This window comes from Terrilactibacillus laevilacticus (assembly GCF_006517395.1).
GTDB classification, from domain to species: Bacteria; Bacillota; Bacilli; order Bacillales; family Sporolactobacillaceae; genus Terrilactibacillus; species Terrilactibacillus laevilacticus.
Genome location: NZ_VDCY01000019.1, coordinates 1 through 48,536 on the forward strand (window position 1 = coordinate 1; position 48,536 = coordinate 48,536).

At 37.2% G+C, this 48,536-nt stretch carries 44 protein-coding genes and 1 pseudogene; 15 read left to right on the top strand and 30 right to left on the bottom strand.

The window, feature by feature from the left end; all coding sequences use genetic code 11:
- Positions 1-89: 89 nt before the first annotated feature.
- From FG390_RS14240 to FG390_RS16270, 3 genes and pseudogenes are all read right to left on the bottom strand, one after another.
- Positions 90-332: pseudogene (locus FG390_RS14240) on the bottom strand (CoA-disulfide reductase); the annotation flags it as partial.
- 150 nt (positions 333-482) lie between these two features.
- Positions 483-746: a metal-sensitive transcriptional regulator gene (locus FG390_RS14245; RefSeq protein WP_141191706.1), complete on the bottom strand. Its 264-nt coding sequence runs from the start codon at positions 744-746 to the stop codon at positions 483-485.
- Positions 747-1,013: 267 nt separating this feature from the next.
- Positions 1,014-1,133, bottom strand: coding sequence for a VanZ family protein (locus FG390_RS16270; protein ID WP_181406509.1), 120 nt, complete (start codon positions 1,131-1,133; stop codon positions 1,014-1,016).
- A 526-nt stretch (positions 1,134-1,659) separates the two neighbouring features.
- Here FG390_RS16270 and putP point away from each other — a divergent pair.
- Entirely contained in the window at positions 1,660-3,135 is a 1,476-nt protein-coding gene (gene putP, locus FG390_RS14255; protein WP_141191707.1) for a sodium/proline symporter PutP, read from the top strand.
- Between the two features lie 209 nt (positions 3,136-3,344).
- On the opposite strand, the gene FG390_RS14260 is transcribed toward putP, so the two are convergent.
- Positions 3,345-4,829 carry a multicopper oxidase family protein gene (locus tag FG390_RS14260; RefSeq protein WP_309147219.1) on the bottom strand — a complete coding sequence of 495 codons (1,485 nt, stop codon included), beginning with the start codon at positions 4,827-4,829 and terminating at the stop codon, positions 3,345-3,347.
- 411 nt (positions 4,830-5,240) lie between these two features.
- Between FG390_RS14260 and FG390_RS14265 the strand changes: the two genes are divergently transcribed.
- Entirely contained in the window at positions 5,241-5,582 is a 342-nt protein-coding gene (locus FG390_RS14265; RefSeq protein ID WP_258311686.1) for a DUF5362 family protein, read from the top strand.
- Positions 5,583-5,862: 280 nt separating this feature from the next.
- On the opposite strand, the gene FG390_RS14270 is transcribed toward FG390_RS14265, so the two are convergent.
- From FG390_RS14270 to FG390_RS14315, 11 genes are all read right to left on the bottom strand, one after another.
- A complete protein-coding gene (locus FG390_RS14270) occupies positions 5,863-6,597 on the bottom strand; it encodes an amino acid ABC transporter ATP-binding protein (RefSeq protein WP_141191709.1) in 735 nt (244 codons plus the stop codon).
- Positions 6,598-6,614: 17 nt separating this feature from the next.
- Entirely contained in the window at positions 6,615-7,295 is a 681-nt protein-coding gene (locus FG390_RS14275; RefSeq protein ID WP_141191710.1) for an amino acid ABC transporter permease, read from the bottom strand.
- Between the two features lie 9 nt (positions 7,296-7,304).
- Positions 7,305-8,099, bottom strand: coding sequence for a transporter substrate-binding domain-containing protein (locus FG390_RS14280; RefSeq protein WP_181406510.1), 795 nt, complete (start codon positions 8,097-8,099; stop codon positions 7,305-7,307).
- A 260-nt stretch (positions 8,100-8,359) separates the two neighbouring features.
- Positions 8,360-8,485 carry a hypothetical protein gene (locus tag FG390_RS16115; RefSeq protein WP_258311685.1) on the bottom strand — a complete coding sequence of 42 codons (126 nt, stop codon included), beginning with the start codon at positions 8,483-8,485 and terminating at the stop codon, positions 8,360-8,362.
- Positions 8,486-8,752: 267 nt separating this feature from the next.
- A complete protein-coding gene (gene dhaK, locus FG390_RS14285) occupies positions 8,753-10,510 on the bottom strand; it encodes a dihydroxyacetone kinase subunit DhaK (RefSeq protein WP_141191711.1) in 1,758 nt (585 codons plus the stop codon).
- Between the two features lie 348 nt (positions 10,511-10,858).
- Positions 10,859-11,248 (bottom strand): hypothetical protein, encoded by a 390-nt coding sequence (locus FG390_RS14290; protein WP_141191712.1) that lies wholly within the window; start codon positions 11,246-11,248, stop codon positions 10,859-10,861.
- 146 nt (positions 11,249-11,394) lie between these two features.
- On the bottom strand, positions 11,395-12,378 hold the full coding sequence (locus FG390_RS14295; RefSeq protein WP_141191713.1) for a LacI family DNA-binding transcriptional regulator: 984 nt from the start codon (positions 12,376-12,378) through the stop codon (positions 11,395-11,397).
- A gap of 556 nt (positions 12,379-12,934) precedes the next feature.
- Complete coding sequence (locus FG390_RS14300; protein ID WP_141191714.1) at positions 12,935-13,582, bottom strand: bifunctional 4-hydroxy-2-oxoglutarate aldolase/2-dehydro-3-deoxy-phosphogluconate aldolase; 648 nt, start codon at positions 13,580-13,582, stop codon at positions 12,935-12,937.
- A 27-nt stretch (positions 13,583-13,609) separates the two neighbouring features.
- Positions 13,610-14,896 carry an MFS transporter gene (locus FG390_RS14305; RefSeq protein WP_141191715.1) on the bottom strand — a complete coding sequence of 429 codons (1,287 nt, stop codon included), beginning with the start codon at positions 14,894-14,896 and terminating at the stop codon, positions 13,610-13,612.
- A gap of 1 nt (position 14,897) precedes the next feature.
- On the bottom strand, positions 14,898-15,857 hold the full coding sequence (locus FG390_RS14310) for a sugar kinase (RefSeq protein WP_141191716.1): 960 nt from the start codon (positions 15,855-15,857) through the stop codon (positions 14,898-14,900).
- Positions 15,857-16,633 carry an IolE/MocC family protein gene (locus tag FG390_RS14315; RefSeq protein WP_141191717.1) on the bottom strand — a complete coding sequence of 259 codons (777 nt, stop codon included), beginning with the start codon at positions 16,631-16,633 and terminating at the stop codon, positions 15,857-15,859. The genes FG390_RS14310 and FG390_RS14315 overlap by 1 nt, the downstream gene beginning before the upstream one ends.
- Before the next feature lie 292 nt (positions 16,634-16,925).
- Here FG390_RS14315 and FG390_RS14320 point away from each other — a divergent pair, with 292 nt between their 5' ends.
- From FG390_RS14320 to FG390_RS14335, 4 genes are all read left to right on the top strand, one after another.
- Positions 16,926-17,825 (top strand): DUF4352 domain-containing protein, encoded by a 900-nt coding sequence (locus FG390_RS14320; RefSeq protein WP_141191718.1) that lies wholly within the window; start codon positions 16,926-16,928, stop codon positions 17,823-17,825.
- Positions 17,826-18,024: 199 nt separating this feature from the next.
- Positions 18,025-18,891, top strand: coding sequence for an alpha/beta fold hydrolase (locus FG390_RS14325; protein ID WP_141191719.1), 867 nt, complete (start codon positions 18,025-18,027; stop codon positions 18,889-18,891).
- Between the two features lie 635 nt (positions 18,892-19,526).
- A complete protein-coding gene (locus tag FG390_RS14330) occupies positions 19,527-20,243 on the top strand; it encodes a 3-ketoacyl-ACP reductase (protein WP_141191720.1) in 717 nt (238 codons plus the stop codon).
- Positions 20,244-20,619: 376 nt separating this feature from the next.
- A complete protein-coding gene (locus FG390_RS14335; RefSeq protein ID WP_141191721.1) occupies positions 20,620-20,922 on the top strand; it encodes a DUF5634 family protein in 303 nt (100 codons plus the stop codon).
- Positions 20,923-21,161: 239 nt separating this feature from the next.
- Here the strand turns inward: FG390_RS14335 and FG390_RS14340 are convergent, their stop codons facing one another.
- Positions 21,162-21,935 carry an acetoin reductase gene (locus tag FG390_RS14340; RefSeq protein WP_141191722.1) on the bottom strand — a complete coding sequence of 258 codons (774 nt, stop codon included), beginning with the start codon at positions 21,933-21,935 and terminating at the stop codon, positions 21,162-21,164.
- 448 nt (positions 21,936-22,383) lie between these two features.
- Between FG390_RS14340 and FG390_RS14345 the strand changes: the two genes are divergently transcribed.
- From FG390_RS14345 to FG390_RS14355, 3 genes are read left to right on the top strand one after another with little or no spacing between them, the layout of a single operon-like run.
- Positions 22,384-22,602 carry a DUF1659 domain-containing protein gene (locus tag FG390_RS14345; RefSeq protein ID WP_141191723.1) on the top strand — a complete coding sequence of 73 codons (219 nt, stop codon included), beginning with the start codon at positions 22,384-22,386 and terminating at the stop codon, positions 22,600-22,602.
- A 33-nt stretch (positions 22,603-22,635) separates the two neighbouring features.
- Positions 22,636-22,851, top strand: coding sequence for a DUF2922 domain-containing protein (locus tag FG390_RS14350; RefSeq protein WP_141191724.1), 216 nt, complete (start codon positions 22,636-22,638; stop codon positions 22,849-22,851).
- A 60-nt stretch (positions 22,852-22,911) separates the two neighbouring features.
- Complete coding sequence (locus FG390_RS14355; RefSeq protein WP_373681555.1) at positions 22,912-23,076, top strand: YvrJ family protein; 165 nt, start codon at positions 22,912-22,914, stop codon at positions 23,074-23,076.
- Between the two features lie 106 nt (positions 23,077-23,182).
- On the opposite strand, the gene FG390_RS14360 is transcribed toward FG390_RS14355, so the two are convergent.
- On the bottom strand, positions 23,183-23,821 hold the full coding sequence (locus tag FG390_RS14360; RefSeq protein WP_141191725.1) for a uracil-DNA glycosylase: 639 nt from the start codon (positions 23,819-23,821) through the stop codon (positions 23,183-23,185).
- 345 nt (positions 23,822-24,166) lie between these two features.
- Between FG390_RS14360 and FG390_RS14365 the strand changes: the two genes are divergently transcribed.
- Positions 24,167-24,940 carry a hypothetical protein gene (locus tag FG390_RS14365; protein WP_141191726.1) on the top strand — a complete coding sequence of 258 codons (774 nt, stop codon included), beginning with the start codon at positions 24,167-24,169 and terminating at the stop codon, positions 24,938-24,940.
- Between the two features lie 628 nt (positions 24,941-25,568).
- Here the strand turns inward: FG390_RS14365 and FG390_RS14370 are convergent.
- Positions 25,569-25,934, bottom strand: coding sequence for a DUF3139 domain-containing protein (locus FG390_RS14370; protein WP_141191727.1), 366 nt, complete (start codon positions 25,932-25,934; stop codon positions 25,569-25,571).
- Between the two features lie 347 nt (positions 25,935-26,281).
- On the opposite strand from FG390_RS14370, the gene FG390_RS14375 reads away from it, so the two are divergent.
- The gene (locus FG390_RS14375) at positions 26,282-27,532 is read left to right on the top strand and encodes an IS4 family transposase (protein WP_141191728.1); all 1,251 of its coding nucleotides are present in this window, start codon (positions 26,282-26,284) and stop codon (positions 27,530-27,532) included.
- A gap of 152 nt (positions 27,533-27,684) precedes the next feature.
- Here FG390_RS14375 and FG390_RS14380 read toward each other — a convergent pair whose 3' ends face one another.
- The gene (locus FG390_RS14380) at positions 27,685-28,629 is read right to left on the bottom strand and encodes a LysR family transcriptional regulator (RefSeq protein WP_141191729.1); all 945 of its coding nucleotides are present in this window, start codon (positions 28,627-28,629) and stop codon (positions 27,685-27,687) included.
- A gap of 95 nt (positions 28,630-28,724) precedes the next feature.
- Between FG390_RS14380 and FG390_RS14385 the strand changes: the two genes are divergently transcribed.
- Together FG390_RS14385 and FG390_RS14390 are read left to right on the top strand one after the other, a co-directional pair.
- Positions 28,725-29,708 carry a DMT family transporter gene (locus FG390_RS14385; protein ID WP_141191730.1) on the top strand — a complete coding sequence of 328 codons (984 nt, stop codon included), beginning with the start codon at positions 28,725-28,727 and terminating at the stop codon, positions 29,706-29,708.
- 179 nt (positions 29,709-29,887) lie between these two features.
- The gene (locus tag FG390_RS14390) at positions 29,888-30,676 is read left to right on the top strand and encodes a GNAT family N-acetyltransferase (RefSeq protein ID WP_141191731.1); all 789 of its coding nucleotides are present in this window, start codon (positions 29,888-29,890) and stop codon (positions 30,674-30,676) included.
- Positions 30,677-31,122: 446 nt separating this feature from the next.
- On the opposite strand, the gene FG390_RS14395 is transcribed toward FG390_RS14390, so the two are convergent.
- The 10 genes from FG390_RS14395 to FG390_RS14440 form a co-directional block, all read right to left on the bottom strand.
- A complete protein-coding gene (locus tag FG390_RS14395) occupies positions 31,123-32,070 on the bottom strand; it encodes a hypothetical protein (RefSeq protein WP_141191732.1) in 948 nt (315 codons plus the stop codon).
- Between the two features lie 30 nt (positions 32,071-32,100).
- Entirely contained in the window at positions 32,101-34,128 is a 2,028-nt protein-coding gene (locus FG390_RS14400) for a DEAD/DEAH box helicase (protein WP_141191733.1), read from the bottom strand.
- Positions 34,129-35,053: 925 nt separating this feature from the next.
- Entirely contained in the window at positions 35,054-35,770 is a 717-nt protein-coding gene (locus FG390_RS14405; protein WP_141191734.1) for a hypothetical protein, read from the bottom strand.
- Positions 35,771-35,774: 4 nt separating this feature from the next.
- Positions 35,775-36,212: a protein-export chaperone SecB gene (locus tag FG390_RS14410; RefSeq protein WP_181406511.1), complete on the bottom strand. Its 438-nt coding sequence runs from the start codon at positions 36,210-36,212 to the stop codon at positions 35,775-35,777.
- Between the two features lie 16 nt (positions 36,213-36,228).
- Entirely contained in the window at positions 36,229-36,828 is a 600-nt protein-coding gene (locus tag FG390_RS14415) for a hypothetical protein (protein ID WP_141191736.1), read from the bottom strand.
- Between the two features lie 384 nt (positions 36,829-37,212).
- Positions 37,213-37,530 (bottom strand): group II intron maturase-specific domain-containing protein, encoded by a 318-nt coding sequence (locus FG390_RS16120; RefSeq protein ID WP_258311687.1) that lies wholly within the window; start codon positions 37,528-37,530, stop codon positions 37,213-37,215.
- Positions 37,531-37,861: 331 nt separating this feature from the next.
- Entirely contained in the window at positions 37,862-39,106 is a 1,245-nt protein-coding gene (ltrA, locus tag FG390_RS14425; RefSeq protein WP_141191737.1) for a group II intron reverse transcriptase/maturase, read from the bottom strand.
- 514 nt (positions 39,107-39,620) lie between these two features.
- Positions 39,621-40,409 (bottom strand): reverse transcriptase domain-containing protein, encoded by a 789-nt coding sequence (locus FG390_RS14430; protein ID WP_141191738.1) that lies wholly within the window; start codon positions 40,407-40,409, stop codon positions 39,621-39,623.
- A 533-nt stretch (positions 40,410-40,942) separates the two neighbouring features.
- Complete coding sequence (locus tag FG390_RS14435) at positions 40,943-42,175, bottom strand: dicarboxylate/amino acid:cation symporter (RefSeq protein WP_141191739.1); 1,233 nt, start codon at positions 42,173-42,175, stop codon at positions 40,943-40,945.
- A 116-nt stretch (positions 42,176-42,291) separates the two neighbouring features.
- A complete protein-coding gene (locus FG390_RS14440; protein ID WP_141191740.1) occupies positions 42,292-43,209 on the bottom strand; it encodes a LysR family transcriptional regulator in 918 nt (305 codons plus the stop codon).
- A 187-nt stretch (positions 43,210-43,396) separates the two neighbouring features.
- Between FG390_RS14440 and FG390_RS14445 the strand changes: the two genes are divergently transcribed.
- Together FG390_RS14445 and FG390_RS14450 are read left to right on the top strand one after the other, a co-directional pair.
- Positions 43,397-44,587 (top strand): pyridoxal phosphate-dependent aminotransferase, encoded by a 1,191-nt coding sequence (locus FG390_RS14445; RefSeq protein WP_181406512.1) that lies wholly within the window; start codon positions 43,397-43,399, stop codon positions 44,585-44,587.
- A gap of 40 nt (positions 44,588-44,627) precedes the next feature.
- The gene (locus FG390_RS14450) at positions 44,628-45,299 is read left to right on the top strand and encodes an RraA family protein (protein WP_141191742.1); all 672 of its coding nucleotides are present in this window, start codon (positions 44,628-44,630) and stop codon (positions 45,297-45,299) included.
- A 276-nt stretch (positions 45,300-45,575) separates the two neighbouring features.
- Here the strand turns inward: FG390_RS14450 and FG390_RS15855 are convergent.
- Positions 45,576-48,536: Ig-like domain-containing protein (locus tag FG390_RS15855; protein WP_181406513.1), on the bottom strand; the 2,961-nt coding region annotated here is incomplete at its 5' end.

Below are 48,536 nucleotides of genomic sequence, written 5' to 3' on the forward strand. Positions count from 1 at the left end.
ACCTCATGGCTTAAGTATGGACATCAAAAGATAAGGCTAAAAGCGGATACCGTCTAAAGACGGTGGAGTTAGACCACGCATTTGGAAATTAAATTTCGAATATCGATATTGAAACGATTTGACATACCTTCTACTGTCTGTAGCAGTAACTTCTCACGTGACTGAATACTTCCCCCAACGTAATAAGGCAAACCACAATTAGCAAAAGAAATATGTTCTCCACGTTCCAACATAATTATTTCAACTTTTTCATCTAATCGGCGACATCGAGCAGCTGCTGTTGCTCCGCCTGCAACCCCACCCACGATGACTATCTTTTTATTCTTTTTCATACAAGACACGTCCTCTCATTTAGTTACTCATTTAATCTCAACATGAAGTTATATAAACTTGATGCTCTATCTTGATAAAAACACTCCATTGTAATACAATCAATTACCCCATGGGGTATATAATATATTAAAAAAAAGCCCGTGGTAAAATTATCGGCTTTTCACTAAAAGTTCAACAGCTTCCTTAACCAAGTCCCTATCGACGTATTTTTCCGTTTCTAACTGATCACGAAGACATTGTTCCAGATTTTCCGCTACAATAAGACCAAGGGTGCGATCAATTGCTTTTCTTGATGCAGATAGCTGTGTGACAATTTCTCTACATTCTTTACCTTCTTCCATCATGCGTATGACCCCGCGAATTTGTCCTTCAATCCGTTTTAATCTATTTTTTGTACCTTGCTTATATTCCAAACGTATCCTCCCCCTATTAATAAGAATCTTGCGCGCTTTTCAATACTTTTTTACACAGATTTATATATACCTATGCGGGTATATAATTATTATGTATTTAATATATACCTCACAGGGTATTAAAAGCAACCCTTTTGTTTGAAAAAATTTAATTTCTTATTATTTTATCTTTTGACTAAAGGATATCTAAAAAAATATTACTCCTATAACAAACAAATCATCTTCTAATACGAATCACTTATTTCTCATTACTTGCCTTATATACATTCAAACCAAATACCCAACCCAAGCACCTAATGTATTTAGAATAACATCATCAATATCCGAACATCGATTGGCCATAAATAATTGAATACATTCAATAGAAATGGATAATAGACAGCCCAATAAAACAATTCAAGGAATTTTTATGGGATATAATCGGATAGATAAAAAGAAACCAAATGGAACAAATAATAAGATGCTGCCTAGATCATTCACAATAAGGTTAGAGTATGTTAAATCTTGCTTGAAAATGAGAAAAGGGTTTAGGTTTATAAATCCTTTATTAACACCAATCCCTATTTCAGAATGCGGAAGAATTGTCATATAGAAAAATTCAATAATAAGTCTCATGGATAGTTTAGATTAGATATTTAAAAACGAGGCTTGAAAATAAAGTGAGAATTCAATCAGTACCGTTATATTGGGTGACAAACGGTGTGCCTGAATATTTGTAATTTTAAGAGTGTATTTTTTCCTGCAATCGTTTTCATTGTTTTTATCATAGGGGCTACACTCCTTTTTCATTTTTTAAAATTCACTGAATTGCCTTGCAGTGGTATGTATTTGTTGTTATGGTAGTTACTAACCGAGCACAAAGATAGCTATTTTGGCAACAAAAACAAGCTAAATAGAAAAAGGGAGAGATTTGGTGCAGATAGAAATATTTATTTCTTTGGGAGTATATCTCGTCGGTATGCTGCTTATTGGTTATTATTCTTACAGAAAAACATCCGATTTGAATGACTATATGCTGGGAGGACGTGGACTTGGTCCCGCTGTCACTGCATTATCCGCAGGCGCATCTGATATGAGTGGTTGGATGTTGATGGGCTTGCCAGGTGCGATGTATGCAACAGGTATCTCAAGTTTATGGCTTTCAATAGGGTTAATGATAGGTGCTTATTTAAACTACCTAATACTTGCCCCTCGTCTTCGTACTTACACAGAAGTAGCGAACGATTCTCTAACAATTCCTGATTTTCTCGAAAATCGTTTTCACGATCATTCGAAAATTCTCCGATCCGTTTCAGCACTCGTTATTTTAGTCTTTTTTACGATTTACACATCATCAGGTTTCGTCGCTGGTGGCCGATTGTTTGAAAGTTCATTCCATTCGGATTATAAAGTAGGTCTATTTATGACAGCAGGAGTTGTTGTGGCCTATACTTTATTTGGCGGATTTTTAGCCGTAAGTATGACGGATTTTGTTCAAGGTGCGATCATGTTCGTCGCTCTTGTTCTCGTTCCAATCGTTGCCTTTACCGATGTAGGTGGCGTTCAGAATAGCTTTCATGAAATTAAAAACGTAGATCCTTCTTTGCTTAACTTCTTTAAAGGAACCTCCTTTTTAGGAATTATATCCTTACTAGCATGGGGATTAGGTTACTTTGGTCAGCCGCATATCATTGTCCGCTTTATGGCTATAGGAAATTTAAAACAATTAAAAACAGCCCGCCGAATTGGTATGGGCTGGATGGGAATTTCAATACTTGGAGCTATGCTCACTGGTCTTGTAGGCGTAGCATACTATGCATCTCATGGCCAAACATTAAAAGATCCCGAAACAATTTTTATCGTCTTCTCTAATATCTTGTTTCACCCATATATTACAGGATTTTTATTAGCCGCTATTTTAGCAGCGATTATGAGTACAATTTCTTCTCAATTACTTGTTACATCAAGTTCTTTAACAGAAGATTTTTATAAAACATTCTTCCGCCGCAATGCAAGTGATAAAGAGCTTGTTATTGTAGGAAGACTTGCCGTATTAATTGTCGCCGTGGTTGGTGTCTGCCTTTCATTATATCCAAATGACACCATCTTAGGTCTTGTTGGTTATGCTTGGGCAGGGTTCGGTTCCGCCTTTGGTCCGGTTATTCTCTTAAGTTTACACTGGAAACGTATGACAAGATATGGCGCATTAGCCGGAATGATTGTTGGAGCCGTGACTGTACTTATCTGGGCAAACATTCCAACTTTACAAAAGTTTCTTTATGAAATGATTCCTGGGTTCTTCTTAAGCTTGATTGCTGTCGTAGTAGTTAGCTTATTAACGAAAAAACCATCTAGCGAAATAGAAAATCATTATGATCAAATGGAAGACGAATTGAGAAAAGGTGCTTAATAGGAGACATAACTCGACAAATTTCGGGTAGTGACAGTAGATTGCACCCAAACCTGGCCCCACGGGAAATGACGTGGGGCTTAACGTTTGATTATGTGTCCACCCGACAAAAACAAAAGGAGGTAAATGTCTTTTTGCGGTGCCTGTCACCTTCAATGCGATCCGCCATCTGCATGTGGATCCTGTACGGGATGGGAATCATTGATTATTCAGATGGGTCTCATCATATCGTGATCTTCATGTTCAAGAAAATGACAATGCCAAACATAGTTACCGACATGATCTTTAAAATGCATGATAATTTTTGTGATTTTTCCGTTCTCGACTTTTACAGTATCCTTCCATCCTTTTTCGTAATCATACGGTTCCTCCAGTGGCCCTGTAAATTCAATCGTGCCTTCGGTTTCATAAAGTTCAACATTGAATGGCCTGCGGTATAAAACTTTAAATTGAACTAAGTGAACATGAATCGGGTGTGGCCCACCTGTTAAATTAATTAAATTCCAAACTTCAATACTGTCAAAAGCGGGTTTTTCAGTCGTTGGATCGCCCCACATATGGTTATTTAGCATTAGCATTGGTCTACCATAGCTATCTGTACTTGCACTCAAAGTTAAATCTCGTACTGTATGCGCCATATGTTCATCCAGCATCTCTGGTGGATATAATTCTTGTGGAATTTCACTTGTATCTTCACCATGTAACGGAAGGTCTACACTAAATTGCAACACGACGCTTGTATGTTCATCTGTATTTGTTCCGGAATTTGTAAGTGTGATTGTTTCATCTTTCAACGCCGAAAAATCAATAATGATGTCTGCCCTTTCTGCTGGCTGTATTTCAATTGAAGTTAACCGAGTAGGTGTCGTAACAAATCCGCCGTCTGTTCCAATTTGAGTAAACACTTGATCATTAGAAAGACCTAATACATAATCTCTTCTATTTGAAGCATTTAGCACACGGAACCGATACTTTCTAGGTTCTACCCTTAACTTGGGCCATACTTTCCCATTTACAACTATGGTGTTACCAAAGAAGGCTGGCACAATGGAAGGCGAGACCGGTACGGGAAACGGTGGCTTATCAGGATAAAAAAGCGACCCATCCTCGTTAAATGATTTATCCTGCAGCATCAAAGGGATCTCATACTTTCCGCTTGGTAAGTTAAGCCGTTCTTCAAGTGCATCACGAAGTAAGTAAAATCCAGCAAGCCCTGCATAGACATTTAACCTTGTAACACCCATGGCGTGATCATGATACCATAACGTTGTTCCTGGCTGGTGATTCGTATATTCATATATTTTTCTTTTGAATTTTGGACCTGTCATCTTATAATCCCTGGTATACCAGGCCTCTGGATGGCCGTCACTTCTCCAATCTACATTCGCACCATGAAGATGAACAACGCTTCTAACGTCTGGTGTATCAATGGATCCATGAATCGTATGATCAATAGGAAATAAGTGTTTAGAAGGTAAGTTGTTTATCCACTTGACACGCGTTGTTTCGTCTTTAGTCGCTTCAATGGTTGGCCCAGGTACCCTGCCGTTATATCCCCAAACAGGTGTGAGTGGAAACTGCTTGTGAAATCGGTGTTTGGCTTCTTTCATATAAATTTCATAATATGGAGATTGAGCCTGTGACTCATCATCATCAAGACGAGGTGTCTCATTGATAAACTGCCGCAGATGCATACTTCTGTTTTCATAAGTATCAAATTGCTTCCTCGGCTTAACAACAGGAGGTTTTTTAATTTCATCAACAAATTTTGGAATGGAAGCTGGATCAGCAGGATTGACTTTAACTAAAGGGATTTTTTCGATCGTTTTATTGCTAGCATTAATATTATTATCCAATATTTTAAAACTCCTTTGAAATGTTATGGATACCCATTATCAAGCCCATTATATGTTGATATTCATGAGTTGGAACTTGGATTTTTAAAAATTTCCGAATGGTACATCGCAGACTGTAGGCGTTTTAATATAAAATATTAGAAGTTCTCCCTATCTCCTCGTCTATTATTTCGAGCGGTGACAGCCACAAAAAAATTGTCCTTCCAACATGCACAAATCTAGTTATCTGTCTTTTTACGGTGCCTGACACTGCAATCATTATTTTGGGGACGTTTTACAGGCATTGTAATGATTGTTTTTGGTTCTATTGCAGCTTTAGGCGGCTTGTTTGCCTTTATTATTGGTGCCATACCAGGAATTATTCAAGTCATCTTAGGGGTTTATCTGTTTAAAACAGGAACAGAAGCCAAGTTTGCAATAGAAGATAACGAAGCTAGCGACAAATCATTGCATCGCCTATTGGATAATTATTCCAAATATTTATTAATTCAAGGTATTTTCACGATGATTGTTTTTGCTTTCATTGCGCTTATGATTATCTTAAGCCTTGTATTAGGAAGTTACTTTTTTAGCGAATTCCATTTTACTTAAAAAAGAGCACCATCCTCACAAATTGAGGCATGGTGCTCTTTTTTCGGTTTCATTTATCCTAGAGTTTTTTCAATAAAATTTGGGTAACGGACACCCCTGTGAGAATAGAAAAGTCCACTCAGAGTGGACTTTATCTGTCTATGTGTCTTTTTCCGGTACCTGACACCATTAAAAAAACACCACCCTCACAACGAGGCATGGTGCTCATTCTTCAATATTCGACAAAATTCGGGTGGTGACAGGCACAGCCAAAATGGATCGCAACCCACTGGCACCCCCACTACCGAATCCGACTCAAAAATTGTTTTGTTCGCTCTTGTTCAGGATGATTAAACAATAGCGAAGGTTGGCCTTTTTCGATGATGGCGCCTTGATCCATAAAGATGACTTCATCTGCGACTTCTTCAGCAAATTTTAATTCATGTGTCACGATGATCATGGTCCATCCTTCGTTGGCTAAGGATTTCATAACTTTTAATACCTCACCAACCAGTTCTGGATCTAATGCTGAAGTTGGTTCATCAAATAGAATTAGTTCCGGTTCGATAGCAAGGGCTCTTGCAATTCCCACTCGCTGTTGTTGTCCACCTGATAATTGGTGAGGATATTTATGAATATGTTCACTTAATCCGACTTTTTCTAATAATTCTTTTGCTTTTTGAATGGCTTCTTGTTTACCTTTTTTTTGAACTTGAACGGGACCTTCAATCACATTTTCTAAAACGGTCCGGTGCGGAAATAAATTATAGCCTTGAAAAACCATGGCTGATTTTTGACGGATTTGTTTCACGGCTTTTTTTGATAATTTTTTTCCAAATGCAACATGAGCGTCTCCAATTTTAAGCGATCCATCATCTGGTATTTCTAATAGATTTAAGCTCCGAAGCACCGTCGTTTTGCCTGATCCAGAAGGTCCGATGATCACAAGAACTTTTCCTTTATCTAATGAAAAATGAACCCCTTTAAGAACATGATGGTCTCCAAAGGATTTATGCAAATCTTGGACTGATAACATTCTAAAGGCCCCTTTCTCTATTTGGCAACATAACGGTCTAAGCGCTCTTCGATAATATTTTGAATGATGGATAGGATAAAGCAAAAAATCCAATAAATAAAGGCTGCCTCGCAGTATAATAATAAAAAGTTATAACTTGTTGCAGTAATTTCCTGCGCCCGTCTAAATAACTCGGTCACTGTAATCGTGGATGCAAGTGACGTATCTTTGACTAAGCTGATAAATGTATTTGACAGAGGCGGGATCGATACACGCATCGCTTGCGGGATGATCACGCGTCTTAAGGTTTGAAAATACCCCATACCGATCGTATATCCGGCTTCCCATTGCCCCTTTGGTACAGATAATATTGACGCCCGTATAACTTCTGCCGCATAGCCTCCAACATTTAATGATAAGGCAATAATAGCGCCATAAATCGGTGAGATATTAATTCCCAAATCAGGCAATCCAAAGTAGACAATCGATAACTGTACAAGTAACGGTGTCCCTCTAATAATTGAAATATAGATTCTAGCTATCCATTGAAGTAACTTAATTGACGATAGACGGCACATCGCCATCACAAAGGCAATCACAAGACCGATAATAAAAGAAGCTATGGCTAGTGGAAGTGTGTATTTCAAACCTCCCATTAAAATCGGCATGAAAGATTTTGCAGCTAAGTCCCAATCAATGGTGATATTCCCTATAAACATCGAAACAACTTATTCAGAGATATCTTTGTTAAAATATTTTTTTGAAATTTTAGCTAAAGTGCCATCTTCTTTTAATTCTTTCAATGCTTGACTAAGGTGTTTATCTAAGCCAGATCCTTTTCTAACAGGATAGGCTATTTTTGCGGCATTGGATTCAATGACAGCAGCGACTTTAAGATCTTTACTTTTGGTTGTTTTTAGATAATCAAGTACAGCACCTTGATCGTTGACCGTCGCATCAACTCGTTTTTGTTGAACTAATTTTATTGCTTTTGAAAAATCGTCCTGTCCCACAATTTGTGCGCCTGCTTTTCTCGTCATTTCACCATAGTTACTCGTTAAACCTTGAGCCACTTTAACCCCTTTTAGATCATCCAGTGACTTAATTTTCGTGTTGTTTGTACGAGTGACAATAACGGACTTGCTTGTACCATATGGTGTTGAAAAGTCATATTTTTTCTCACGATCAGGATTGATCCCTACTTCATTGGCCATTGTATCAAATCGTTTACTATTAAGCCCTGCAAATTGGGAATCCCATGCTGTTTCTTTAAATTGAACTTTTACACCTAATTTTTTCGCCACAGCTCGTGTGACATCAACATCATATCCGATGAGCTTATTTGTTTCAGGATCGTGATAGGAATAAGGCGCGTACGTCCCTTCCGTTGCCACAACCATCGTGCCTTTATCTTTTATTTGATCAAACAGATCCTTCTTTGATCCATTTGAAGAAGATTGACCACATCCAGACAAAGCTATGACAAGCATAACTGATATAATTGCTATTGCTAACTTCTTCACTATAAAACCTCCAAGAAACGTATTCTTACCTATTTAGTAGGGTTTAATTTACTCTATATATTTCATTATGTCAACCAAATCAATCGTATTTAGAATGTTAAAATTAGTGGTTAGATTCCAATCATTCCTGTTTCATACCTTTTATGAGAAAAATTAGAGTCTATGGGAGTCTACCCTAAAAAGCAACCCCCAAAACCCTATCAACTTTTTTTCTCAATGTAAAGTTAATTGCAAACCTTACTTAAGAGAATCGGATCAAATTAATCCTTTCTATCCCCTAATTCCCGACTAACTTTTGAAATCGTCATTCGCTCTTTACCGTTACCTGGTTGTACAGCATCTTTTCCTTTAATTATGTTCCGTTTTGACTTTGATCCTTTACTCATATGGGTTCCTCACTCCTTTTTTATAAATATGACAAAAATATTTTTAGCCTAAACAGGGATATTTATGTAATTAAGAGCAAATAAAAACGCAGGATCACTCCGCTTTGTTCTTGGAGAGTGATCCTGCGTTTTTGTTGTTGTAATTTCATTCGACAAAATTCGGGGGATTTCGGGGAGGCACGCGCCACAACTGTCCTTCCTATATGAACATATATTCAATAATGTCTTTTTTCGGTGCCTGTCACCGGAATACGCGCCACAAGGCACCTACCGCAACGTCTGTGCAAGTTCTGTAAAAATCACCCCTAGTGCATGAGCACCTGCATCAGGATAGCCTATACTTCTTTTACCAACCGTACCGGCACGACCCATCCGAGCGACAATGTCTTTTGTTTTTTCTGCCCCTTTTACTGCAGCGGAAGCACCTTTTTCAAAGGCAACCTTAATATCTTCGTTCGCTGCTGCACTGTCTTTCCAAGCATCTGCACATGGTGCAAGAGCATCGACTAATGTTTTGTCCCCTACAACGGCACCTCTGCCAAAGGATCGTTCCCCAATTGATTGGATACCCTGGACGACCGTTTGAAGCATGTTGGAAAAATCATAGACGTTTAGTTCACTTTTATTACCTATAGCTTTTCCTGCTGCACGGAAAGCACCGCCCCAAATTGGACCAGAAGCTCCTCCGCAATGTTCCATAATAATCATTGAACTTGCATCAAGAAACGACCCGATTGTTAGTACTTCCTGATTGATAATCGACTTCCATTCACGTTTCAATTGCTTGAATCCTTTAGCAATACTTGAACCAAAATCTCCATCTCCTGCATGGGAATCCAGTTTACAGAATGGTAATTCATTTTTAATAATTACTTCACTCATTTTATCAACAAGATAAAGCATGTTGTTAAGTGTGATGACTCCATTTTTAATAACAGCATGTTCTTCTGCTGTTTCTGTCTCAAGTGAAACTGGGTCGTCACTTTCTTTCTCAATCAAATCAGCATATTGCACCTGTTCAACTGGACCATCTACTTTAAAACCTGGTGCCACTGATTCTTTTGACAATAACGTTTTCAATTCATCGTCTAACTTCATGATAGATAAAGAAACACCGGCCATATCAATACTTGTCATATAATTTCCTACAAAGATACGATTGATTCGGATATTCCGTCTGGATATTTCCCTTGTCACCGCATGATTAAAAAGATAGAGTTCTTGTAATGGCGTACCTCCATACCCATTGACTAATAAAGCAATTTCAGCTGGATCATCATCTTCTATACCTAAATCCTTCAATAAATCATGAGTCATACGCAAAGCAAGTTCATCTGCACTCACCACTTTTTCTCGTCTAATACCAGGTTCACCATGAATACCTACGCCATATTCCATTTCGCCTTCGCCAAGTTCGAAAGTTGGCGTACCACTAGCTGGCAGTGTACATGAAGTAAGCGCCACGCCTAGGCTGCGAACATTTTTTGCCGCTTTTTCCGATACTGTTTTAACTTGTAATAAATCCATTCCTTCTTCTGCCGCGGCACCAGCAATTTTATGTACAAGCACAACACCCGCTACACCGCGGCGTCCGACGGTATAGAGGCTATCTTTCACAGCGATATCATCATCTACGCGAACATAATCTACTTGAATGCCGTCCTCTGAAGCCAAATATGCACCGTTTTTAAAATTCATGATGTCTCCGCTGTAGTTTTTAATAATCAATAAGGTGCCTTTTTTGCTAGCGGTTTCTTTAATCGCCTGATAAACTTGTATTTGTGAAGGTGAAGCAAACATATCTCCACATACGGCCGCATCGAGCATGCCTTTTCCAACGAGTCCAGCATGAGCAGGTTCATGTCCACTTCCTCCACCGCTAATGACCGTAACCTTGTTTTCGTTCATCTCCTTCTTCTTGATCACTTTATACTTTTCTAATAACTCAAGTTCTGGATGAGCCATCACCATGCCATGACACATTTCAATAACGAGATTCTCAGGATTGTTAATGATTTTCTTCATTTATTTGGCCTCCTATTTTTCATAAATCACAATACCAATATTTCTATGTAATAGATGTCAAATTCATTTCCTACTTACACATTAAATTGAAAACGCCTTATTGTAAACGGACACATTTTATAAAATGTTAAAAAAGGACATCTTTGTTGTAAAGGTGTTAATTTATGCACAAAAAAACGCAGGATCACTACCCTCCCTTGAAGCGTGATTCTGCACTTTCATTGTTTGATTTCATAATTGTTTTTCGAAAAGTCAGGGGGATTTCGGGGAGGAACCATGCAACGAGCACTGTCACACCTACACTACAGCGACCAGCACTCACGTCTAAATTTGGGTTATGACTGGCACCTATTGTATCCTATATATATATGAATCCTCAATATATATATTATTAATTGTATTACGTGTAAATCGAATACCACTGATTTTATTAGCGTCAGTTTTAATCAACATCCCTAACGTTTTTATTAATTCATTTTTTGGACTAATTGCTGTAATACTTTGAAGAGAAATCTCAAAAGGTTCTCCTATCATATCAATAGTTGATTTTATTTTTCTGTAAACTTCTTGTGGACCTAGTTCGTCAACTAATGGAGTTGCTATTAACAACCTGTATATATCTGATTCAGGTATGTACAACCAAAGAGCAGAATGAACGGTAAATTTTAATTCATCTAATTTTCGTATTAATTTTTCTCCATTTTTAAGATCCTGTTCTACCAGTATTGTTTTATCCATTGCAAAACCCCCGTTTCTGGATCCGATACTGAAGAATAACGATTTTTTGCTTCAATTTCATTATAAAATAAGTAACGGTGTTGCTCGGACCAATCTTTCACTACAGCTGAATTTCGGTCGCAGCCCAGACACGTACCGCCACACACCTACCGACAAATCAACTCGCATGTAAAATATATTCTTTCAGGTAAAATCGCTTCTTTATTGATCTGCTTTAATAACAAGTCCGCTGCTTTTGCTCCCATTTCAAATGCTGGCTGAGCAATAATTGTCATTGGGGGATTGGTTAAATGAGCAAATGGAATATTATCAAATACGATCAATGAGACATCTTCTGGAATTTTCAGCTTTTTCTCTTGCAAAAAGGATAATATCTCTAAAAAAACAAGATCGTTTCCTGCGAGTATCGCGGTTGGCGGCATGTCCAACTGAAATAATCGGTTGAGATTTTGGTGCAATTCAGAGATATCTGTGCTAATCATATAATCCGCCCGAGGTTCAATATGATGGTCGTTAAGGGCTTGTTTATAGCCTTCGATCCGTTCTTTTCTTGATGAAATGGTTAAAGGTTGTGTCGCAATAGCCAAGCGCTGATGTCCCTTTTGAATAAAATAGGAGATCGCCTCATAGGTGGCCTGCTGATTGTTGGCCAATACAAAAGGTGCTTTCAAATGTGGAATATCACGATCCATAAATACGACGGGATAGCCTTCCTCGACCATTTTTTTGTACAGATCTTCGTTTTGTCCCGTTGGAAAAATGATGAGTCCATCGACTTGCTTGGCACGGAGCATGTCGATATATTTTTTTTCTTTTTTTCCATTATTATCGGCGTTGCATATGATGGCCTGCATTTCATTTTCATAGCAAAAATCTTCGATAGATCGGCTGACTTCTGTAGAAAAACGGTGAACGATATCAGCAACAATAATACCGATGATAAAGGTTCTTTTTTGTTTTAAACTTTTAGCAACATAGTTCGGTTGATAGCCAAGCTGCTCGATGGCTTCTTTGATTTTTCTTCTTGTTCCCTCGCCCATATATTCATATCGATGATTAATATATTGGGAAACGGTACTTTTCGAGACGCCTGCAAACTTTGCGACATCTGCCATGGTTACCTTCGTCATAGCGTTATCCTCTTTCATTCTTTCACATTTTCTTAAGTATAGAACAAAGTGGTTCTGAATGTGAATGGCGTGTATCAAATTAATTGATATAATAAAAAGATCTCTCAACCTAAAACCTACTTGCCCATCAAGCATATATTTTATAATGACTATAAAAGCTTATAGTGCGTGTTCAAAAAGGTGGCAAACGAAAAGGGTTACTGGCTAAGTACGCTGAACATCCTGCAAGAAACGCCAGTTACTTGCCCGTCCTGGGCGTCGGAAGGCTAAGAGCGGCCGCAGTTCCCGAGGACCGGCATTCCACCGGATGTGGTAGCTTCAGGCGCCCGCCACAGGACGCGAGCGGTTTTAGCCAGCGATCCTCTTGTATCTGCTACATGAGGACCGGAAAAACAAGTGGGCGCCGAGGATTCGCAAGTTATCATTTGGTGACTTTTTGAACAACCTCTAATAATGAAAGAGAGAGACTGCCCTATTCAAGACGCACCTTCAATCAAAATTTGAAATAGTGGTCTTCTTCATCAGGTAGTCTCTATATTTGTACAGGGTCAATCGCTTATGATTTTGTCGCTGAGTTTTCTATATTTGCTGTATTCATATACCTTTTGGCTTTTTTGGTCAGTTCGGTTAAATAGGATTCGGTTATTTCCTGTTTTGTATTGACTAAGGAACTCCCGATGCCAACTGCAATGGCTCCAGCAGCCAGATAATCCGCAAGATTGGCTTCATCAATGCCGCCTGTCGCCATTAAAGGAATTTGCGGAAGAGGACCAGCCACCTGTTTGAAAAATCCAGCCCCTAACGTACTTGCTGGGAAAACTTTAATGGCATCGGCCCCATTTTCATAGGCTGTCAGAATTTCTGTTGGCGTGTAAGCCCCCGGTATGCTCATGACCCCATAACTTTTCGTGAGCTGAATGGTTTCGGCATGAACCGTTGGTGAAAAAATAAATTGAGCACCAGACAAGATCGAAGCCTTCGCTGTCTCTACATCCAAAACGGTACCTGCACCCGCAATAATAGTCGGATCATGATGAGATGAGAGCTCCTCTAAGGCTTGCAATGCTCTTGGCGTTTCCATGGTTATTTCAATAAGAGAAATGCCACCTTCCCTCAAAGCGCTAGCGATCGGGATGATATTTTCAGGTGTCGCGCCTCTAATAATTGCGACAATCTTCTTGTTTTTAAGCCTATCTATATTCATACTTATTTCTCCTTCCGCAAGTAAATTTTACAATTCTTGAAACGGTACGTTTGTTTCTTCTGCTACATCTCCTTTTTTCTTCTGCTTTGTCGCCATAATGGTTAAGATCGCTGATAAAAACAGTGAAATGGCCATGAAATTGTAAGACGCGCCATATCCCCCTGTTAAATCATTTAAATATCCTACAATATAAGCCCCTACAAAGGATCCAAGCGCTCCCATGCTATTAATTAATGCCATCGCTCCACCAGCTACGTTACGTGGAAGGATTTCTGGGATAATCGCAAAGAACGGTCCATAAGGGGCATACATCGCCCCGCCCGCAATGGTTAACAAGATAAACGACAACCAAAAATGGCTTGTTCCGAGTAAATAAGACCCATAAAAGCAAACAGCACCAATAAGAAGGAATGGATAAACAAACAGTTTGCGGTTTTGCCATTTATCAGAGAAATATGAAACCGTTAACATTAGTACGCAAGCTAATAAATACGGAACGGAAGCCAGCCAGCCTGTGGCCACAATACTCGTATTAGGGGCTGATTTGATAATGGATGGCAACCACATCACGAATCCATAGACTCCAATGCTCCAGAGGGCGTATTGAATGCTTAGTAGAATCACAGTTTTGGATCTAAAAGCTTCGCCGTAATTTTTAACCGATTTTAATTCCTTTTGTTCCGCTTGTAACGCTTCATTTAAAGCGGCTTTTTCCTCACTGTCGAGCCATTTAGCCTCTTTTGGATGATCATTCACAAGCTTCCACCAGATAAACGCCCAAATAATGCCGGGTAGACCTTCTAAAATAAACATCCATCTCCAGCCAAGTGCATTTAAAATATAGCCTGATACAATTGACATCCAAAGAACCGTCGCTGGATTTCCTAAGATTAAGAACGTATTGGCACGAGACCTTTCCGCCTTTGTAAACCAGTGGCTTAAAAATACAAGCATTGCTGGCATAACAGCGCTTTCAACAACACCTAAACAAAAACGAACCACAAATAATAGGGAAACATTTGAAATCAAGCCCGTAGCTGAAGCGAGTAGCCCCCAAAGAATCAAAGCATAGAAGATGAGTTTCTTTGCACTTTTGTTCTCTGCATAATGGGCACCAGGGATTTGAAAGAAGAAGTATCCTAAGAAAAATAAGGCCCCAAGCAAAGAAGAAGTGGCTGCTGTAATATTCAAGTCATGCGCCAGCCCCCCGGCCGCTCCAAAGCTGTAGTTGGCTCTGTCTAAATAAGCTAAACTATACGTGATAAAGACAATTGGAATAAGGCGAATCCATCTTTTATTAGACAACTGATTCATATTAATTCACTCCTTGATCATGTTTAGTTAAATAGGCAAGTAGTTTCTGTTTGTTGGGATAGCCTGTATTGTCGCCAGATGACTGTACAGCCAAAGCACCGATGGCATTTCCTCTTTTTATCGCTTGTTCTAAAGAAATTTTTTCTAATAAACCGCTGATTACGCCAACGGCAAAACCATCGCCCGCGCCAACCGTATCGATCACTCGAGAGACTTGAATTCCTTTTACATAGCCTTCTTTTTGTAAAGTTTTATAATAAGCTCCTCTTTCACCAAGCTTAATCATTACGGCGCTCGCTCCGGCATCGAGATAATAAGAAGCGATATCTTCAGGTGTATCATAACCGGTGAGAAGTTTCCCTTCTGTTATTCCTGGAAGAACATAGTCTGCTTGTTTGGCAAAAAAGTTGATGGTATCAATCATTTCTTTTTCAGAGTTCCAAAGGGATGGGCGTAGATTGGTGTCAAAGGAGATCGTCTTACCGTGTTGTTTCATAAATTTTAGCGCATGCTCTGCAAAATCTCTGGCAGATAAAGATAAAGCAAGTGGAATACCGGTCATATGCAAATGTCTGGCTCGCAAAAAATAGTCTTCGTCAAAATCGGCAACGTACAATCTGCTTGCAGCAGAACCCTTGCGAAAATACTGCACTTCAGGATCGCCGACTTCTACTTTAGATTTTAACTGAAAGCCTGTTGCATGATCCGTATCTAGTACGATGTGATCTGTCAGCACGTGATGTTCCTGAAGCTTTTGAACGATGAATTTACCGAAGGCGTCATCCCCTACTTTGCTGATAAAACTCGTTTTAAATCCCAACTTAGCTAGACCGATCGCCACATTGGTCTCAGCACCCGCCAGCTCCATAGAAAAAGTTCTTGTTTCATGCAGAGGGCCGATCGAATCCGCGATAAACATCGCCATAGCTTCACCAAAAGTGATAACATCCAATGATTTCATTACGAACTCACCCTTTCCGCATGATCTCCGTTAATGATCTCTATATAACGATTAATGGATGGACTATCTGGGAAAATCGGAAATTCTAACGCTTTCGGAACAGTGGAAAAATACACGTCATTTATTTCTTTCCAAAGTTCTTTGTTCCCGTCATTGATCGGAACCGTCAGTAGTCGATGATTTTGTGGAATGACGTGTTTGACATGATAATACGAAACGTATGGGCTAAGTAGGGCGGCGGCGTCACAGGCATTCTCATTCGTGTACACCCAGTTACCGACATCAAACGTCATGTGAACGGGCACGCTTTGCTTTTCTGCTTGCTGAAAAAATTGAAATAACGGATTGATTCTGCCACCTTCTCTTGTTTGATCATTTTCAATAAGCAATCGAACGGTTGGATACTGATCAAGAAGATTTGTAAGGGGTTTCAAATTTGATTTTTGAACATCAAAGTGGCCTAAAGGAAGCTTAAGCCATTTTGCTTCAATCTGCTTCGCCTCTTCCATCGCGGTCTGAGCCCCTTCTTCATTTAAAGAATAGTTTTCTTTCCATAATGGAATTGGCGCAGAATAAACGGTCAACAGATGATGATTTTTGAGTGTGTGATGGATTTTCTGTAAGTCATGTGTTATAGAGGAGGAGTTTAAGAGTTCTTTTCTAATTTCTATTCCGTTTGCATTGGAATTGGCAATGATGGTGATGTAAAAGTCAATATCTTTTTTCAAACCCTTTTCATCAGAAAAGGCATTTAATGGGATAACTACTTGAGCCATAGATAAATCACCTCACCTTTATCTTTTAATAAACCGGTTTAGTGAAATTATAAACCCTATGTAAGCGCTTTACAAGCCTTTTTTATTTTTAATTTTCGAGTGATGACAGTCGATTGCATTCTGACTTTCACACTGTCTATATAGAATGGACAATTGCATTAACAATGTCCTTTTGCGGTGCCTGTCACCCACGGTGACAGACACCGCCACACCAATGTATAATAAATTAGCAACCGATGTTTGCCTATTGGGGTTTACATAAAATAAAAAAACACTAAGAGGGGATTTTAACGTGAAAACATTATTTAGGAGATGTCTTTCTTTATCATTAGTATTAATTTTAGTAGGTTCTGTTTCATTCTTTTCTTTCAGTAACCACTCCAAAGCTGCTACAAAACATTATTATTATGTTCATAAAACGTCAAATTTGTATAGTTCAACTAAGAGTTCAAAGAAGAAATTGAAAACGATCTCTATTAATGTGAGATTATCCACTTATTCAAGTAAAACGAGCAGTATGTATAAAGTAACATACTCCGGTAAAACAGGTTATGTATATAAAGCTAATTTATCAACTAAGCCAACATATGTGACTCGGTATGTCAAAAAAACAGCCAATCTTTATAATAATACAAGTACTCACAAGAAAAAAATGACCTCCATTCCTATAAACACAAAACTAACGACAACAAGTCCTTTATCAGATAAACTCTATAAAGTTAACTACAAAGGAAAAAATGGGTACGTATACAGTGACAATCTCTCATCAACAAAGGTTAAGGTGCCACAAAAGACAACATATCATTTTGGTGATACAGCTAGAATTGGTGATCTTAAAGTAACTGTGTCTTATCCAATAAACTTGGATCCATATTATGCATTTGAGGATGATTTCTCAGATGTTAATAATGTCGTTGAATTCAAAGTATCTGTCACTAACATTGGTAAAGAAGCCCATTATATAGACACAACTGACTTTGATCTATATAAAAATAATATTAGCCAAGATGAATACTATCCTTTATATCATGATGAATCCATTAGTGGAAACATCCATCCAGGAGATAGTGTCAGAGGATCACTCTATTATGAAACAAATGAAAATTCTTCTTTGAAATTGACGTTTGACAACTATCAATATGATAGCAATTTTAATAAAATAAAAGCCATAAGCTTTTATGGTAGAAATTAATTATAGACATTTTTTGGTATCGAAGCTATAAATCTAAGAAAAACCCCGCTATTCTCATTGCTTTAGAAAATGGCGGGGTTCATTCGTAATTGTAAGTTCTGTGACCGTTGAAGTCATGTCCATATGGTGTGGACATTTTCGTTAGAAATGTCTTTTTGCGGTGCCTGTCACCGGTAGAATAATAGATGGGGGATAGCTTATGGATAGAAGATTCGAGACATTTTCATCAGAAGGTATTTCAATAGAATATTCCATCGTTGGTGATGGAGAACCTATATTTGTCTTGCATGGGGGACATTCAAACTGTAAGGAAGAATTTGGATATAAAGCTTTATTGGAGAATGGTTTCTCACTCATCACCCCTTCAAGACCTGGATATGGTGGGACATCTAAAGAAGTTGGAGAAAGTCTATCAAAAGCGTGCAAATATTATTCTAAATTGCTTAATCATCTAAATATTAAAAAAACCCACTTACTTGCAATCTCTGCTGGTGGTCCAAGTGGAATATATTTTGCATCAAAGTATCCCGAGCAAGTTTGTACACTTACATTGCAATCGGCTGTTACGAAAAAATGGTTAACATCGAGTGATAAAGAATACAAAGCTGCAAAGATTTTGTTTCGCCCAGAAACTGAAAAATTTACATGGGGTTTAATATCTACCATGAACAACATTTTCCCACGATTTATCTTTAAACAAATGTTCCCTTCATTCAGTAAACTGAAGTATAGTGAAGCAAAAGCTAAAATTAATGAAGGTGATGTTGAAGCTATTAGAAAAATGAATAATCGCCAACGGTCAAGTTTTGGATTCTTTATAGATTTAAAACAAGTAAATGAGTTAACTATTGAAGATGTACAAACGGTTACTTGTCCAACTCTTATTATGCATAGTAAGAATGATGCTTCTGTGCCTTTAGAACATGCCTATTTTGCCCAAGATAACATTCCTTCTTCAGAGATATGTATACTTGACTCATGGGGTCATTTAATTTGGCTTGGGAATTCATCTGATGAAACGGATGAAAGCATTATAAGCTTTTTAAAGACTAATAAAATATCATAATTGGTCTTAATTTGGTGGTGACAGTACCACAAGATTATGTGACTAATAGGAATTCCCAGAGAAATGTCCTGCGTACCTGTATAGTGTCAATACTACCCGTTCCGATGAAGATTCAACGGAAATAGACAATTACAGTTTGAGCGCTTTTCAAATAAAGGGAATTCATTCATTTTCCCCCTTGACCTACTCAATTAATCTAATACCGAAATCGCGAGAAACGATCATATACCTCCGCCCTACTGATATGCAAAAAGCACATTCTATTGGAGAAGTATAGATTATCTGGAGTAATTTGAAAAAGTATTAGTTTATTTAAGGGAATAAAGTAACTATTGGTTTGATGTTTGTTATGAACCAAAAGACAACATATGTATGGGGGCCGTTGCAGTACCGCTAATTATCGCTTCAGCCATCAGGCTCCCGCAGCAGCAATTAGTCTATCTTATTTCCTTTGACTTGTTTACATGTGACGTTGCTTCATTAGAGTACATTTCTAACTTTCACACTGTCTTCGTGAAATGGACAATTGCATTAACAATGTCCTTTTGCGGTGCCTGTCACCCACACAGGAATATTTAACAAGGTTTTAGTAAATATTTATATTTGTGAATGAATCTAAATTAAGGAATGGTGGCATGATCTCGTTAAGTGGAAAAAATGCATTAATTACAGGTGCTGGCAGAGGAATCGGGCGTTCTACCGCAATCAGTTTAGCTAAAGAAGGCGTCAATCTAGGATTAATCGGATTAAATATGGCCAATCTTGAAAAAGTGACAGCAGAACTTGAGGCATATAACGTGAAAATTTCGGCAGCATCAGCGGATGTCGCAGATCTGACATCTGTTCAACATGCGGTGGAACATATAAAATCAGACCTTGGATCAATTGATATCTTAATCAATAATGCAGGGATAGCTAAATTTGGCGGTTTTCTCGATTTAACTCCAGAAGAATGGGAGAAAATTATTCGCGTGAATTTAATGGGCGTATACAATGTGACCAGGATCGTATTACCTGACATGATTGAAAGAAAGTCAGGTGATATCGTCAATATCTCCTCCACTGCCGGCCAAAAAGGTGCCCCAGTAACAAGTGCTTACAGCGCATCTAAGTTTGCTGTATTAGGTCTGACAGAATCACTCATGATGGAGGTACGAAAGCATAATATCCGAATTACGGCTTTCACCCCAAGTACGGTTGCTACTGACTTAGCATTTGAAAGTAATCTTATTTCTGGTAATCCTGAAAATGCAATGCAGCCGGAGGATATTGCAGAAATGATTGTAGCGGGGTTAAAACTGCATCCAAGAGTATTCGTAAAGACCGCTGGACTGTGGGCAACAAATCCTTAATAGAGGTTGTTCAAAAAATCACCAGAGATAAGCTGCGAATCCTCGGCGCCCGCTCGTTTTTCTGGTCCTCAAGTAGTGGATACAAGTGGATCGCTGGCTAAAATCGCCCACGCTGGCGCTAAGGCTAACACATCATGTGGAATGCTGGTCCTAAGGAACAGCGCCGCTCTTATCTTCCGACGCCCAGGACGGGCAAGTAACTGGCGTTTCTTGCAGGATGCCAGCGTACTTAGCCAGTAACCCTTTTCGTTTGTCACCTTTTTGAACACGTACTAATACAATAATCGAACAAAAAATTCATTAAATTTTTTTATGAAATATTCGCTAAGAATTATTACATATGAATATTGGTTGTATTCAGGAAAGAGGTATCAAAATGGAATTCTTATCTCGGGAACAAATTATTAATGAATTACAACAATCTTTTCAATCCTATATCGATAAGTATGATATTGATAATATCGGCATTTTTGAAGAAGAAGGTCAAGATGATCGATATTATATCGGCTTCACGGTTAATAAAAATGGAAAGACCTACCATATCCATTCCTCTTACTCGAAAAATGGAAAAGGTGGTTTAAGGCCGGTACAAAATGAATGGACAGTTGAAACCGATGATCCCCAAAAAGAAGATTTAAAAGGCTATCATGATTTAGAAAGTGTATTCCGGAATATTTAACCACATCATCAGATACAATCAGTCAGTCCTCAACAGTGTAACTCGTTACAGAGGACTGATTCTTCGTCTGTCATTTTTATTTATTTTTCCAATAGCAGTTTCATGATGTATCAGTAAATCCCCTCTCTTTTTCTTTTTGCAGTGACTGTCACCCACATATTCACCTACACAAAAACCCCGCTATTCCCATTGTGTTTTTGAGAATAGCGGGGTTCATAATTCGGGTGAGACTGGCACCCCTATCTATACACAAGCCCACCATCAGTCAAGATCGCTTGACCTGTAATGTAATCAGAAGCATCTGATGCTAAGAAGTCTACGAGATTAGCCACATCTTCGGGTGTTTGATATCTTTGTAATGCAATTTCTGAGGAGAATTTTTCGAATGCTTCCCCTGGTTTTAAATCATCACTATATTTAACCATCTCTTCATCAATTCGATCCCACATTTTTGTTTTTGCAATACCTGGGCAATAAGCATTAACAGTAATTTGATGTTTTGCTAATTCTTTTGCAGCTGAATGTGTGAAAGATCGAACGGCATGTTTCGTTGCGGAATATGTACCAAGCATAGCATAGGCTTCATGTCCTGCAATACTACATGCATTAATGATTTTACCTTTGGTATTTTGTCTAATAAATTGTTCGGCTGCCGCTTGTGTACCAAACACGACACCATTCACATTAATTCTAAATAATCTATTCAACTCGTCTTCTTTAATTAGTAAAAATGGCGTTACAGCGTCAATACCCGCATTATTGACGAAAACATCTAAATGACCAAATTTATCAACAGCTTCTTTAACTAAATTAAATTGATCTTCACGCTTAGAGACGTCTCCTTTTACACCGATTACGTCAAAGTTTTTCCCTTTTAGTTCTTCTACCGTCTTATTTAATAAATCTTCGTTAATATCATGAAGAACAACGCTAAACCCATTGCTACATAATTTTTCAGCGATGCCTCTTCCTAATCCTCCAGCGGAACCTGTAACAACTGCTACTTTACTCATAACAAATACCTCTTTTCAATAATGATAGTTTAAAAGATTATTAAGCTTTTACCCTACTTCTAAAAAAGATTATATATATTTGTTCCTACAGGTACATTTTAACATATTGACTAATTTATATCTTGTTTTAAGATTCCAGCTTTTATAATTTTAACCTTATTCATGATTTTTCACATGACGTGAAATAAGGTGTTAATATTAAAACCCATATTCTATAGGATCTTCACAATGAGTTCTAAAGGCATTCAAATTGGTGCAGTCGCCGTACAATCCTATCTAATTGAACAAAGTGCGGTGCCTACATTATATAGGAATTAATTTACAGTGTCCATATGAGGTGGACTGTTATAGTGGGAATGTCTTTTCGCGGTGCCTGTCACCAACTTCTCCTTTCACTCACCATTTCTATCTACTACCTGCGATTTATAGAGTGAAGGAGGTGATCAACATGGCAAGTGCAAATACATTATCATCCGCTCTTTCCTTAGCCCTTGATGGTGGACTGGACGAGAAAGGAAAGCAAATCTTGAAAAAGAAGAGCTTTCGAAATGTTAAGGCAACGGCTTCTCAAGATGCGGTTTATGCTGTGGCACAAGCTCTCGCTCCACTCCAAACGCTCCCGTTAATCGACATCGAGCGTACGGATGTCTTCCAAATCCATGAGTAAAACTAATTTTCTTATTAAAAGGAGGTGAAAATCATGAAAACACTTCAACTTCAATTTGAAAATGCCCAAGGCGGCACGGCAACCGTTTCTTTAGACAACCCGTTTGAACCTGTAAATCCAGCAGCTATTCAAGCTGCACAAACTACGATTCTATCGCAAAACATTTTCAACTCGACAGGAGGCGATTATGTCAAAGTGAAAGGAGCTAAAATCATTGAGCGTAATGTCACGGATATTGTCTTAAGCTAAGCCAAAACGAGGGGTTTGCGGTCCCCTCTTTTATTATATTTAACCGATAAGGAGGCTAAAATGATGGATCAATGGATCGCTATGGCAAAGGATGTTGGTTTCCCCATCATGGTTACTCTTTATTTGCTTTATCGGATCGAAGGAAAACTTGATGAACTCAACCGTTCCATTCAGCAGCTGCCGAACGCGATTGTCCAGACCTTGCCAAAGGATAAAGTGTCTTAAAAGGAAACGCCAAGTCAGTGTATGAAAAAGAGTACTGGCTTGGCGTTAGTTTTATAATTAACGGGTGGTGTCTTTTGACATATTCTTCATGTTGCTAATTCCAATATTAAACACCCGTACATAGATGCCTAATTCCCTCTCTAAATTCACCCTTCCCTCCATTCGATGGATGACGAATCTTGGTACTTTCAATTTGTAGTAAATCTAATGATTCTTTAGCGCAGTTTCCAATAGCAACCACTTGATCAATAGAAAATAATTCGAGAAGATCTAATAAAAATTCTTTTCCCATCATCAATTCTTTCCGAGTTGGCTTTCGATTCGATTCATAATTGCCTAGTTTATGAGGATGAAAAGGATAGGCATTCCACATTAATGGAAACACACCGAAGTCTTGGAATGCTTGCCAGACAATTGTAGCACTGGCTTCCTTCTGTAGTGAAGTATGAGCATATAAAGGAGTATGATTCTGCTGCGTACCAAATAGCTGGTGCTGCTGATTTAAAATATATTCACTTGTAAATGGAACTCCGGACCACCTACAACCTCTATATCCTGGCGCTTCACCGACCAAAAGAGTATGACAATCTAAGTCTTTCATGACTCTTAGATAAAGATTTAGATTGTTGCGAGTCGTTTCTCCCAATGTGTGATCATAGGCATATTGATTAAATGTTAACTCGTTTGTCTTTATTCTCGCCAATTTTTCCACAAATGCTGTAATCTCCATCTCTCTTTCCATCATCTCACCTCTTTTAATTTATATTGGAACTGGAATAATATGATGATAGTCAATAATAGGACTTCACAAAGAGTACATCTAAATAAATTATCTTTGTTTTCAAGCAGTTTTATATCAGATGAATGCATAAGCGATTTTAACCACATCCTCTATAATTCTATGTCTAACATTTAATTAATACTTCGACATAAATCGATATTCTCCTCTACTTGAAAAAATCTATAAATTATCTCCTTCCCTTTTTATCTTAGTCATATTTGTTCGACACCAACTCTAATATTTTAGTATTATTTCGTGTATAGGACGATCTACTCATCTCATATCCTTTATCAATAAGGAAGATCGGAGTTGATGAAGGTGTCCGAATGGTTTGCAGCTAATGATATCAAGGTTCTCCATCATTACCTTCCTTTAGATAAGACAGCAAAGAAAGACTACCGTTTGGCAATAAATACGGATGGTCCTTTAATGCGTTTGTATCGGAATTCAGCTAATGAACTCTTACTGATACAAGGTATTAATGCATACAACTCATTAAAGGTTCTTTCTCCTAATAAAAAAGTCCCTTGTTTTGTTATCAACAATAATATCTCCGAACTTGAGTGGTGTTTCACTTTTTTGCGATCATGTTTTAAAGAAAAAGTATATTTCATGGTTAATTACGAGTATATTATGTATGCACTCAAAAAGACGAATGAGAACGTTAAAAAAATGGCCGAAGAAATTAATTGTTCAGAGAAAGATATCCAGAAATTTATCGTTGATACGAGGGTTCCTGATCATTACAAAGAATTAGCTATTAAATATAGAAAACAAGGCCTTGTTAATGCGATTTGTCAAAATTCAATATTAAAAGACTATCATGATTTTCTTTATAAACTCACATTCAGAGAGAACCATAAATTAACCAAAGTAAAGTTAAAATTATTTGAGGATTATATAAAATTTGGTTATTCATTAGATATAGAGAAGAGTTATGCTATTGAATGGTTTAATAAAATAGTTGATAAAAAACAGGCATGGAAAATATATTGGGAATATTTAAACAATGATTACTCACTGTCAAAACATTATACTCATTTCCCTAGAGTTATCAAGAATAAAAAAATCCGGGCAAAATAACTTATCTTATTAGGGAGAATGGAAGTATCTTTCGAGGAAATTTGGGTGGTGACAAACACCTTTTTCTCGATAAAACTCTGGTGATAACTAGTCCTTCCAATATGGACATAATTGTTGAAAATGTCTTTTCGCGGTACCTGTCACCACAAACACATTATCTCCTTTATTCTGACCATGAAATACCGAGCCCCTTTTTTCTTATCTCTGATCTAGTTTCTTCTCAATATAACACCATTCACATTTTACATTTTTTTGGAGAGCAAGTAATTTGATCTGGACTATAGATAATGTTATTTTAATTTTTAGATAAATATTTAATATGCCTAGTCCTTACATTGCTATTGTCTTTAATACTCTAATACTACCACTTGGTTGTATTACAAGTGAAATAAGACTTATCATTAAGCATTATTCATGTCAATCCTCATAATCAAGTCTCTATTTTATGATTTGTTCTATACTATTTCAGATAGCTTATAGCCTGAGCTGTTCAAAAAAGAGCTTTTCGCCATATTCTGCGTTTTATATTTATTAAGCCAGTCTTAATTTGCCTATTAACAATCAGTGGATCTTCAGTAAACTAATCAATAATATTATGCCCTCAACCATTTGGAAGAGGGCTAAATAACTACTTTTGGTGATACAAAGTGCCATCTTTGTTGTATTCCGATGCTTCACTACTATATTTTTCTATATATTTTTGATTTACATCATTCCATCCATAATCAATGTAATTTGCTTTATCCTTTTTGAAAATTACCATAACTTGATAAGGTAACCTTCCACCCTTCTCCCAATTATAATCTACTCTAATTTTAAAAATATCTTTCTGAGAATATCCTTCTTTTTGTAACTCCCACATAGTTGCAGAAAGAATTTTTTCCCGTTCTTTAATATCACCAGTTGTATATTTTTGGAACCATAATAGTCCGATAATGATTAATAATAAGATTATAAACAAAGTTACGATAGTATTACCTATCTTTTTCTTCATACTCTTATCCCCCAGTTATGTAAAATAGAAAAATGAACCAATTTAAAGAATTATACCATAATCTAAAAACATACTATAAATTCGGGTGGTGAAAGGCCCATAAGACTATTTCAGCAGCTGCCGAACACGATTGTCCAGACATTTCCGAAGGATAAAATGTCGTAAACAAAGCCCCATACCATCATCACGTGTATGGGGCTATTTACTCTTTTTGACATTAGCTTTGCACAAACATTATCTTTGATTGTCAAGTAGTTTTGTGGAAAAACGTGTTTTCAAGGCATAAAAAAATCCTTATAATTAGGTTTGGTAGTTCTGTCCAAATCCTAATATATAAGGAATATCTCATGGACAAGAATAACATAAAACCTACAATTAATGAACTATTTGATGCAATTAATAAAAAAACTTTTTCCAAGCTAATTAACGTGATTGATCTTGACAAATATGTTAAGAAATTGACAGCTTATAAGTTCCTTCAACTCTTAATCATTGCGCAATTGAATGAAACGAAAAGCTTAACGCGATTATCCAAAAAGCTTAGAGACACGAAGGAACTCCAAACTCACATACAGTTTGAGGCGATAAGTACATCCCAACTGTCAAGAAAGCTTGGGCAATTGTCACCGAAGTTATTTGAAAAAATCTTTCACCATTTGGTCTTTAAAATTCAAGCTCAAATGAAGAATAAGCCACTTGTCCGTGATATCGGTCGTCTGCACGTGATTGATTCTTCAACCATGAGCATGAGTTTGAGCCAGTATCCTTGGGCGAGGTTCAGAAAAACAAAAGCTGGCATTCGCCTTCACCTTCGTGTCGTTGTGACGAAAGAGATCACTGCTCCTGACAAAGCCGTACTGTTACCTGCTACACACGCTGATCGAACACAGATGAATGCATTGATTGAAATCGATCCTGATGCGATTTATTTGTTTGATCGTGGTTATACGGACTATAAACAGTTTGAGCGCTTATGCCATGAAAAGGGTCGTTTTATTACACGTGTGAAGAAAAACGCTCAAATTGAGGTGCTTTCTGAACAAGTTCCTGATCCATCCCAACACATTTTTAAAGACCAAGACGTCTATCTCGGAAAAGAAATAACAGGAACGAAAATGACACAACCTTTACGACTGATTGAAACAAAGGATATCGAAGGAAATCTCGTCACGATCATAACCAACTGCTTTGATTTATCAGCTAAAGAGATTGGCGACCTTTACCGTTATCGGTGGAAGATTGAAACGTTTTTCAAATGGATGAAGCAACACTTAAAGATCAAAACCTTTTATGGACAGAGTCAACATGCCGTTTATAATCAAATATGGATCGCACTCATCACATACTGTCTACACGTTTTACTTCAACAGAAAGTGGGTTATAAGGGCCCTCTACTCGAAGTAAACGACACATTGAAAAACCTTTTATTTCAAGGGTTTGATACTTTTGTTCGATCACTATTCAGATCCCCAACTCGAACGTCAAAAGGACGTAGAAAATATGACTGGGAGAACGAATTTCTCCTGATCGAGCAGCAGTTTAACGAAGGTGAGGTGAGCCATTTAAACGACTTAGTGTACGACCCATTGTTCTTATAAAATGGAAAAAAGAAATAGTTTACAAATTATGGATCAGATCTACCTCTTATATCCTTGCTTTCCTTTTTTTATTCAGTGTATAAAATATGTATCTGAATATTCAATCATAAAATGATTTCTTCCAAAAAAACAATTGACACAAAGAATTTAATTTAATGCAACGCTAATGTCTTTTTGATATAAATAATTTTCGACAAAATCTGGGCGGTGGCAGTAGAATCAAATATTTCAGACGTACATTGACTCATTGCTTTAATGAAGGCTTTGGTTGCTGGGGTCGTCTCTTCAAATGAGTGGGTGATCATTCTAACATCGACATCAATAGGTGGATGAATGGCCTTGACAACCAAGTTATGCGGCTGCGAAGCAAGTGAAAATATTGAAATAATACCGATGCCCAATTTATTTTCAACCATACGTACGAGGGTTTCCGTATTTTGCACGATTAAATTGTTCTTTAAATCGCAATGACTTTTTTCATATAGTTTATCTAATGTAATTTCTTGTCCGCTTTTACAAAAGATTAGTTCATGCTGATTCTCTCGTAAATTAATCTTATTTTCCTCGCTCAATCGATGATCTTCCGGAACAACTGCGACGATATGATCTGTATAAAGAGCTTCAGATTCAAAAGAATCAAATGGCGCGGCAACAATGCCCATATCGACGACGCGATCCTCGACCCATTCTTTAATTTGATTGGACGAGCCTTCCACTAATTTAATTTGAACATGGGGATACTGCAAACGAAATGTTGCAAGAACCTTAGGCAATATATTGGCGGTTACTGTGGGCACAGAGCCTATTTTAACTGTACTTCCGATTAAATTATTCTCATAATCGGCGATTTGATAAATTTTATCTTCGATGGATTGCATTTGTCTAGCCAATTTGAGAATGTCTTTTCCCACATCGGTAAGCATAAGCCCCTGTTTCTTATCCCTAATGAAGAGCCTGACATGAAGCATATCCTCTAAATTCTTCAATGCTTTACTAACAGCTGGTTGCGAAATGAAAAGTTCTTTAGAAGCGTTCGTAATATTCATGGTTTCTGCTACTTTAATGAATATATACAAGTTATTCATATTCATAACCATTTAGTTATCTCCTCTTATAAAAATATGTATTTTGCTTATAATCCAATATATCATAATATGGTTTTAATAGGAAATTTAAGTGAGGAGATTTAATTATGAAGAAAAACATTATTTATATAGTGATATGCAGTGTCCTAATTAGTTCAATGGAGATCAATCTCAAAATTGCAGGGGCTTCATTTAATTCGATTCAGTTGACCTTTCTCCGGTTTCTCGTTGGTGGGCTCATTTTATTACCCTTCACAATCTGGTCGTTGAAGAAACGAGGTTTATCTTTAAAAGCCAGACATTGGGGTATTTTCGCCTTAAATGGATTAATTCTTGTCGTGGTTAGTATGACGTTTTATCAATTAGGGGTGGATTATACCAAAGCATCGACAGTGGCCGTTTTATTTAGCAGCAATCCCATTTTCGCCTTGATTCTTTCCTCCCTATTTTTAAAAGAAAAATTATCAAGATCTCTAATCATATCAATGATTCTTTCGGTTATTGGTCTTATCGTTATCGTGAATCCAATAAACTTAACCGACCCTGCCGGCATTACTTTTGCAATTCTAGGTGCTATGGTATTCGGACTATACAGCTTCGTTTCCAAATGGGCGGCCATGTATAAAGGAATCAATGGCATGACGATGACTGCCTTTTCTTGCATTATAGGTAGTTTGGAATTGCTTGTCCTCATCGTCCTTACGCATGTTTCTTTTATAAAAAATGAAATCATGCAACATCCGGCATTAGCATCATTTAAGGAAATTCCTGTTATCCATGGTCTAGCTTGGCATGATATCCTCGTGCTCCTACTCGTAGGAATAGGTAATACAGGCATTGCTTTTGCCCTTTATTTTGTCATCATGGAACGTTCGAATCTGTCCATGGCATCGCTGCCTTTCTTTATCAAACCGGCTCTCGCTCCTATCATGGCATTTTTTATTTTATCTGAAACATTTACCGCTAATCTTGTTATTGGCATTATCATTATACTTGTTGGATCAGTACTGACTGTATATGGGAATAGACTAATTGCCAAGCCTTCCGATTCATTAAATCATCATCGTAAGTCTCAAATTAATGAATACTAATGTTTGAAGCATCATCTGAAATATTAATCTTGACTTTTTGCGGTACCTGTCACCACAAACACAAAAATCGAAACATTTTTTTCAATTCAAATCACTCAATTAAATTAGAGTGACTTTTTCAAAGGATTATAGGATATTTATGTTAAACTTTAATAAATATCAAAATATAGGAGTAAAATATGATGAATTTAAAAGATGTTTTTTCACTTGATTTTGCATACCTTGAGACCTTTGCAAAACGAATAGAAACGTCCTGGGGTGCAATTTTTTACAATGAAAGTCATCCGAATTATTATGACGCAAATCACGCTCACATTAGTGATGCTATTGATAATCCAAAGTTAATAATTGATGAAGTAAAAACTTTTTATAATTCTAGAAAAATCATACCTAGATTTTATATTTATAACTTAGATGCTCAACAAGAATTGGTTGACAAACTTAAATCGAATCATTTCGGTTTCGAAGAATTAATCAATCCTGTTCAATTGTGGGAACAAAAGGTTTTGGAAAAGGAAAATCGCAAGGAAATTTCTATTGAATTGGTTACAAAAAAGAATTATTCTGAAGCGTTAAATATTGAATGCAGTATTACAGAATTTGGGGGCAAAGCAGTTAGGGAAAAGGCTTTTGAGGTAGAATTTAATCATCCTAGTTTTATACATTATTTACTTCGGTACAATGGAATTGCCTGTGCAACAGCTTGTATTTTTATCAATGATAATCAGGCACGGATGGAAAGTGTTGCAACTCTGGAGGCTTACAGGGGGCAAGGATTAATAGGTGAATTGATTCATTATATTCAATCAGAAGTTGCTAAGAAAGAGTTAGAAAACCTTTGGGTGTTTCCTATTAACGAAAAAATAGAAAAAGTCTATCAAAAATATGGATTTAAAACCGTTGCAAAACTGAAAATGGGACACGCCTTTTTAGGGGGAAGAAGCATAAAAGAAATTCAGGGATATTAATTTTGGTTAAAGAATTAGCGAAGCAATAAATAATAACGGAGCTTGGAATACTTTTTCCAAGCTCATTTCTATTTCAAACCTAAACTACTTATACCAAATCAACCGTATTTCCTGTTGTTAATTTTTTGTTAAAACATTTGCGAATTGTTATGCGAATTCGGTTGTGAATTGGTGTTTTGCACCTCTAAACCGAACCCGTTAAAAGCCGATATGAGTGTTTTTCTGTTTATGAGGCAAAAGGTATTATTCTCTCATCTTAGTAGAAACCAAGGTATTATCTCACTTTCGAATTCATGCTTTGATGGGCGAGTTGCTATCACCTATCAAAAACTACGAAGCTACTAAAGAAAATTAAGGGGCAACAACTTTAAATACAATAAGCTACTCAAAAGACGTTATTTAAAGTGCTTTTTTAGGAATATTTGGGTGGTAGCCGTCACCCAAACCTATTCAAAAAATTGTTTCATAATTGGATTGAAGTAGATCATTCTTTGATTTGTTTTTCCTCTAAATTTTATTTCTATTGTAAATGCTTGTAATGGAATAAAATAGAGAATTCCGTTATCAAGATCCACTTCTATTTGCCCATTATATTTATTATAAATTTCTTGTAGTTGTTTTTCTTTTTCCAGTTTGATGGCAGTGGACTTGGCTTTAATTTCTGCTTTTTTCTCTTCACTTATACCCATGCGCTTTGCCCGCTTATCATTTTCGTTCTGCAGCTCTGTATAGTAGTTTGTTATTCTCGTTATATCTTTCTCGAATGCATGAGAATTTTGGGATTGACTGTGTTGCTGCTCTGCCTTTTGTTTCACATAATTTGTTGCTTGTTCCAAAAGCTTTGTCATGTCGACTTCTACAGGAATGGGATAGGTATAGAGCGATTTCTGTTGATAGGTCATCCGATTTTGATTATCTTTCATCGTTTCATCTATACTACCCGCTAACACATTAATCCAAACTTGGTCCAACATTTCATTTTTTTCATCCGTTAGATGGGTTAATTGATAGTGAAAAACAGCCCATATCCCCATTATGGGTTTTTCCTCAATAATCTCGATCTTACCGGATTCATGCATAAGAAAATCAGTTATCTTCTTTAATGGATTCCCTACTTCCAGTCGGTCTATTTCAACAAAACGCAGTGTGCTTAGTGTCTTTTCTTGAACAATGGTAAGTAGTTGCTCTAGAATATAGCTCCCAAACGTAACAAACTCTGCATCTGGATTTTCCTGTGCTACTTCATAATCAAAAGCTAAACGAATTTCGAATCTATTTTGAAAATAACCCGTATATTTTTCTGGTATGAGTACATGGCATAATGCGTATTCTAGAGGTTCCACGAATCCGCCAAGCTCGTCTATAATTTCGGTTACAAATTGCTGCAGCTGCATCGTAATCCTCCTATCAATTTATAGATTCCGCTAAAATAAATCATTGTCCAAGTCCTTTTGTTTTTTCCATTTTTGTTTATTTTCCAGCAGAACTTGTCCAATTTGGTCCAACTCAGACTGAACCTCTTCTGTTGTTTCTGCGTTCGCCCAGGCGTTCATCACCAATTCCGAGAAATCTTCCTTTTCCTCTAAATCGCCAAGAATCGCATCTACTTTCCCAACGACTAGCTCGAACATATTAATTTTTCGATCTAATAAGTCCAATATATAGTATTCAATCGTGTCTTTGGAAGCGAGATTATAGACAAATACATCCTTCTCTTGTCCAATACGATGAATCCGGCCAATCCGCTGCTCAATTGCCATCGGATTCCATGGCAAATCAAAGTTAATCATGCCATGACAAAACTGTAGATTTCTTCCTTCCCCGCCAACTTCCGTACTCACTAATACATCCGCTTTTTCTTTAAAGAAGGCAACCTGCTCTTCCTTCTCTTTGCGCCGCAATCCACCGTGGAACTCTGCTACATGTAATCCGTGGTTTCTTAATAGCCTGCTTAAATAAGCTTGTGTTGTGGCATACTTAGTGAAAATAATCATCTTGTCGCCAAATTCCCTCAAAATAGAAAGGAGTTCCTCTACTTTCGCGTTGGTTTCCGTTTCATTTTGAGCAATCGTATTTGCCCGGTCAAGAAATCTTTTCATTACCTTTCGATCAAATGACGATAATTTCTCATTCGCATAAAGCCTTTCTAACGAAGGGATAATGGCCATTGTCGAACTACCGATCTGCTCTTGCAGACTCTTCAGTTGAAAGCGATTCAAAACAGGATGCTGCTCTTTATAATGATTGCGGATAAATGTACTAATATCATCGTATAACTGCTTTTCCTGATCTGATAATATCACCGTTCTTGTATGGGCAAATCTTTTCGTAAACGTGACATCGACATTGCTCCGTTTATTGCGTATCATCACATCTGCCAAAAGATTCTTAAGTATATCTGCATTTTTTACTTCAATGCCATCTCGACTTTCCACAAAATTCTTTTTAAAATAGCGGTATGTTCTTAATTGTCCTGGTTTTAATAGGGTGATTAAATTGTATAGCTCTTCAAGATGATTCTGAACAGGTGTTGCGGTCAGCAAAAAGATGTATTTCTTATTAATCGCGTTAACAAATTGCCATTTTTGTGTAGCCCTATTTTTCAAATGGTGGGCTTCATCTACAATCACTAAGTCAAACTGCTGCGCAGTGATGGCTTCCCGATAATTCTTTCGTTTGGCCATATCTATCGAGGCGATGACTTTCGGATAATGCCCCCAAGCCTCGTCTCCCATTTTTTTAAAGTCAGGATCATCGGCTCGTATAAAATCTTGATTAAACTTCCTTTTCATTTCATTTTCCCATTGTCCGACAAGGGATGACGGCACGAGTATTAAAATCTTTCGAACTAATCCACGCATGATGTACTCCAGCATAGTCATCCCAGCTTCCACGGTTTTCCCAAGTCCGACTTCATCGCTTAGTAGCACCCGTCCCTTAAAGCGATTAATCACAGATTTAACGGTATTCGTTTGGTATTCAAATGGTTCAATTTCCCGTACATAAGGCAAACAAACAAGCTCCTCTTGTTTTGCTCCCACTTTAAATAGTTGAGCAATTTGGTATAGCTGAAACCATTTATCCGGAATGCTCGTAAAACCCACAATCGAATCAACTACTTTTTTTGTATGTTCTGTATTATGATATTCGGAAACTAGAGGCTCTGAAGGAGGAATATCCGGAGCAACTACTGTAATTCCCTTGTCTTCTGTGAATTCAATTGTCAACCATTCAGAAGAATAATGCGCAAAGAACCCTTTTATTCCTCTCCCTTGGAGGAGCTCTTCTTCCCAATTAATAGAAAATTTCCTGCGTAATCCTTTATCATTTTCCATTTCAAATACATCATCTGCGATATCCATTTGTTTAAAAAAATGAATCAAACCTACATCCATTTCCATTGCTTGTAAATCAAAGAGTTCACGATTTAGTGCAAATAAATACCTCTCCATGTGATAGTCCCTACTTTTTATGTCTGGTTTTAATCATAGTTTAGCATAAATGACAAACATGCTGTATGTAGAAGCCGGAACATTTATTGGAAATGATTCGAGTAAAATTCTAGTAACTTCAATTCTCTCTTGATTCGGAAGGTACTGGGACGTAAACCTAAGGAATTGTATATAGTTAATAGTGAATGAACAAAAAATAATACATTGGTAACTTTTGTAGAAGATGATATTCGCCACGTTATATGTCCTAAAAATAGAAAATAAGTTAGGAAATGAATTAAGAAACATCTTTCATGAAGACTTATCCTTATTACAAGACGAATTTCGATAATTACAATTGAACATACTAGGGAAAGCGAAAACAAATAAAGCGAAGTGTTTAAGAGGTTGTTCAAAAAGTCACCAAATGATAAGCTACGAATCTCGGCGCCTGCTTGTTTTTCTGGTCCTCATGTAGCAAAAACCTGCATTCCGGTCTCAAAAAAGCTCCGCCTTTATCTTCTTGCTTCCAATTTGCCACCTATTTGAACACGCGCTTTAATTGGTGAATTAGGATATAAGAGTAAAGCACATATGACTAGTAAGCATATATATCGTGGGTGGGTCGAGTAGGAAAGAACCTTTCTGCCTTTACGGTATTTCGAGGCTCAATCCATTCAACCGTAGTTTACGGCCCACTATCTAACTGTTTACGCTTAAAGATAGAAGTTACCTCCTATCCTCCAAAACTCGCTACGAGTGAGTGGCTAGCTCTTACTCGATCGGAATCCCACCCGCTATATGTTACGACCTAAGCTCGGTCGCTCTGACAGGCACGCAAAACTTATTTTACTATGAAATCGGTGGTCTTTCTTTTTATTCCTATCTATTTACTACACTAGGGACGCAAATTCAGAAAACTAACTCAACATGCACCTAAAATTACTCACGCACTAACCATTAATTCTAAATCTTCTACGCCAATGCCTTTAAAATATCTATCTAACTCTTTATCTCTCAGCCTCATGTTAACTTCAACTTTGGGACAAGCACAGACAAAGTACAAATTATATTTAATGTGGTGACTCTCTAACATTTCTCTTAAAGATTCCATGTACATAATTTCTTTACAACCTATTGATTTTGGTTGAACTTTGCATTCGTAGAAATCTCCACACTCACCATTCCAATATCCTAAATCAATCGTTGACCTATTTTTGCAATCTATGTTCTTATGCAAAATACAGTTATATTGTACTTGATTTATATTTTTTCCATCTTTAATATGTACTGTTGCTCCCCAACCATATGTATCTTTTTCTAATACTTTTGATCCACCTGAGCAACCGATCAACACTCCTTCTAACATGGCACCTCTTAAAATATGTATATCTCGATCATTTTGACAATGACTAAAGCCATTATCCACTATTTTATATAGATCATCGCCATCAATTAGCCTCAAAATGTTCTTTTTCCACTTGTTAATCATTATCGACAGATTATTCATTGTCCATCGTTTTGACGTTTGAATTAAATAACAAAACTCTGCAATTAAGTTCTGCTTAATATTAAAGAAATCAGCAATATTCTTAGCTGTTTCCTCTGCATAAATGGGAGGATGATCAGTACGTTTAAATGTAATTGATATATTCTCAGTCATAAAATCAATCCTCTATATGTTTAGAAGCGTCGTTTGCTTCAAATGAGTTTAAAACGTCTATAGTTGGTATTGTAAATATCGGTAAACCCATCCTAGCTAAAGTGCTAGCAATACATTCTCTAACATATGGAAGCAATAATGGAATCACTTGAGCTTCAGCATACTCTTCAAAAGTCGAAGTTGTTGAATCATTCTTACACTTACATTTCCCCGAATATACAATTTCAAAATCAAACGGACAGCTTCCCTCGCCAACCTTGGTATGTAAGAAAATTAAAGCAGTCTTATCATCTATTAATTCAACTTTTCTTTTAAAACGAACTGAGACTGAAACATTCCCTGTTCTTTCTTTTTTCTTTTGTGTACAGTTCATTGACACTAATTCTACTTTCTCTAATTGGACACTATTAACTATACATTTATATGCTTCATAAACCGACATAAACAAAATCCCCCTCCTAAGTAACAAAAAAAAGAGAGCTAATTTGATTAGCTCCTTCACTATTCGACACCGTATATATAATTTCCTGCTTTTCATAATCAAGGTATTCCCTGTCATATATATCGTTACTTTCTAAAATATCCGTCAAGCTAACATCACTTAGCCATTCACTCTCACTTGAATTATCGTGATAAGTAATTGAAAGCGTTGAGCAAGTTTCTATACATCCTTTAAAGTATTCCGGTAACTGACAAGCAATCCCTATCAGAGTAGATCTAACATCTTCCGGATAATCAAAATCCATCTCTTCTCCAAGAATATAATAGTCATATTCAAGCTTTGCAATTATTTGATCGTGATATGGTAATTCAGTGGCAGCAATATCTTTTAATTGACTAGCACCAGTTTCAATCATCCACTCTAAGAAACGTTTCCTATCTGTATTAAGATTGGTATCTCTTAGATGTTGAATCATTTGATTGATATTTGTTGTCTCAGGCGCAGAGAAATATTGAGTCAAGGCAGTATAGTATAGTTCTAAGAGTTTATCCAGAGTATTGTTTGTCAAACTATCTGGAATGGATCCATTATAACCGAACCAACCTCTAATATTCATACGCTCTCCTCCGTTCACATTTACAATCTTCTATTCTAAACCAATCATATACTATATACCTAATGTTGACAATTGTTAAACACAGTATTTACATATCAAGTTTATTTATACATCGATATAATATCCTATGCAATTGAAATAAATATATGTCTTTTGTTTAAGAAATCAATCTTTTATTAAGGACGATTGTACACTTCATTGTTGGTGCCTACAATCATATTTTCGACAAAATTCGGGTGGTGACAGTACGCAAAACAAGTATCTTTCGAGGAAATTTGGGTGGGTCGAGTAGGATGGAACCTCTCTGCCTCCGGCAGATTGTGCTCCACCCCCTCTCAGAACCGTGCGAGCGGTTTTCCCGCACACGGCTCTTCCTATCACCCTTCACAGAATATACGTAATGTGATTTCTCAGATCGTAGATACTTACTTTCACCCTTGGCCTTGGAAGTGGAAACTTCTTTAGAAATAGTACAAACTTCTCCCAGTTAAAGGACTTCTTTTGGCTTCTTCGATTCAACCATTTGTAGAGTAACTTTCTGATACAATCACAAAACAAATCCACCGTTGGTGAATTATCAGTAATGCAATAGTAATTGTAGTACCCTATAAGTGACCTTCGTATTCTATCCATAATCAAGTCGGCACTTTTGGTTCTGTTTTCTTTTAGCCAAATCTTAATTTGATGTAGCTTAGCTCTCATTTTCTTGTTATCGGTTTTCCTTTTAACACGAAACTTACCACTTTGGCTCTTACTGCAGTAATGGGTAAAGCCCAAAAACTTAAAAGTTGGTGGTTTATTCTTTCCACGTCTTTTGCAGTTTTCCTCTGCGAATTTACCAAATGGAATAATATTTGTTTTGTCTTCTGCAATCTCAAGATTAAACTTCTTCAGCCTTTGTTTAAGGTCACCAAAGAATTTATATGCATCTTGTTGGTATTGAAAGCAGCACACAAGGCAAGTAGACCACTGGAACCTCCCCAGTAGTCCCTCACAGAACCGGACGTGAACCTCTCAGCTCATCCGGCTCCCATTATTCAGTCGTTGGTTTAATACCTATTTCCCAGTGTTTAAAAAGATTTAAATTTTGTTTGGCAATCCTTCCGAGAAAATATTCTGCTCTCTTCTTATGCCGAGTGAGCCTTTTATATTTCTTTCGCACCCACATAATTAAGGCTTTATTGATATGCCTTAATGTAGAATACATTTCGGATTTATAGAACTTCCCATAGTAATTAATCCATCCCTTAATCTTTGAGTTAAACATATTTGATAGGTCCGTGAGTTCCTTTTCAGCCTTTAGCTGTAGCTTCCAATCCCTCACCTTTTGCCTAATTGATTTCTTAGATTTATTACTAATTGCAGGTGTGAAGTTTATGAAATGCTTTCCCCATCTATTCCTTGAACGCCTTGGCCTGAACGTGTACCCTAGAAAATCAAACGCAATATTTTCGTGATTTTCTCTTCTGTCATCGTCCTTACAATACACAATTCGTGTTTTGGTTGGATGTAGTTCGAGCTTACATTCATTCATCCTATTCTTTAGAGATTCAAGCAACTTCAATGCTTCATCATTTGTTTTACAGTGGATGACGGCGTCATCCGCATACCTTGCAAATGGATTGCTAGGATGGTTAATTGCCATCCATTTATCAAATGTATAATGTAGAAATAGGTTTGCAAGAACAGGACTTATGACACCACCTTGCGGTGTTCCAGAAGTACGTTCTTTCACACCTTCTTTCGTTTGAAAAGGTGCCTTTAACCATCTTTCAATATACAGTTTTACCCATTTAATATTTGTGTGCTTATCCACTGCTTTCATTAGTAATTCATGATCAATATTGTCAAATAAGCCTTTAATATCGAATTCTAGAACCCAGTTGTATTTCCAACATCTTTTGCGGGTTATCTCCAATGCTTGATGAGCACTTTTATTTGGTCTATAACCATATGAATCCTCATGAAAGTAAGGTTCCACCGATGGTTCAAAGTACATTTTCACGGCCATTTGTGCAACTCTATCTGCAACAGTTGGGATTCCTAGTATCCTAGTTCCCCCAGTTTTCTTCGGAATCTCTACAGCTTTGACCGCTGGAGGAAAATAGCTTCCGGAAGACATTCTATTCCATATTTTATAGAGATTATCCTTTAGATTCATTTCGAATTCTTTTAACGACTCTTCATCAATTCCAGCAGACCCTCTATTTGTTTTTACTCTTAGAAAGGCTTCATAAACAATCTTTTTAGATATTGTATACGACTTTGTTTTATTCATAAGCTCCTCCCAATAATCTGGTTGACTTGTTAATAAAACTGAATAACACAACCCCTTTGCTCCGCTTCCGTTAGGAAGTTTCATAGCTACTACGAGTTATTCCGCCCCTATACATGGTATTGGTACTCTGATTCTTGTGGGGCTTCCACTTGAATTTCTCCCTTAGCACCCATGTCGTAGGTTCCCACGTTCCACACCCAAGCCTATATTAAGTTCACGCCGCCTTTATACCGGTCACCGAACGGACAGTAAACAGGTTTCTTCCGAACTTATCCTGAGTCAACGACTCCCCCTCAGTTTTGATGACATCCCTACGCTTTCGATACTTCCTCAGCGGTTCAATGGTTTTCGTCTACTTAATATATACCTGACAAAGTCCTGCTCTGCCTTTTCCTTAACGCTCAATACCATAGCTTTTGACTATAGCACCTTAAGGTGGTTTGCAATCTCTACCTGTATAGCGATTACGAGAGGCCTACTCTCATCTTAGGTACAGCATAGCTTCCTTGTGTGCTTACGCACACTTCAGTTGCTTTCGTGGCACACAGTCATCCGCATAACGTACAATGTAAGCCTGTCCTTTGCACTCTTTTCGTACTTTACGTTCGAACCATAAATCTAAGACATAGTGAAGATAAACATTCGCTAGAATTGGAGAAGCTACACCACCTTGAGGAGTGCCGTGATCTTCTTTGTATCTTCTAGCTTCCTCCATATATCCCGCTTTTAAGAATCTAGCTATAATTCTTAAAAGGCTTGTATCTTTAATTCGATGTTCTAAGAATTTCATCATCCACTTGTGGTCTACATTGTCAAAGAAACCCTTAATATCTACATCTACGATGTAGTTTGTATATCTTTGTTCAATGTAAACGTTTAGAATCTTCAATGCATCATGGCAATTACGATATGGTCTAAAACCGAACGAACAGTCAAGAAAGTCATTTTCATAGATTGAGTTAAGAATCTTAGCTATTCCCTTTTGAACAATCTTATCTTCATATTCTGGAATACCTAACGGACGTTTCTTCTTTGAACCTGGCTTATCAATATAAGTCCGTCTAACGGGTTTAGGGCGATAACTATTCGTTTTCATTCTACGAACGAGGTCTTTGATATTTTCCTCTAGATTTTCGTTATATAACGCTTTAGTTACTCCCATTATCCCTGTAGCTTTATTACCAGGAAGCTCACGATGACATTGTTTTAATGATTCCTCATTTAACAAATGTGCCAATGATGTAAACTTTAACTTTGGCTGAGATTTCGCTATTTCTGCTATTCTTAATAGTTTTGTTTCCATTATAAATCCCTACCTCTGTGTGCAGATAATGTTTCCCTAGTAAGATGATGATAGGGGGAGTACCTTCCCTCCACTGGAGTTACCCTGCTTCATTGGTACTACGTCTCCCTCCGACTTCCTATCAGGCATTTGGTTTTCTCACTTTGTATCGCTTGTCCACCATACTCCTTACATCTTGTAAGAAGACCGATAGGATCTCCCGAGTTGCCGTAACATATCAATGTCTAGCGTGCCGTGGTCACCGACCCCGGAGAGGCTTCAACAAACTTGCCATTACGTCTGTTAAAGTATTGCATTCTGGACTGTCAACAACATCTGCCCTCTCATTTGGTATTTCGAGGCTCAATCCCTTCAACCGTAGTTTACGGCCCACTATCTAACTGTTTACGCTTAAAGATAAAAGTTGCCTCCTATCCTCCAAAACTCGCTACGAGTGGGTGGCTAACCCTTACTCGACGGGAATCCCACCCGCTATATGTTACGACCTAGGCTCGGTCGCTCTACCTGACACCATTTTTTAATTTTTTCCTCAATCATACCGCTACAGATTTATCGTTTATTTCATTATCTTTAAGCCTGAATTTTTTTTCTGATTTCGCCATTGCAATGGTAGCAAGAGAATTTCCGATGACATTTGTCGTTGTGCGGCCCATATCCATAAGAAAATCTACTGCCATAATCATGGCTATGCCTTCCAAAGGTATTCCGAGTGTTGTAGCTGCACTCATGATGACGACTATGGATGCAGACGCTACAGCTGCCATTCCTTTAGATAGTAGCATGACTAGACCGACAACTTCGATTTGTTGTATAAGCGAGAGATCGAGACCATACGCATTGGCAAGAAAAAGAATCGCTGGTGCTAAATAGAGGGTTCCGCCATCAAGGTTAAATGAATAGCCTAAAGGCAAAACAAACGACACTACTGAATTATGAGCGCCATATTTCTCAAGACGTTGTGTAAGCGGTGCTAATACCACTTCGGAACTTCTTGTTGTAAAAGCAATTAGCAAGAGATCTCCAATCGTTCTTAATAACTCAAAGTATTTTACACCATATATTTTTGCAACTATAGGAAATAAAATAAAGACGACAACTAATAATCCAATATAAGTGACTACAATTAAACCAGCAATTGCTTTTAAACCGGAAAATCCATAATTTGCTGTATTAAATGCCAAGTATCCAAAAACACCAATTGGTGAAAATTTAACTACATAATTCAATACTTTAAACATGATATTTGAGATTGCTTCAAGTCCATCTTCAACAGGTTTTACTTTTGCACCTAATGATGCCATTGCAATTCCTACAAATACAGCAAAGAAGATAATAGGAAGAAGTTTACCATTAGAAAAAGCAGTAAAGATATTATTAGGAATAATGTCTAAAAAGAAAGTTTGAAAATCAATATGCCTAGAAATACCATCCATTAATTTGGTATTACCACCATCTAGGTTCACATTTTTTCCTATACCTGTTATATTAGCGAGGAAGATTGAAAAAATGATAATAATGGTCGTAATAATTTCAAAATAAAGAATGGCTTTCCCTGCTAATCTACCAAGATTTTTGACAGATTTCATTTGAGATATGCCGAGAACAACTAATGGGAATATAAGTGGTACAATGGTCATTTGAATCATTTTAATAAATGCATCACCTAGAAATTTTAATTCAAGACCTAATGTTTTACTAGTGGCTCCAACAATGACACCTAGAATAGCTGCAATAAAAATTTGAAGACCTAATGGAATTTTTTTCATTTTACTCCCCCATTTTTAACTAATAGTTTTTTAACTATTCAAAGTTTATCACCAATATTAAATATTTGTAAAATTGAATTATTAGAATAATAAAATTCATGTTTTCGATATTAACATTACATTCTCTTTACGTTCTTCAGATCTTCTTTATGTACCTTTTCTAAACAGGATTCTAATATATTTAGACTTTCTATGACATGCTTCTTAGGAAAACGTGGTTTTATGATATAGCAAATCCGATTAGGGGGAGGATCATCTAATCTGTATATTGAGAAACCTTTCATTTTTTCAAAAGATCTTGTCATAGATATCGGGACAATAGCCCATTGCCCTGGTAGTGTCATGAAGGTTAAAAGAAGTTGAGCGGTATCTAAATGAATGCGCGGATAATGATGATCCGTATGTTCATTAATCCAGTTTTCATGCCATGCACGAAATGCAGAACCCCAATCAATAAATAACTGTTTAGAGAAATCTAAATCACGAATGGTTAATATTCTCTCATAATTTTTAGAACTGCCCTCCTCTTTTCTAACAATGATCATCTCTTCTGAGACAAATTCTTCAATAATTGCATTTGGTATAGGATGTTCTAATAAAGTAAAAGCAACATCTATCTCTCCCATTTCAAATAATTGATGGAGCTCGATAGATTGTTGAGTTCTTACTCGAATATTCACCTTCTCACGATATTGACTTAATGTGCGATACACAGGAGGTAAAATATAGCGATGCACACTATCTACAGCTCCAATTGAGAGACTTAAATAAATAGCACGCGATTGAATAAGAGCGGTCTCTTCCATCAGTTCTTCCCATTTTCTAGCTATTTTCAAAAACTCTTCACCAGCATCTGTCAATGTGATTTTTCTTAATCCACGGCCTCTTTCAATTAAGCCTACACCTACTTCTTTCTCAAGCTGGACAAGACGATGACTTAATGATGATTGTGATAAAAAAAGAGATTCCGCTGCATCCGTTAAACTCTTATTTCGTACAATGGCTAAAAAAGCCTCTATACCCTGTTTATTCAACTTATCACCTCAAATATCTAAGTTATCAATATTTTAATACTACTTTTTGTATTTTACAAATATTCTAATGAATACTAATATTTTAAATAAGTTATTTATCTTATTTTTATCTCATGTCTTCAACCTAATTATGATGGGCACCAACTTATATGAAGACAAGACTAATTCTTTAAAGGAGTGTATTTTTATGTCAACCACATCAAGGCGTTTAGATACTGTTGGTTTCTCAACCATTCGAAAAGTATATGAAAAAACTAATCAATTACGCGATAAAGGGTTAGATATTTACAGTTTAATTATTGGAGAGCCAGATTTCTCCACACCAAAGGTGATCACCCAAACCTTAATTAATTCTATTTCGAATAACCAAACACATTATACGTCTAATTATGGATTAACTGAGTTACGAGAAGCCATTGCCCATAAGTTACAATCTGAAAATAAAATTCTTGCTTCACCAAATGAGGTTCTCATTACGGTTGGTGCTACAGAAGCTGTATATGTTTCAGTTACAGGCATTCTAAATCCAGGTGATGAGGCTATTATTCCTCAGCCATGTTGGCCTTATTATGAAGCGTGTTGTAAATTAGCTGGTGCAACCCCCATACCAATACCTCTTCGTTTGAAAAATGATGCCTTTACCCTTTCTGTTGAAGATCTTGAGAAGCAAATTACACCAAATACCCGATTACTTGTCTTAAATTCACCCAACAATCCAACAGGAATGGTCCTTGATCTTGATACCCTAAAGGAAATTGCCCAGCTTGCAATCAAGTACGACTTGACTGTGATCTCCGATGAAATATATGAAAAAATTATTTACGATGATCAAACTCATATTAGTATTGCTTCCTTACCAGGAATGAGTGAAAGAACGATTACCATTAATGGCTTTTCAAAAGCCTACGCTATGACAGGCTGGAGAATCGGGTACATCCATGCACCTATTCCTCTGTTAAAAGGCTTTGTTAAGCTACATCAATATAATGTCACTTGTCTACCTGAATTTACCCAAAGGGCTGCTGTTGTTGCACTAGAGCAAGCTGCTCCTGATGTGAAACTCATGCGAAATGAATTTAATCGTAGAAGAAATCTTGTCGTCCATATGCTTAGCCAATCCAAAGCCTTAGAAATTCCTAATCCGAAAGGTGCCTTTTACCTCTTCGTGAATATTGAAAAATGCGGGATGACATCAAATCAATTAGCCATGGAAATTCTAGAAGAAACCGGTGTAGCCGTAGTTCCTGGAAGCTCGTTCGGTAAATATGGCGAAGGGTTTATACGATTGTCATATGCAGCAACCGACACCATTCTAAAAGAAGCCTGTAATCGTCTAGTAAAATACGTAGATAGTAAAATAGCCATTAAGCACGATTAAACCCTAATATTAACGGGCAATAAATGGGAGGTTAAACGAGATGAATGTCTTAGGCTCAAATATTATAAAAGACGTCGAAAGATTACCAAAAGAATTGATAAACAAATTTGTACCACTCGCGACAGCAAATATTAGTGATGTCATGGGACGATTTAGAGCCATGGATTTCACAATTCAATCAATGAACAAGCCAGGTGTTCACCTAGTTGGCAGCGCTATTACAGTTCGCATACATCCTACTGATAACGCTATGGTTCACCGAGCTTTAGATATGGCACAACCAGGAGATATCATCGTCATTGATGCTTTTGGCGGAAGGGAGAATGCCATTGTTGGAGAGCTTATCTGTCACTATGCCATGGCTAGAGGGATTGCTGGCATTGTTACAAATTCCCCTATTCGAGATTCACTTGCCATTAGAGAGATGGATTTGCCTGTATATGCAAGGGGTAAAACACCACGTGGTCCATTAAAAGAAGGTTCTGGTGAAATAAATACAACAATAAGCTGCGGTACAGTACCTGTTAATCCTGGGGACATTATTGTAGGAGATGATGATGGCGTTGTTGTTGTCCCAAAACAAGACGCTCTAACCGTATTGGAACAAACACTTCTTATTCAGCAGGAAGAATCCGCTATCATTAAAGAAATATATGCAACTGGAGAATGGAATCGCAAATGGTTAAACAACTTATTACATAAAACTAAATAGTCAATAAGGGAAAAATTAATGGTTTTCACAACCTGATCAATCTATATGAAGTTCCTAATTGTTTATAGCAAATTAATTATGAGGTTTGGAATTAAAAATATGTGGTTTAATTTCCAAAACGCGGTCTAACTCCACCGTTTTTAGTCGGTATACACTTTTAGCCCAATACTTCGATGTCCACACTTTAATTCAGGGAGTGACTAGGCATCCAAAATTTAGTCACCACATACAAAACCCCGCTATTCTCATTTTGTTTTAGAGAATAGCGGGGGGCATTTATTGCACTTTGATAGAACGATATTTACTTTTATTCCCTGCTTTGTCTTTCACTAAAACTTTAAGCGTGGAATTTTTCTTTTGTTTTTTTATTTTGATACTGTATGTGCCTTTTGAGTTGACTGTTGCTTTGCCAAGATATTTGCTTCCATTATAGAGGTATACAGTGGCTCCTTTTTCTGCTTTTCCTGTCACCGTTGTAGACTTATAGGTTACTTTATTGATTGTAGGCGTACCTGGTGCCGTTTTATCAACTACTTTAAATGTCGTTCCTGAACTTTGATTTTTCGATTTGTCTGTCGCATAAGCAACTAAAGTGGTTCCAGCTTTGTGCTTCGACTTTAGCTTGACGGTAAAAGTGCCTTTGCTGCTCGTCGTTGTATATCCAATAACTGAATTTCCTGATTTGATCGTTATTATTGAACCGACTTCTGCTTTACCTGAAATGGTCGTTTGATTATCACCCATAGTATAAATTGTTGGTTTCGATGGTGCGGTTTTATCAACAACTTTAAATGTCGTTCCTGAACTTTGATTTTTCGATTTGTCTGTCGCATAAGCAACTAAAGTGGTTCCAGCTTTGTGCTTCGACTTTAGCTTGACGGTAAAAGTGCCTTTACTGCTCGTCGTTGCATGTCCAATAACTGAATTCCCTGATTTGACCGTTATTGTTGAGCCTACTTCTGCTTTACCTGATATGGTCGTTTGATTATCTCCCATAGTATAAATTGTTGGCTTCGTTGGCGCCGTTTTATCACTCACTTGAATTTGAACTTCATCACTCTTATTTCCACTCGCATCTTCCGCATACACTGTTAACGTCGTTCCGGCTTTTTGTTTTGGTATTGTGACTTTAAAGGAACCTTGGTCATTCGCTGTGCTACTTCCCAGCACTTCACTGCCTTTTTTCACTGTGATTTTCGCGCCCGATTCAGCCGTTCCGCCAACAGACGTATCTTGATCACTGACACTATTCACGCTTGGCTTCGTTGGCGCCATTTTATCACTCACTTGAATTTGAACTTCGTCACTCTTATTTCCACTTGTATCTTCCGCATACACTGTTAACGTCGTTCCAGCTTTTTGTTTCGCAATTGTGACTTTAAACATGCCATTTTCAACGGCTGTACTGCTTCCCAGCACTTCACTGCCTTTTTTCACGGTTACTTTCGCGCCTGATTCAGCCGTGCCCCCAACAGACGTATCTTGGTCACTGACACTGTTCACGCTTGGCTTCGTTGGCGCCGTTTTATCGCTCACTTGAATTTGAACTTCATCACTCTTATTTCCGCTCGCATCTTCCGCATACACAGTTAACGTCGTTCCGGCTTTTTGTTTCGCTATTGTGACTTTAAACGTGCCGTTGTCATTCGCTGTGCTACTTTCCAGGACTTCACTGCCTTTTTTTACAATTACTTTCGCGCCCGCTTCAGCCGTACCGCCAACAGATGTATCTTGATCACTGACACTGTTCACGCTTGGCTTCGTTGGCGCCGTTTTATCACTCACTGTTACGCTAGTTTCAGCACTTCGATTTCCACTTGCATCTTCCGCATACACAGTTAACGTCGTTCCGGCTTTTTGTTTTGGGATGGTTATGTTAAATTTCCCATTCTCATTTGCTGTACCTGTGTATTTACTTGAACCATTTATTACAGTTACCTTCGAATTAGTTTCGGAAGTTCCTGTCACCGTTTCAGATTGATCTGATACTTCATTAACTACAGGTTTAGCTGGTGGTGTAATATCTTTCACTTTAATGTCCTTCGAAGCAATTAATTCATTGTTTGTGTTATAGACATTGAAAGTTACCGTATTGTTTTCGATTAAGTTATTAACTGGAATCTCATATTTTCCATCTTCATTTGACGTTCCACTACCAATAAGCACACCATCTTGAAGAATTTTCACTATCGAGTTGGCAAGCGTTGTACCGGTAATCGTCTTAGAGTCTTTTGTAAAATCATCGATGAAGATCTCAGCTACTTTATAAGTATAGGTATATTTTCCCCCACTTATATCAGTTATTTCCACATTCAACTGCTCACTATCGCCTATATCAAAATCGTTATAACGGAAGGTTCCATTACTCTTCAAAGCTATGTTTTGACCATTTATTTTTAAATTCACAAAAGGAAGAGTCGCTCCACTCAGATTCACCTTTCCATTATTTGAAATAAGAGGTGTATTGTAAAGATTAAAAGGGACATTTGTTAAAACTCGATTTGTCGCAATCATACTGGAAATACTATTTGAACCTGTAAAAATGGCTTGTCCATCTGATGGATAATAATAACCAAAATACATACTGTTTGCCGTTAAGATACCATTAACTTGTAGGCCACCATAACTTCTCAAACCACCTAAAACATAAACATTACCATTGATTGTTACATTACTGTTAATTGTTAACACAGCCCCCGGTACGATATACACATCAGAATTAACTGTTTTATTCGACCAAGACTCGTTATTTGTAACAATATGGCTAGTCAGTGGATCTACGGATTTGATCACATTAAATTGACCTGCACTTAAATCGTTGTCTTCCGCTTTCACAGTTGTAACATTTCCGTTTGTATCTTTAATTTCAATTGAATCAACAATCCATTTTCCAACCTCTGTCGTTTGTTCAACAGGCATTTGCCCAATGAAACGAGTACCATCGTAATGAAGTGGAATTGATACTTTTGTTTTGTTTACTGGGGAAAGATAATGAATGGTTGCCTCTTTCAAATTCGTGTCATCAGAGGCATCTACAGAAATATTCACTTGATCCCCCGACTCTACAACATTCTTATCAATAGAAAGAGATTTATAGGTTGGTAGATTTGATTCGGTAAAAACAAAAAAATTACCAGCCTGTAATTTATTATCCGGATCATCCCAATCCCATACTGATATTTGGTTCTCGGATGTATCATAAATAGTTACGTAGCTTACTTTATAAGTTCCAGATTC

What these genes read in the sequence shown, in the direction of transcription:
- FG390_RS14290 (WP_141191712.1), bottom strand. Translation starts at nt 11,248, where the DNA reads ATGGATAAAACAATACTGGTAGAACAGGATCTTAAAAATGGAGAAAAA.
- FG390_RS14310 (WP_141191716.1), bottom strand. Translation starts at nt 15,857, where the DNA reads ATGAAATCATTGGATGTTATCACTTTTGGTGAAGCTATGGCGATGTTT.
- FG390_RS14330 (WP_141191720.1), top strand. Translation starts at nt 19,527, where the DNA reads ATGATCTCGTTAAGTGGAAAAAATGCATTAATTACAGGTGCTGGCAGA.
- FG390_RS14260 (WP_309147219.1), bottom strand. Translation starts at nt 4,829, where the DNA reads ATGCATCTGCGGCAGTTTATCAATGAGACACCTCGTCTTGATGATGAT.
- FG390_RS14395 (WP_141191732.1), bottom strand. Translation starts at nt 32,070, where the DNA reads ATGCAGCTGCAGCAATTTGTAACCGAAATTATAGACGAGCTTGGCGGA.
- FG390_RS14380 (WP_141191729.1), bottom strand. Translation starts at nt 28,629, where the DNA reads ATGGTTATGAATATGAATAACTTGTATATATTCATTAAAGTAGCAGAA.
- FG390_RS14270 (WP_141191709.1), bottom strand. Translation starts at nt 6,597, where the DNA reads ATGTTATCAGTCCAAGATTTGCATAAATCCTTTGGAGACCATCATGTT.
- FG390_RS14275 (WP_141191710.1), bottom strand. Translation starts at nt 7,295, where the DNA reads ATGTTTATAGGGAATATCACCATTGATTGGGACTTAGCTGCAAAATCT.
- FG390_RS14325 (WP_141191719.1), top strand. Translation starts at nt 18,025, where the DNA reads ATGGATAGAAGATTCGAGACATTTTCATCAGAAGGTATTTCAATAGAA.
- FG390_RS14370 (WP_141191727.1), bottom strand. Translation starts at nt 25,934, where the DNA reads ATGAAGAAAAAGATAGGTAATACTATCGTAACTTTGTTTATAATCTTA.
- FG390_RS14390 (WP_141191731.1), top strand. Translation starts at nt 29,888, where the DNA reads ATGATGAATTTAAAAGATGTTTTTTCACTTGATTTTGCATACCTTGAG.
- FG390_RS14385 (WP_141191730.1), top strand. Translation starts at nt 28,725, where the DNA reads ATGAAGAAAAACATTATTTATATAGTGATATGCAGTGTCCTAATTAGT.
- ltrA (WP_141191737.1), bottom strand. Translation starts at nt 39,106, where the DNA reads ATGAATAAAACAAAGTCGTATACAATATCTAAAAAGATTGTTTATGAA.
- FG390_RS16120 (WP_258311687.1), bottom strand. Translation starts at nt 37,530, where the DNA reads ATGAGAGCTAAGCTACATCAAATTAAGATTTGGCTAAAAGAAAACAGA.
- FG390_RS14300 (WP_141191714.1), bottom strand. Translation starts at nt 13,582, where the DNA reads ATGAATATAGATAGGCTTAAAAACAAGAAGATTGTCGCAATTATTAGA.
- FG390_RS16115 (WP_258311685.1), bottom strand. Translation starts at nt 8,485, where the DNA reads ATGAGTAAAGGATCAAAGTCAAAACGGAACATAATTAAAGGAAAAGAT.
- FG390_RS14315 (WP_141191717.1), bottom strand. Translation starts at nt 16,633, where the DNA reads ATGGCTCAAGTAGTTATCCCATTAAATGCCTTTTCTGATGAAAAGGGT.
- FG390_RS14360 (WP_141191725.1), bottom strand. Translation starts at nt 23,821, where the DNA reads ATGATGGAAAGAGAGATGGAGATTACAGCATTTGTGGAAAAATTGGCG.
- FG390_RS14345 (WP_141191723.1), top strand. Translation starts at nt 22,384, where the DNA reads ATGGCAAGTGCAAATACATTATCATCCGCTCTTTCCTTAGCCCTTGAT.
- FG390_RS14340 (WP_141191722.1), bottom strand. Translation starts at nt 21,935, where the DNA reads ATGAGTAAAGTAGCAGTTGTTACAGGTTCCGCTGGAGGATTAGGAAGA.
- FG390_RS14410 (WP_181406511.1), bottom strand. Translation starts at nt 36,212, where the DNA reads ATGTCGGTTTATGAAGCATATAAATGTATAGTTAATAGTGTCCAATTA.
- FG390_RS14435 (WP_141191739.1), bottom strand. Translation starts at nt 42,175, where the DNA reads ATGAAAAAAATTCCATTAGGTCTTCAAATTTTTATTGCAGCTATTCTA.
- dhaK (WP_141191711.1), bottom strand. Translation starts at nt 10,510, where the DNA reads ATGAAGAAAATCATTAACAATCCTGAGAATCTCGTTATTGAAATGTGT.
- FG390_RS14375 (WP_141191728.1), top strand. Translation starts at nt 26,282, where the DNA reads ATGGACAAGAATAACATAAAACCTACAATTAATGAACTATTTGATGCA.
- FG390_RS14445 (WP_181406512.1), top strand. Translation starts at nt 43,397, where the DNA reads ATGTCAACCACATCAAGGCGTTTAGATACTGTTGGTTTCTCAACCATT.
- FG390_RS14295 (WP_141191713.1), bottom strand. Translation starts at nt 12,378, where the DNA reads ATGACGAAGGTAACCATGGCAGATGTCGCAAAGTTTGCAGGCGTCTCG.
- FG390_RS14405 (WP_141191734.1), bottom strand. Translation starts at nt 35,770, where the DNA reads ATGACTGAGAATATATCAATTACATTTAAACGTACTGATCATCCTCCC.
- FG390_RS14350 (WP_141191724.1), top strand. Translation starts at nt 22,636, where the DNA reads ATGAAAACACTTCAACTTCAATTTGAAAATGCCCAAGGCGGCACGGCA.
- FG390_RS14450 (WP_141191742.1), top strand. Translation starts at nt 44,628, where the DNA reads ATGAATGTCTTAGGCTCAAATATTATAAAAGACGTCGAAAGATTACCA.
- FG390_RS14335 (WP_141191721.1), top strand. Translation starts at nt 20,620, where the DNA reads ATGGAATTCTTATCTCGGGAACAAATTATTAATGAATTACAACAATCT.
- FG390_RS14400 (WP_141191733.1), bottom strand. Translation starts at nt 34,128, where the DNA reads ATGGAGAGGTATTTATTTGCACTAAATCGTGAACTCTTTGATTTACAA.
- FG390_RS14430 (WP_141191738.1), bottom strand. Translation starts at nt 40,409, where the DNA reads ATGGAAACAAAACTATTAAGAATAGCAGAAATAGCGAAATCTCAGCCA.
- FG390_RS14415 (WP_141191736.1), bottom strand. Translation starts at nt 36,828, where the DNA reads ATGAATATTAGAGGTTGGTTCGGTTATAATGGATCCATTCCAGATAGT.
- FG390_RS14305 (WP_141191715.1), bottom strand. Translation starts at nt 14,896, where the DNA reads ATGAATCAGTTGTCTAATAAAAGATGGATTCGCCTTATTCCAATTGTC.
- FG390_RS14355 (WP_373681555.1), top strand. Translation starts at nt 22,912, where the DNA reads ATGATGGATCAATGGATCGCTATGGCAAAGGATGTTGGTTTCCCCATC.